This is a genomic window from Streptomyces sp. NPDC002889 (assembly GCF_042888425.1).
In the GTDB taxonomy this organism is placed as follows: domain Bacteria; phylum Actinomycetota; class Actinomycetes; order Streptomycetales; family Streptomycetaceae; genus Streptomyces.
Genome location: NZ_JBIAPT010000026.1, coordinates 56124 through 110677, shown reverse-complemented (window position 1 = coordinate 110677; position 54554 = coordinate 56124). Strand labels below are relative to the sequence as shown.

The window sequence follows — 54554 nt, the reverse complement described above, 5'->3', positions numbered from 1 at the left end:
GCCATGAGCTGCACCATCATGGCGGCGACCACCGGGATAGGAATCCTGATCAAGGACAGCGACGACTCGCGGATCGGACTGGCCCTGACCGGTTTCTGGCAGGCGTTCCTGCCCGGCCTTGCCGTCCCGGAGGTGCTCGGCGGGCTCAGGCCGGCCGGTAACCGCGCGGTGGTCGACAAGGCCGTGGCGGTCTCCGCCCAGGGCCTCCAGGAGGCGCAAAGCGCCTCCTGGGGCTGGCCGGGCAGTTTCTGAGGCGCCTGATGCTCACCATGTCGCGGTCACCCCGCGCAACCGGAGCGGCCGGATCAGCTCAGAAGCTTCCTGTACCACGGCGCATGCCGGCCGAACTCGGCCGCGAAGCCGGCACCGGGATCGCAGCCGAGGTCCGACCAGGGCCGGTCGTCGGCGAACCAGTGATCGACGGCGAGCATCTCCAGATGGTGCAGCGCGCCGGGCGAGGTGGACAACCGGGCACGAGCGGCACCGAGGCCGATGCCCGGCCCCGCCCATGGCAGTCCGAGCTCGCCGGTCACCCTCGACACCAGCTCCGAACAGGTCACCGGCTCAGGGTGGTTGACGTGATACACGCCCTTCGGCTCGTGGGGCGAGAGCGCGGCCGCGAGCAGTGCACGCCCCAGCGTCGCCACATCGATCAGGGAGTGCCGGGCGCCACTCCGGATCCCGCTCGCCGACAGCTGCCGCAGCAGACCGGCAAGACCGGGCACCACCCAGCGGTCCCCTTCTCCGTATACGAGATGCGGACGCAGCACCGCACCGCCGGAGTCCAGGACATGGCGTTCCGCCGCGGCCCGGCTCCGGCTGGTGGCCGACACCGGGGCGAGCGGTGCCCGGTCCGGCAGCAGTTCGGTGAACGGGCCCCGGCCGTATACGGCCGCCGTACTCAGCGAGACGATCCGGCCGACGCCGCTGCGGCCCGCCTCCTCGACCAGTGCCCGGGTGCCCAGGTCGTTGACGGTCCGGGCGGCCTCCTCGTCCCCGCCGACCAGCGACGCGCAGTGGATCACCGCGTCCACCCCCGCACAACTGCCGCGCAGCGAAGCGGGGTCGGCCAGGTCTCCGTATACGAACTCGGTCCGCTCATCCGCGACCGCGTCCCCGAGCGGGGCGACCCGGCGTGCGAGCAGGCGCAGCCGGACTCCTGGCACGGTGCGCGCCGCGGTCACCACCTGGCTTCCGATGAAGCCGCCCGCCCCCGTGACGAGGAGGCGCGGTGTCACGTCCGGACTGCCTGAAGGACGTGGGCAGCGGCACGGGCACAGGTAGGGGCATGGGCATGGCCGAGCGTGCCCGTGAAGACGAGCTCGTCGTCCTGCACTCCCTCTATGCGCACCATGGTCGTCGCTTCGTCGTCCGACGGCAGGATCCGGGCCCCTATCCAGCAGGCGCGGTCGAGTTCGGCATACCGGTGGAAGGCGATGTCCACCGACGTGGGGAAGAAGACGTGCTCGGGATCGACGGCGTTGGCGGCCTGCCGGGCCGCCTCCACGAGCAGGATTCCCGGCACATGGTCGTTCGGCCGGCCGAACAGGGTCGGATGAGCGGTGTCGAGCCGCAGCTGCCAGACGTGCCGCCGCCAGGTGGGCGCCAGTACGACATCGCGCTCCGCGGTCCGGCCCGCCGCTCGCGGCGGTATGCCGGCGATCAGCGGCACCCGACGGCCGGCCGCGGACAGCTGCTCGCCGCGCAGTCGGCGGTACACCCGGGCGGAGGTGCAGCTGATGCGCCCGCTGCTGGCCGCGAGGAGGGCGCCGGTGCCGCGGCGCAGGAAGCGCGCTGCCACGTGCATGCCGCCGAGGCCCTGCCCACGCCGCTTGACCTGGGAGCAGGTGAGGTCCAGGGTGATGTCCCCGGACGCCTCGCCCACCAGGAAGCCGGGGACCGCGGTGGTGTAGGCCAGGTCCCACATCACGAACTGGTCGCCGACCGGAACCCCGAATTCCGCGTGCGCCAGCATCATGGTCGCCTGCCGTATGGTCTCGGCGACGAGCAGAGGGTCCTGGCGGCCGGAGACGGGGGAGAAGAAGCGGTGGGCGCGTGGCCAGTGCACGGATACGAGAAACCGCGTGTCCGTCAGCCTCGTCCAACCGGTGGGGAAGATGTCCTCCCGGTCGGTCCGGTGCACCAGTTCTCCGGAGACGACGCCTCGACGGCTCTCCGGCGCCGCCCCCACGGCGGTGAGCGAGCGCGTCCCGACTCCTGTGGTCCGGATGGACTCTTGAACCTGAATCACGGAATTACCCCCCATGGCAGTCCCTGCAGGGGGCCCCTCCCCCCTCGACAACAGACTGGCAGTCCGGTTTTCTTTTCCGTGCGGACCTGACCAACATCTGACAGAAGCAGGCGCGAAGTTATGGCACAGCAAGCCCGTGCGATCCAGACCCGGCAGTCGATCCTGCTGGCGGCCGCGGCCGTCTTCGACGAACGCGGATACGGTTCGACCACCATCAACGAGATCCTCGCGCGGGCAGGAGTGACCAGGGGCGCTCTCTACTTCCACTTCGCCTCGAAGGAGGAGTTGGCGCTCGGTGTGATGGAGGCCCAGATGGACCTCGGGCCGCTGCCTCCGCAGTTGACGAAGCTGCAGGAGCTGGTGGACCAGGGATTGCTCCTCGCCCACCAGCTGCGGCACGACCCTCTGGTGCGTGCCAGCGTCGGGCTCGCGATGGAGCCGTGGGGCGAGGGACTCGACCGTAGCGCCCCGTTCCGCTCCTGGATCGAGCGGCTCAGGACCCTGCTCGAAGCGGCGAGGACGCAGGGTGAACTGCTGCCGCACGTGAGCCCGGAGGAGACCGCCGAGTTGCTGGCGGGCGCCTTCACGGGCATCCAGGAGATGTCCCAGGTCCTGTGCGAACGCAAGGACTTGCAGCGCCGGGTGGCGGTGATGCTGCACCACGTCCTGCCGAGCATCTCGCTGCCGGCCCTGCTGCCCACGCTCGACATCGCCGAGGACCGGGCGGAGCGGCTGCTGGCCTTGCGTGAGGCGCAGGAGCACGGCTGACCGCCGGCGGCTCAGTTCTCCGTACCGTCGCCGAGACGGTATCCGACGCCGCGGACGGTGACGATCCAGTCGCCGTCGCCGAGCTTGCTGCGCAGGGTGCTCACATGTGTGTCGATGGTGCGGGTGGACACCGCCGACTCGTCCGCCCAGACCTTCGACATGAGGTCCTTGCGGGAGACGACCGTCTCCGGGAGCGAGGCGAGGAGATGGAGCAGGTCGAACTCCTTGCGGGTCACATCGATGATCCGCTCGCCCACCCGGACCTGTCTGCTGCGCGGATCGATGTGCAGCGCGCCGCGCGAGACGGTGGAGACGCTCGTACGGGAGTGGGCGCGGCGCATCACCGCGTCCATCCGCGCCGCGAGCTCACGAAATCCGTAGGGCTTGACCAGGCAGTCGTCGGCGCCCGCCTGCAGGCTGAGCACCCGGTCGAGTTCGGTGTCCCCGGCGGTGAAGGTGATGACGGGGGTACTGCTCTTGGCGCGGATCTCGCCGCAGACCTCCACGCCGTCCAGGTCGGGGAGCCCCAGATCGAGGAGGACCAGATCGGCCTGCCGCCAGGCGTGCAGCGCCGTCAGGCCCGTACGGGCACGGCTGACCTGATGCCCGCTTCTGGCCAGCCGGGCGGCAAGAAGCTCGGCGGCCTCGTCATCGGAATCAACTACTAGAACGCGCATTCTCACTCCGCACCGGGACGGTGATCTCAGCCGGGTTCGGGCCCGCCCGAGATCACCGTCCGGGACTACTCGCCCGCCGACCGGGTGTGGACCACGCGGTAGGTGTTCCAGTCGTGGGACGTCGCCAGGGCGGCGACACGGGCGTCGGTCTTCTGCCGGGCGGCGGACCGCTCGGTCTCGGACACGGCACGGAAGGCGTCGTAGGACTCCTTGTCGTTCCACTGCGCGTACGTGACGACGAACGAACCGTCGAGGCCACGCGCCCGCAGCCCGCGCAGGACCGTGTGGGTGCGGTAGCCCGGCACCTCGAGCAGCCAGTCCTGGGACGGGCCGAGGGCGTCGACCAGGTCGTCCTGGTTCTCCTGGGCCACGCCGAAGATCTCGATGACCGTGTAGTCGTCGCGGCCGGGCGAGATCTCGGTGACGCCGCCCAGCTCCGGCTTCTGCTGGGTGAACGTCACATCGTTCTGCAGCAGCCGGATCGAAGTGGTGATCTCGGTGAACAGCGGCATCGTGCGGTGCTTGAACTCCTCGCCCGCGTAACGGGCTTCGAGGTCCTCGGTGCTGCGCCACTGGATGAAGTTGGCCGTACCCGGCTTCTCCTGGCCGGCGTGCACCGTGCTGGATATCCAGCCCGGGTAGGCGGCGGAGTCGACGATCTCACGCATCGCCCCGAGCAGACTGTCCTGCTTTTCGGGCGCATCGGTCGCGAACAGGTTGAGAACGGTCAGGTACTCACCGTCGGCTGCAATCTTCGGCATTCTCTCTTCTCTTCCTATTGGCCGGTGTTTCCCGAACAGCATCACAAGAACGCCTTGCGAGATAAAGTGCGTTCTGTTCAAGGGTTTTGGCAAGTTCGTCAGGTCTTCGAGCGCGTCGTCAGATCTTCTGCAGTTTCGTCAAGTCTGTGACAAACGGCCTTGGGAACCCATAGGAATTGACGCCATGCTCGGGTAATGAACTCAAGGGAGCCAACTTCCGAGGTAGCCTCGCTGCTCGACAGATATCTCATCGACCTCGACGACACCAAGCTCGATGACGCATGGGCGCGGAGCCTGTTCACCGAGGACGCCCGCATCGTTTTCCCGATGAGCGCGCACGAGGGCATCGACGGTCTTGCCGCGTACCACCGCGACGCCCTGGCGGCGTTCGAGCGGACGCAGCACATCAACTCGCCCGCGGTCGTCGACCTCACGGGCGGCGACCGGGCACGGCTGCGGGCCAATCTGGTCTCCACGCATGTGCACCACCCCGATGCGGCGCAGGAGCAGCTCTTCGTGGCCGGCACCCTGACGACCGGCGAGGCCCGCCGCACGCCCGGGGGATGGCGGCTGAGCGAGCTGTCCTTCCGCGTGGTGTGGACGACCGGCGTCCCGCCCCGGCAGGGAGCGTCCGGATGACGGCCATCGCGGCGGCTCCGCAGGAGATGCGGACCGCGATCATGCTGCTCGACATCGGTGTCGTCCTGCTGGCCGGTGTCCTGCTCGGCCGGGTCGCGAAGAGGCTGCGCCAGCCGGTCGTCATCGGCGAGATCACCGCGGGCATCCTGCTGGGCCCGAGCGCCCTCGGACTACTGCCGGGGGATCTGCCGCATGTCATCTTTCCCGCCGATGTACGGCCGTTGCTCTCGGCCGTCTCCCAAGTCGGCCTGGTTCTCTTCATGTTCCTGGTGGGCTGGGAGTTCGAGAAGCGACTGATACGGCCGCACATCGGCCTGGCGGCCGGGGTCTCGCTGTCGTCCATCGTGCTCGCCTTCGGCCTCGGCGTGGCCCTCGCGACCGTGCTCCATCCGCGCCACGCCACGGTCGCCGGGCAGCACATCTCCTTCACCGCCTTCGCCGTCTTCATGGGTACCGCGATGTCGGTGACGGCGTTCCCGGTACTGGCCCGCATCCTCAGCGACAGCAAGCTCCTCGACACCCGGGTCGGCACCCTGGCGCTGGCCAGCGCGGCCATCGACGACGTGCTGGCCTGGTGCCTGCTCGCGTATGTCTCGGCGCTGGTCAGCGCGGACGGCGACTACATGGACCTGGCGCTGATCGGGGCACTCAGTCTGGCCTATGTCACGCTGATGCTGCTCGTGGTCCGGCCGCTGATCTCCCGCCTGGTGTGGCGCTGGGCGGCCACCGGGCGCTGGTCCGCCCTGCTCGCGGTGCTGTGCGCCGGCGCCTTCGGCTCGGCGTGGCTGACGTCCTGGATCGGCATCCACGCCATCTTCGGCGCCTTCCTGTTCGGCTTCGTGATGCCGCGCGAGCCGGCGCGCGTCCTCGCCCAGCATCTGCGCAAGCCGGTCGAGAACGTGAGCCTGGTGCTGCTGCCGGTGTTCTTCATCGTCACCGGGCTCGGCGTGGACCTCGGCGCACTGAACGGCACCGACTACCTCATGCTGACGCTGATCATCACGGTCGCCTGTGCGGGCAAGCTGCTGGGCGCCATCGTGCCGGCGCGGCTCTTCGGGCTCTCCTGGCGGGAGTCCAAGGACCTCGGGCTGCTCATGAACACCCGGGGACTGACCGAACTCATCATCCTCAACGCGGCCGTCAGCCTCGGCGTCCTCGACGGGCGGATGTTCACCATGCTGGTGATCATGGCCCTGGTCACGACCGCGATGGCGGCGCCGCTGCTGTCCCGGCGCGAGGCCCTGGCCACGCCGCCCCAAGAACCCGTCGCGGACTTCATCGGCCCGCGGACCTGACGAGAGGGCTCACGTGATTCCCGTACAGCCATCCGCCCAGAACCCGGCGCACCCGCGTCAGCAACAGCAGCCGGTCGACGGCAAGGCACTGCGCCAGGTGTGCGGAACCTTCGCCACCGGCGTCACGGTCATCACCACCGGCGGACCCGGCAGCTACGCCGCGACCACGGTCAACTCCTTCACCTCGGTCTCGCTGGAGCCGCCGATGGTGCTGTTCTGCCTGCACCGCCAGTCCCGGCTGCGCCCCGTCCTGCTGGAGTCCGGCGGTTTCACCGTGAACTTCCTGACCCGCCAACAGGAGCCACTGGCCTGGGCGTTCGCGGGCCGCGAGTCGGCGAACATCGAGGACGTCCCGCACCACCGCTCCCCCCAGGGGCCGCCCGTCCTCAGCGAGGCCCTGGCCTTTCTGTCCTGCCGGCTGACCGAGGAGTACGACGGCGGGGACCACTCCATCGTGCTCGGCGAGGTGGTCGGACTCGGGGCGCCGGGCCAGGACGCGGACCCGCTGATCTTCTACCGGGGCTCGATGCGTGCCCTGGAGGAACGACTCACCGGCGCACCACGCCGTTGACGTTCCCCGGCAGCCGCTCAGGACCGGCGGCTCGGGGTCCGCTCCTCCGCCTCGTCGAACTGCTGCCGTGCCTGCTGGACTTGGTTCAGATGGGCGGAGGACCAGTCCGCGAGCGTCGCGAACAGCGGCGCCAGGCTGCGGCCGAGCTCGCTGATCTCGTACTCCACCCTGGGCGGAACCTCGGGGTAGTACGTGCGCACGACCAGGCCGTCCCGCTCCATCTGCCGCAGCCGCTGCGTCAGCACCTTCGGCGTGATCGTGCCGATGCGGCGCTGCACCTGGACAAAACGCTGTGTGCCGTACTCGTTGAGCGTCCACAGGATCGGTGTCGTCCAGCGGCTGAAGACGATGTCGACCACCGGACCGATCGGGCAGGCCTGCAGCGAATCGGGCGCCGCCGTTGCTGTCGCCGTGCCCATGCTGCCGTTGTCGCCCATAAGGACCCCTCCGGGGAAGTCGCTTTCCTCTAGGTACCTACTTTACCCAGGATGCTAGCTTCCTGGAGTCGACGCAATAACGGTTCCGTTCACGGCACTCGCCACCTCCCCGCGCGCACCGCTCCGGAATTCCCTTCCGTCTCATTCACCACGAGGAAGCGCTATGTCGATCCCAGAATCCGTGCACACTCCCTCCACGACCGCATCCGCGTCACCGGGCTCCTCGGGTGCCCGCCGCCCCGGGCTCATTCTGGCGTTCCTCAGCCTCGCCGGATTCATGACCTTCCTCGATGTGTCGATCGTGAACGTCGCACTGCCGACCATCGAGTCCGAGCTGCACATCTCCGAGAGCCAGCTGCAGTACGTCGTCACGACGTACGGAATGCTGCTCGGTGGATTCCTGCTGCTCACCGGGCGGCTCGCCGACACCTTCGGCCGCCGCCGCATGCTGCAGACCGGCCTGGTCGTGTTCGCCCTGGCCTCGCTCCTCGCGGGCCTCGCCCAGGATTCGCTCATGCTGATCGTCGCCCGTGGCGCGCAGGGCCTCGGTGCCGCGTTCATCGCCACCGCCGCCCTCAGCCTTCTGACGAACACCTTCGCCGAGGGCGCCGAGCGCAACAAGGCACTCGGAGTCTGGGGCGCACTCAGCGGTATCGCCGCGGTCGCCGGAGTCACTCTGGGCGGCCTGCTCACCGACGGGCCCGGCTGGCGCTGGATCTTCTTCATCAATGTGCCGATCGGAATCGGCGGTGCGATCCTCGCGCCGTTCATCGTCCCCGAGAGCAAGTCGGCCGAGCGCCGCACGTCCTTCGACATCACGGGTGCCGTGACCCTCACCGCCGGCCTCGTCCTGCTGATCTTCACCCTCGGCCAGACCGTGGACGACTCGGACGTGCCGGCGGTACGGATCTACGGCGGCTTCGCCCTGGCCGCCGCGCTGATCATCGCCTTCCTGCTGATCGAGCGGCGTGCCAAGTCCCCGCTGATCCCACTCAGCATCTTCCGCCGCCCGGTCCTGCGTTCGGCGAACATCATCGCCGTACTGCTGCTCGGCACCGTGGTCACGCTGTTCTTCTTCGCCAGCCTCTTCATGCAGCAGGTCCTGGAGTACTCGCCGGTCAGGACCGGCCTGGCCTACGTGCCCCTCGCCGTGGTCACCGCGGTCGGCGCGGGCATCGCCTCCCAGGTGGTCACCAAGGTCGCCCCCAAGCCGGTGCTCCTGACCGGGCTCGTGCTCACCACGACCGGCATGCTCCTGCTGTGGCGGCTGCCCGCCCACGGCAGTTACGCCATCGACATCCTGCCCGCGTTCATCATCACCGGCCTCGGCCTCGGCCTCTCCTTCGTGCCGCTGCAGGTCTCCGCGTTCACCGGGACCGAGGAACGCGAGTCGGGCCTGGCCGCCGGACTCATCAACACCAGCCAGGAGGTCGGCGGAGCGCTCGGACTGGCCGTCGCCGCGACCATCGCCTTCCGCAGGATCCCGGAGCTGGCGGCGAAGGCGGCCGGCGACCCGGAGCTGGAGCGCGCGGCGCGCGCATCCGTCTTCCACGAGGCTTTCCTCGTGGGAGCAGGCTTCGCCGTGGCCGCGTTCGCCGTCACGCTGGTGCTGTTGCCCTTCGTCAGGACGCAGGCCGACGACGCCCCGCGGCACGCCGCGTAAGAGACGGGCGAGCCCATGCCGACTCACCAGCCCCTGAGGCTGCCGGCCTCGGCCGAGGCCTTCCTCATGGAGAACCATCTGTGCACGCTGACCACCATCCGCCCCGACGGCTCGCCCCATGTGGCGCCCGTACGGTTCACCTGGGACGCCGACGCCGGGCTCGCCCGTGTCATGACGGCACTCTCGCGGCGCAAGACCCGCAACCTCCTGTCCGGCCCCGGCAGCCGCGTCGCGGTTTGCCAGGTGGCCGGCCCCCGCTGGGTCACTCTTGAGGGCACCGCCACGGTGTCCGACGACCCGCTGCGGGTGGCCGAGGGCGCGCGCCACTATGCCAAGCGCTACTGGGCCTCGCCGCCCGATCCGCCGGGACTCGTGGTGATCGAGATCGCGGTCGACCGGCTGATGGGCCTGTACTGAACGGTGGACACCGACCGTCCGACGAGGGTGCCGGGAGTCCTCTCCCGGCACCCTCACTCATGTCTGTAGTAGCTGTAGGGGATTTGACGAACTTGTCAGAACCCTGAAGCGACGGCCGTTCATCTGGGCCACCGCCCTCGGAATACTGGAGAAAACACCAGCCGGGAGAGGGAAGATGACGAAATTCGATGCCGATGTGATTGTTGCGGGAGCGGGTCCTTCGGGTCTCATGCTCGCGGGCGAACTGCGTCTGGCCGGCCTTTCGGTCATCGTGGCCGACCGCCTTGCCGAGCCCATGCAGCAGTCACGGGCCCTGGGATTCTCGGCCCGTACGATCGAGGAGTTCGGCCAGCGCGGACTGCTCGAGCAATTCGGTGAACTCGAAACCATACCCATGGGCCATTTCGGTGGCCTTCCCGTCGACTACCGCATTGTCGAAGGCGGAAACTTCGGCGTCCGCGGTGTGCCGCAGTCACTCACCGAGGCCATTCTCGCCAAATGGGCGGTCGGCCTCGGCGCCGACATCCGCCGCGGACATGAGCTCGTCGGTCTCGACACCGGCGCCGACGACCGGGTCGAGGTGGAACTCGCCACTCCCGACGGCACCCAGCGCCTGCGCGCCGCCTACGTCGTGGGCTGCGACGGCGCCCGCAGCACGGTCCGCCGCCTGGCCGGCATCGACTTCCCCGGGGTCGACGCGACCATCGAGATGAAGATGGCCGACGTGGCCGGCGTCCAGGTGCGCATCCGCCCGACCGGCGAAGTCGGCGAAGCCGGCATGGTCGTGGTCCTCCCGCTCGGTCCGCAGGCCACCCGTGTCGTCGTCTTCGAGCGCGACGCCGGGGTCAGGAAGACCCAGGAGCCGCCCACCTTCCAGGAGGTGGCCGCCGCCTTCCAACGCGTGACCGGCGAGGACATCCACGGCGCCACCCCGCTGTGGACCAGCTACTTCACCGATGCCAGCCGCCAGGCTGCCGAGTACCGCCGGGGCCGGGTCTTCCTGGCCGGCGACGCCGCGCACATCCACCTCCCCATCGGCGCCCAGGGCATCAGCGCCGGGGTCGGGGACGTGGTGAACCTCGGGTGGAAGCTCGCCGCCGAGTTCAAGGGCCACGCCCCGGCCGGCCTCCTCGACACCTACCACAGCGAGCGGCACCCCGTAGGCGCCCGGATCGTCGCCAACACCCTGGTGCAGCGCTCCCTTTACCTCGGCGGCCCCGAAATGCAGCCGCTGCGCGACGTGTTCGCCGAACTGATCACGCTCGAGTCGGTCCAGCGGCACCTCGCCGGCATGGTCACCGGCCTCGACATCACCTACGACGCGGGGACCGGCGCCGGCGGGCACCCCCTGCTCGGCCGCCGGCTCCCCGACCAGGAACTGATCGTCGACGGCCAGAAGACGACCACGTACGAACTGCTGCACCAGGGCCACGCCCTGCTGCTCGACCTGCACGACAACGCCGCGCTGCGCGGCACCGCCGCCGGCTGGTCCGACCGCGTCGACACCGTCACGGCCACCCGGCCCGACCCCGGGGCCCCGGCCGCGAGCCTCCTGGTGCGCCCCGACGGCTACATCGCCTGGATCGGTGTCGACGGCTCCGACGGCGGCCTCGCCGACGCCCTCACCCGCTGGTTCGGCGCGCCCCGCGCCGAGAGCTGAGCACCCGCCCCACCGAGAACCCCGACCCGAGAACCCAGTACCGAGAAGAGGAGTGCGGTCTTGACCACCAAGGCTGAGGCAGACAAAGAGGCCCCCATGGCCGGCAAGTGGATCGAGTGCGACGTCGCGATCCTGGGTTCGGGCCTCGCGGGCTCGATCACCGGCGCGATCCTGGCGCGGCAAGGGGCGAGCGTCGCGCTCATCGACGCGGGGCAGCACCCGCGGTTCGCGGTCGGTGAGTCGCAGAACCCGCAGCTCGTGGAGTGGCTGCACATTCTCGCCGTACGGTACGACGTCCCGGAGATCAAGCACCTCCTGGACATCAAGGCCGTCACCGAGCACATAGGCCCGCACCACGGCAGGAAGCAGAGCTTCGGCTTCGTCTCGCACCGCAAGAACCGCGAGCCGAACCCGCGCGAGGCGACGATGTTCGTCATCCCCAAGATGCTCACCGAGGCCACCCACCTCTACCGCCAGGACACCGACTCGTACTACCTGAACGTGGCGGCCAAGTACGGCTGCACCATCCGCCAGAACTGGCGCGCCACCGACCTCGACTTCGACGACGACGGGGTCACCGTCACGGGCCAGAACGGCGAGGTGTTCCGCGCCAAGTACCTCATCGACGCCAGCGGATTCCGCTCACCGCTCGCCCAGAAGTTCGACCTGCGGGAGAACCCGCCCCGGCACAAGCACCACGCCCGGTCCCTGTTCACGCACTACGTCGGCATCAAGCCGTACGACGACGTGTGCAACTACCCCGACAACCTGCGCCCGCCGGCCAACGCGCCCTTCCACGGCGGAACGCTGCACCACCTGATCGAGCGCGGCTGGTTCTGGATCATCCCGTTCGACAACTACAAGGACTCCAAGAACCCGGTGTGCAGCGTCGGCCTCACCTTCGACGAGCGTCTGTACCCCAAGCCCAAGGACATGACTCCCGACGAGGAGTTCAACCACTACCTGGACATGTACCCGGCCGTGAAGAGGCAGTTCGACGGCGCCAAGCGGGTGCGCGAGTGGGTGTCCACCGACCGGCTGCAGTACTCCTCCAAGCGCACCGTCGGCGACCGCTGGTGCCTGATGTCGCACGCCGCCGGCTTCATCGACCCGCTGTACTCTCGCGGCCTGTCCAACACCTTCGAGGTGGTCGACGCGCTCGCCCATCGGGTCCTGGACGCGCTGCGCGAGGACGATTTCCGGGTGGAGCGTTTCGCGTACGTCGAGGAGCTGGAGCAGGGCCTGCTCGAGTACAACGACAAGATCGTGAACAGCTCGTACATCGCGTTCTCCCACTTCCGGCTCTGGAACGCGGTGTTCCGGGTCTGGGCGTGCTTCACCACCCCCGCCACGATGCGCCTGCTCCGGGCCCGCCAGGACTTCGCCCTGGACGGCGACGACCGGCACTTCAAGGAGATGGAGAACTCCCCCTACCCCGGTCTGTGGTGGCCCGACAGCCATGCCTTCAAGCACCTGCTCGACGTCACCGCCGAGAGCTGTGAGCGGTACGAGGCCGGGGAGATCGACGGCGACAAGGCGGCCGACATCGTGTTCCAGGCCATCCGCGACTGCGAGTCCGTCAACACGCCCTTCGGCTGGAAGGACGGGGAGGACCACCGCTACTTCTGGGCCACCACCCCCACGATGATGAAGTTCATGTGGTGGGCGAACACCCAGGCTCCCACGGAGATGCGCGACCTCGGCCGGGCCATGATCACCGGCGTCGTCAAGCAGGGCCTGCGCGGCAAGAAGGTCTCCTGACACGGAGAGCCGCACCGGCATCCTCACGTCCGCACGTACGCGCATCCCCACATCAGCACACACGCACATCCGCATCTTCGTCGACCCCGGCGCCACCGTGCTCGCGCCGCCCATCCGGGCGGACGGGCCGGTGCGCGCCGGAGCCATGGCACTCCATCTGCCGCTCCTCGTCCTCAACCGATTCGACCCTGGGACACCGTGTGATCAGTCGTAGAGCACTCCTCGGCGCCACCACCGCCGCCGTCGGCCTCACCGTGCTGCCGTCCAACCCCGTCGCCGCGGGCACCCGTATCCCGTGGGACCAGCTCGACCGGAACCTCACCGGGCAACTCGTCCGGCCGGGCGACGCGAGCTACAACGTCGCCCGGCAGCTCGAACTGGCCCAGTTCGACGCCATCAACCCCAAGGCTGTTGCCTACTGTGTGAGTGCGAACGACGTGTCGGTCGCCGTGCGCTTCGCCCAGGACAACTGCCTGCCCGTCGCCGCGCGCAGCGGCGGCCACAGCTACGGCGGTTACTCGACGACTCCCGGTCTGATCATCGACGTCTCACGGCTTTCCGCCGTGACGATCGCCGGCCCGGACACCGTGCACATCGGCCCCGGCGCCCAGAACGTCGACATCCTCAACAAGCTCGCCCCGCACGGCCTGGTGGTCAGCGAGGGCGGCTGCCCCACGGTCGCGGCCGGCGGCTTCCTGCAGGGCGGCGGCTTCGGCTTCCTGACCCGCCCGCTCGGCATGGCCTGTGACGCGGTGACCTCGGCCGAGGTGGTCCTGGCCGACGGCCGGATCGTCACCGCCTCCCCCAGCCGCAACGCCGACCTGTTCTGGGCGATACGCGGCGGCGGTGGCGGCAACTTCGGCATCGTCACGAGGTTCACGGTCACTCCGCACGCCGGCGACCAGATGGCCATCTCCAACCTGGTCTTCCCGTACGACCGCACGGTCGACGTCCTCGACGGTGTCGCGCGGTGGCTGGTGGACGCGCCGCGCACCATCGGGGGCGGCGCCTATGTCGTCCAGCCGGACGCGGCGCCGGGCTCCGTGCCGGCGGTCAACGTCATGCTGGCCTCGCGCGGCACCCCGGCCGAACTGGGCACCGAGACGGCCCGGTTGCTGTCACTGGCCGGTGCCGCGCTGAACCGGCAGGACGCCGTCATGACGTACCGGGCGCTGGAAATGATGGTCTTCGGCTGTGGCAACCTGACCGAGGACCAGTGCCGACGGTCCGAGAAGACCCCCGCCGGCGTGCTCACCCGGCCCGAGTTCGGCCTGGAGCGCACCCGCCTGGGGAGCCGGCCCCTCGCCGGAAGTGGCTGGGCGGACGTGATGTCGGCGTTCGACGCCGACCGCAGGGCCGGCCAGGCGCGCTACCTGGACCTGCACATGTTCGGCGGCGCGGCCAACGACCCGGCCCGCACCGACACGGCCTATGTGCACCGCGACGCGCTGTTCTCCGTCAACTACCGGGTCCACATCAACGACCGGGCGGCCGACACGGCCGAGGCCCGGGCCGTCGCGACGTACTGGGTGGACAACGGCTTCGCCGCGATCGACCCGCTGTCGAACGGCGAGACGTACCAGAACTGGATGGACGCGGCTCTGCCGGACTGGAAGTCCTCGTACTACGCGGAGAACTACTCGCGGCTGGCGTCGATCAAGTCCAAGTACGACCCGAACCGGTTCTTCAGGTTCGCCCAGGGCATCGGAGCGGCCGGCTGACCGGGTACGCGCGAGGGGCCGCCGGGATGGTGCTCCGGCGGCCTCCTCACCGTGCCTCGTCAGGGCCGGCGGCCGTACCACCCGACGAGCTTGTCGATGTCCGGCGCGTCCTCGGGAACCTCCACGACGGGACCGAAGGGCACCTGCCCGCCACGGGGCTCCGCCGGGACGGCGCGTCGCATGTTCGCGAGCGGCGCCGCCAGGACCGCCGGGTCCCACTGGGGCCGCTGGCCGGTGGCCTTGGCCAGGTCCCAGGTGTGCAGGACGAACTCATTGGTGTAGATCACGGCGGCGGCCGCGCCCGGCACCGCGCCCCAGGGCAGGCCGACCTGCCGGCCCAGCACGGCGGGGTCCGACCAGACGGCGCCGATGTCACGAGCGCCGGCCTCCCATGCGGCCGGCCACGCGCCGTCGGCGACGTCCTCGGCGAAGTGCGGAACGCTGAAGAACTCGCCCCCGGCGCCGATCACGGCGACCCTGCGCGCCACGGACACCAGGTGGTTGCAGAGGTCCCGCACGGTGTAGTCGGGACAGGGCGTGGCCCCGTCGTACTGCTCGGGCCCTACGGCGGCGATCGTCCGCCCGGCCAGCTCGAGGGCCTTCATGAGTCCGGTACGGGGATCGGCCTGGGAATCGGGAGTACCGGCACTGCGCATGGTTTCGGTCATGTCCCCATCCTCCGGACCAAACAGGTCACCCTCCGTCCTGTTTCCGAAAAGAATGATCAGACATGAGAGCTGACCGCTTGGTGGCAACCCTGCTCTTCCTGCAAGTGCGAGGAAGGGTGACCGCGACGGAAGTGGCCGCGGAACTCGAAGTGTCCGAGCGCACGGCGCGCCGCGACCTGGAAGCACTCTCGACCGCCGGAGTCCCCGTCTACTCGCAGCGCGGGCGGGGCGGTGGCTGGGCTCTGGTGGGCGGTGCCAGGACCGACCTCACCGGACTCAACGCACACGAGATCAGGGCGCTCTTCCTCGCCGCGGGACCGATGTCCTCGACCCCCGAGCTCCGTTCGGCGCTGCGCAAACTGGTGCGGGCCGTTCCCGAGCCGATGCGCCCGGACGCGGAGGCCGCGTCCCGCGCGCTCGTCGTCGACGGCCTGGACTGGTCGCGCACGGCCGTCGCGGGCGGCACCGGGCACCGCGAAACGCTGGAGCGGTCGATCCTCGACGGAACACAGGTCCGCCTCGGTTACGCGCGTCCCGGCAAACCGGCGTCGCAGCGCGTCGTGCACCCGCTCGGCCTCGCGTCCAAGGCCGGGTCGTGGTACCTCGTCGCCGGTACGGGGCACGGCCTGCGGGCCTTCAGGCTCAGCCGGGTCACCTCCGCCGAGCCGACCGGCGAGAGGGTCGAGCGGCCCGACGGCTTCGACCTCGCCACGGCCTGGCGCTCCCTCGCGGCCCGGCTGGAGGAGCGCATGCTCGCCGCGACCGTGAAGGCCCGCGCCGACCGGGCGGTGCTGCCGGTTCTGCAGCGGCTGCTCGGGGGGCGGCTGCGGGTCGGCAGGGAGCGGCCCGACGGCTGGGTGGAGCTGGAGGCCGACGGACCGTCGATGGACGTACTGGCATCCCAGCTGGCGGGCCTCGGTTCGAGGATCGAGATCCTCGAACCTCCCGAGGCACGCAAGCATCTCGCGCGCCTGGCGGCCGAACTCGCCGCCCTCTACCGGCCGTCGGACAAGCCGTTGGAAGGAGTATCGCTCTCGGGATAGCCACTTTCCTCTAGGTACCTACTATGAAAAAGATGCTACGTTCGCGGAACCCGGGGAAGGAACGGCGCCCCGCCATGGACAACGCCGTGCTCAGCGGCGGGAGTTACCACGATGTCTGCTCACCACCACTTACGGGAGAAATCATGATCGTCGTCACTGGAGCGACCGGGAACATCGGCCGGCCGCTCGTACAGGCACTGACCGCGGCGGGCGAGCAGGTCACAGCCGTCTCGCGCCACCCCGCAGAGGGCGAAGCACCGCAGGGCGTGCGGTACGCGCAGGCCGACCTGGCCGACTCCGAGAACCTGCGCCCCGTACTCGAGGGAGCCGACGCGCTGTTCATCCTTCTCGCGGGTGAACTCCTCATGGGTGGCGAGAGCCCTTCCAACCTCCTCGATGTGGCGAAGGCCGGCGGCGTCCGCCGCGTGGTCCTGCTCTCCTCCCAGGCCACCGGGACGCGCCCCGGAGCCGTCTCGCACGCTCGTCTGCACGCCTTCGAGGAAGCGGTGAAGGAGTCGGGCCTGGACTGGACGATCCTGCGCCCGGGCGGTTTCGCCACCAACGCGTACGCCTATGCCGAGACGGTCCGCGGCACCCGCACGGTCGTCGCGCCGTTCGGCGACGTCGCCCTGCCGGTCATCGACCCCGCCGACATCGCCGAGGTGGCGGCCGTCACCCTGCGCGAGGACGGCCACGCCGGCCGGACGTACGAGCTCACGGGCCCGGAAGCGGTCTCCCCGCGCGGGCAGGCCAAGGCGATCGGCGACGCACTGGACGCGGAGGTGCTCTTCGTCGAACTGAACCGTGACGACGCCAGGACCCACATGCTGCAGTTCATGCCCGAGCCCGTCGTGGACGGCACCCTCGACATCCTGGGCGAGCCGACTCCCGCCGAGCAGCGGGTGAGCCCCGACGTCGAGCGGATCCTGGGCCGCGCCCCCCACACCTTCGCGGAGTGGGCGGCCCGCAACGCAGCGGCCTTCGCGTAACACCGCGGCCCCACATGCCCTTGCCCCCTACGGCCGGCGTAGGGGGCAAGGGCATTCCCCCGCGGTTCCGGCGGGGCGCCGGCGTCGCGCGCCGCCGCCGGCCCAGGCACTCGGCGCCGGCCTGCGGTGCCGAGAGTCCGGCTCAGCCGCCGGCGGCCTCGTCGATGCGTCGGCGCAGGCGCCTCATCCCGCGCAGCCACCGGTCGGTGTCGGTCGCCCGGAAGGCGTAGTGGTCCCGTACCTCCGGGTGGGGCAGGATGAGGAACCGCCCGTCCGCGAGCCCCTCCATGACCTCGTCGGCGACCTGCTCGGGTTCGAGGACCGTGCCGGCGAGCACCGCCTTGGCTGCCGCGTCGGTCTTCTCGTACATCTCGGTGCGAACGCCGAGCGGGCACAGGACCTGGACGGTCACGCCCTTGTCGCCGTGGGTCGCCGAGAGCCACTCGGCGAAGGCCAGCGCACCGTGCTTCGAGACCGAGTACGACGCCGATTCGAGGTGCGTGAGCAGGCCTGCCGCGGAGACCGTGGCCAGGAAGTGGCCGCGTCCCCGTTCCAGCCAGGGCCCGATCAGGTGACGGGCCGCGCGCACGTGACCCATGACGTTCACCTGCCAGACCTGCTCCCACACCTGCTCCGGGGTGTCCTCCCCGCCGCCGGGCTCGATGCCCGCGTTCGCGCAGAACAGGTCGATCTCGCCGAGGTGGGCGCGCGCCGCAGCCACCAGGGCGGCCACGCTCTCCTCCGCACCGGCGTCGCCCGGCACGGCGAGCCCGCCGACCTCGGCGGCCACCCGCGCGGCCGCCGCGGCGTCCAGGTCGTTGACCACGAGCCGGGCACCCTCGGCGGCGAACCGGCGGGCCAGTGCCGCACCGATGCCGGACCCGGCCCCGGTGACGACCACACCCGCGTTGTTGAGCTCCATGGCTGCCGTCCGCCCTACTCGTCCGCGACCTGGAGCACGAGCTTTCCGAGGTTCTCGCCGCGGAACAGTCGCAGCAGGGTCTCGGGGAACGCCGCGACTCCGCCGGACACCACGTCCTCCACCGATCGCAGCTTCCCCGCCGCCCGCCAGCCGGCCAGTTCCGTGACGGCCTCGGCATACCGGTCGGCGTAGTCGAAGACCACCATTCCCGTCATGGAGGCCCGATTGACCAGCAACGACATGTAGTTGCTCGGTCCCTTGACCGGCTCGGTGTTGTTGTACTGGGAGATCGCGCCGCAGATGACGATCCGGGCGCCGCGCGCCAGCCTGGTCAGCACCGCGTCCAGGATGTCGCCGCCGACGTTGTCGAAGTAGACGTCCACACCCTCCGGGGCGTGCTCGCGCAGGGCCTTGCGCACATCCTCGGTCTGGTAGTCGATCGCGGCGTCGAACCCGAACTCCTCGACCACCGAACGGCACTTGCGCTCTCCGCCGGCGATGCCGATGACCCGGCAGCCGAGGATCTTGGCGACCTGGCCGACCACGTTGCCGACCGCGCCCGCCGCTCCGGAGACCACGACGGTCTGCCCCGGCTTCGGCGCTCCGATGTCGAGCAGGCCGAAGTAGGCCGTCATGCCCGACATACCGAGAGTGCCGAGATGCACGGGCAGCGGCGCCAGCGACGGGTCGACCTTCGTGACGCCGCGGCCGTCCGAGACGCAGTACTCCTGGACACCGAACGAGCCGGACACATGGTCCCCCACCGCGAAGCCGGGGTGGCGGGAGGCGATGACCCTGCCCACCGCGCCGGCGCGCATCACCTCGCCGATGTCGACCGGCCGGATGTACGACTTGCCCGCGTTCATCCAGCCGCGCATGGCCGGGTCGATCGACAGGTAGAGCACCTGCACCAGCAGCTCACCGTCGGCCGGCTCTCCGACCGGCTCCTCGACGTACTCCCAGTCGGTGGACCGGGGCTGCCCCACGGGACGTGCGGCCAGGCGCATTTGACGGTTGATGCGGCTCATCCCCGCGACTCCTTGACTATGCATACCGACTGGTAGGTACGTGACTCGTGAGGTTAGGCGCTCGTCGAACGGGGGTGCAAGGGGTCCCACCCGCGACCGCGAGTGGCGCGCATCACACCGACGGCAGGAGGGGCGCCGGGGTACGGCCCGGGAGCGCGGGGCCCGCTGTCAGAGGGCTCGGCTACCGTCCAGCTGCCGGCACTGCTCGACCGGCTCGTCGACGTCGGGAACACGGTGATCGTCATCGAGCACCACCAGGCCGTGATTGCACACGCCGACTGGCTCGTGGACTTAGGTGTTCTGTCCCGGGACCGGCCACGACGGTGGCCGGGTGTTCCTCACCGGGACGCCCGCGGATCTGGTGGCGCGGGCAGACACCCTCACGGCGCGCCATCCGAGGGAGTACGTCGGAGGTTGAACGGGATCCGCGGATACGCCTGAAACATTTCGTCCGCGTCGTCGCGTCAATGAGGTGCAGGGGTCGCCGACACACGACGGGGAGAGTGGAAACGGGGATGAGAGTGTCCCGCGGGGAGCAGTTCAGGGAGTTCGCGGCCGGCCGGGCCGCGCATCTGTACCGCTCCGCCTGCCTCCTCACCAGCGGGGACACTCACCTCGCCGAGGATCTGGTGCAGGAGACGCTGGGCCGGATGTATGTGCTGTGGGGGCGGGTCCACCGGATCGGCAACCCGGCGGGCTATGCCCAGACCGTTCTCGTCCGTGTCTTTCTCACCCACAAGCGTCGGCGTTCCGCCTCGGAACGCCCTGTCGGCGAACTGCCCGACACCGCTCTGCCGTCCGGACCCGGCGACGACCCCGAGTTGCGTATCGCGCTGCTCGGCGCGCTGGGGCAGCTCGCGCCCAAGGACCGGGCGGTGGTGGTGCTGCGGTACTGGGAGGACCGCAGTATCGAGGAGACGGCCGAGGCGATGAACGTCAGCCCGGCCGCCGTACGCACCAGATCGGTGCGGGCGCTGGCGAAACTCCGCGACCAACTCGGCGGGACTCTCGTGGAGTTCGCCGACCGCTGAGGCACGCGCCCAGCCACGCCCGCAGGCCGTGTACAGCCCGGCGGGGCCCCGAAAACTCGTGATACGTCCGTTTCTTGATCAGGGAGCGTGGTTCCCCATGCCTTTCGAAGACGAGCTCGGCGATGCACTGCGTCGCACCGGTGACACGCTCCGGCCCGCGGACCGGCCCGCGCTGGTGGACGGCGGGCTGAAGCTCGGCCGCCGCCGTCTCGCCCGGCGCAGGGCAGCGGCTGTGACCGGCAGCGTGCTGGCGCTGACGGTGGTGGGTGCGGCAGGCGCGTACACCAGCGGCGTGTTCGGCGCGGACGACTCGGGGAAATCGGTCGCCTCCCGGGCCGAAATTCCCGAGCTGGTCATCGAGGCCACCGACGGCAAGGTCACCGCGCGGGAGATGATCACGACACTCAAGGGACTGCTGCCGAAGGGCGAAGTCCTCGATGAGGGGGGCCGTGGCAGCTCGACGGGGCGCGGCTCGATGCCGTACGCGTCCGTCGTGTTCGACGACGGCAAGGGTGCGGCGGCGATCTCGGTGAGCCTGAACACCGTCGACCCGGACGGCGAGAGCGCCAAGGGCTACATCACCTGTCCCTCGCAGGCGCAGGTGCAGCACGAATCCTGCAAGGCCGAAACGCTGGCCGACGGTTCGAAGTACATGCTGTTCCAGGGGTACGAGTACCCCGACCGGCGCGAGGACACCAAGAACTGGCGGGCCACGCTGATCACCAAGGCCGGTGTGCTGATCGACGCGAGCGAGTACAACGCTCCCGCCCAGAAGGGCGCCGCCGTCACCCGGACCGACCCGCCGCTCTCCGCGGCTCACATGAAGTCCCTGGTCACGGGCGCGACATGGCAACCACTCCTCGAGAGGTTCCTCCAGGAGGCGGGTGCCCCGACGAAGGAGATCCCCGATCCCGGCGCGATCAGCAGCGACGCCGTGCACAAGACCCTCGCCTCGATGCTCCCCGAGGGTGTGAAGGTCACCGACAAGGGCGGCCGGTCGGGCTACGGCTTCGTGGTGGCCGACGACGGCAAGGGCAAGGGATTCGTCGGGGTCAACGTCCAGCCCGGCATGGGGGACATCGTCAAGGATGTCTTCGCCAAGGGATTCACCACCCTTCCGGACGGCACCAAGGTGATCCAGAGGCAGGAGGCCGACCCCGATCAGAAGGGCGGCGAGGGCACGGTCGGCTGGACCGTGGACACCCTGCGCCCGGACGGCTTCCGCGTGGTGATCATGGCGTTCAACGCGCCTGCCCAGGGCCAGGACGCCAGCCGGCCCGAGCCCGTACTGACCATGAAACAGCTCAGGGACATCGCGCTCGACGAGAAGTGGCTGAACCTGAAGTAGGGCACAAGGAGTGCTACTTCGCGTCGGAGTAGCGCTCCACCACCGCGATGGTGAACGGAAAGCGCACCGGCGTCCGTCCGAAGGCGATACGCCCGGCCAGCTCACCGGCCGCGCGGATCGCCTTCGTCACGTCCGCGGCCTCCTCGGCGGGGCAGTGCACGATCACCTCGTCGTGCTGGAAGAACACCAGCTCCGCGCGCATACCGGCCAGCTCCTGCCGCAGTGCGGCGAGCATCAGCAGCGCCCAGTCCGCGGCGCTGCCCTGCACCACGAAGTTCCGGGTGAAGCGGCCCCGGGCGCGGGCGTTCGTCGATGCGTAGCCGGGCGTGAACTCGCCTTCCTCCGGAGGTTGTTCCTCGCTCTCCTGCGGGATGCCCGCCTCCCCGTCGTCCCCCGCGCCGGCCGCGCGGGGACTCGTGCGCCCCAGCCAGGTCCGTACGAGCCTGCCCTCCTCACCGGCCTTGGCCGCGTCGTCGACGTACGCGACGGCCCGCGGGAATCTGCGGCGCAGCGCGGCCAGGTTCTTCAGGCCGTCGCCCGAGGTCTGGCCGTAGATCGCGCCCAGCAGGGCGATCTTGGCGTGGTCGCGGTCGCCGGAGAAGGCCCGGTCGGACAGGGCGGAGTACAGATCGCCCTCGTGACCGGCCACCTCCATCAGGCCCGGATCGCGGGAGATCGCGGCCAGCACCCGTGGCTCCATCTGGTCGGCGTCGGCGACCACCAGCCGCCAGCCGTCGTCGGCGACGACGGCACGCCGGATCACCTTCGGGATCTGAAGTGCCCCGCCCCCGTTGGTCGTCCAGCGGCCCGAGACCGTGCCGCCGGGCACATACCCGGGCCGGAAGCGGCCGTCGCGCACCCAGTCCTGCAGCCAGCTCCAGCCGTGTGCCGTCCAGATGCGGTACAGCTTCTTGTACCGGACCAACGGCTCCACCGCCGGATGGTCGAGCTCTTCGAGCTCCCAGCGGCGGGTCGACCTCACCCTGATCCCGGCCTGGGCGAACGCCTTCACCACATCCGCCGGAAGATCGGGACGCACCCGTCGTCCGAAGGCCGCCGACACCTCGTCCGCGAGCTCCGCGAGCCGGCGCGGCTCGCCCCCGCCCGCGTATCGCTCGCCGAGCAGCTCGTGCAGTACCTCGCGATGCACATCCGCCCGCCACGGCAGGCCCGCGAGGTTCATCTCGGCGGCCACCAGCATCCCCGCGGACTCGGCGGCCGTCAGCAGGCGCATCCGCCCGGGGTGCTCCGCGGTGTCGTGTCTTCGCTGCTGATCGGCGTACACCTCCAGCAGTGCCTGAAGCGGCACGGCGACGGGCTGTGGCTCGAACAGCGACGACTGCGACCCGGGCTCCGCGGCCCTCCCCCGCAGCCTCCGGCGCGGGTGGTACCCCAACGGCTGATCGGGCGGTACGGGGGCGTGGTGCAGGCGCGCGAAGGCCGCGGCCGCCGACCGGGGCTCGCCGAGCCGGCCCTCGTGACCGAGCAGGAGCAGTTCCGCGTCCTCGATGTCGTAACACCGCTCGACCCGGACTCCCGCGGCCAGCAGCCGGGGATAGACCTCGGTTGTGGAACGCCACACCCAGCGGCCCACCTGCGGCCGGGAGCGGACCGCCTCGACGAGATCGGGCTCCGCCAGAACGGGTCCCGCGGGCAGGCCGTCAGGGCCGAGGGGAACGAGCCGTGCTCCGTCCCCTTCCGCCGCCGCCAGAGCCCACCGTTCGCTCATGGGTGCGAGTCTGGCAGGCGGCACCGACAACCCGGCGCGATGCCACCCCGCGGATGCCGCGCCACCGCGGCCGCCGCTGTGCCACCTGCCGCCGCTATGCCACCTGGTGGAACAGCGCCGAGGCCTCGCCGCGGGAGGCGACACCCAGCTTGGTCAGGATGTTCGCGACATGGAACTTCACCGTCGACTCGCTGATGTGCAGCTCCTGCGCGATCACCCGGTTGCGGTGGCCACGGGCGAGATGCGTGAGGACCTCGAGTTCCCGGTCCCCCAGCGGCGCCAGCGGATCGGCGGCAGCGGCCTGCGGCGCGCCCAGCGGGAACGTCGCCGTGACCGTCGTACCCCAGCCCGGCACCGCGTCCACGTCCAGCCGGCCACCCAGCGCCTCCAGCCGCTCACCGACCCGCTGCGGGCCCAGCGTGCACATCGAGACCCGGCCGGGGCCGTCGTCCCGTACGGTCGCACGCAGTTCGCTGTCGGTCAGCGACCAGCTGACATGGATTCGGTTCACCGCGTCCTGCTCCAGGGACGTCAGCAGCACGGCCCGTACGACCGCGCGGGCCGCATGTGCCACATCCGCTGCCAGCGGCCGGGCGGATTCGGGCGCGCCCAGCTCCAGTCGGACCGGGCTGTGGCGCACCAGCGGCCGCAGCGAGTCGGCGAGCCGGGCGAAGGCCTCGGCGGCCGGCTCCTCGGAGACGGCCTGGTCCCGTTCGGTCTCGGCACGCAGGTCCACCAGGGCGGTGACCGCCAGGTCGACGGCGGCGGCGCGGGCGGCGGCGTCGTCCAGCTTCCGGCTGCGCAGCACACCCAGCAGTCCGGACAGGGCGGTCGCGTGGTACTCGGTCAGCTCGGCGATCACCCGGGCCCGCTCGCCGGCCGAGGCCCGTGAACGGGCCAGAGTGGACGGGACCGCCTCGGTGACGAGCCGGTCGAAGTGGCTGGTCACCAGGTCCCACAGGGCCTGGACGACGGCGCTGTCGGTCTCGGCGAGCGGCGAGTCGTCGCTGCGCACGAGGACCAGCAGCGCTCCCCGCTCGGTCGCGTCGCTGGCCACCGCGAGCACCGGGCGGTCGGCCCCGCCGATCCTGGCGGTGCCCTGCCAGGGTCGGCCCGCGGGCACGGAAACGGTGAGCGGGTCCAGCTCGGCGGCGGTGATCCGCCCGACAGCGTTCCCGGAGGCGCTGTGGGTCTTGAACGGGGAGTGCGCGCAGTGCGTGGAGCGTTCGGCCACGGCAAGGTGGGGGACGAGCGCGGCCAGTGTCGCCGAGAGCCGCGGCAGGACCCCGCCCAGCGGCTGTCGGATCACGTCATGGGCTGCGGCCAGCGCGGGCGCGGCGTGTGTGGATCCCGTGAGCTCCATGTCCGCCAGCGTACGGCGCCTGCCCCTGTCGGCGGCTGTCCGTTCGGCCAGGTGCAACTGTCCGGAAGGCGGGCGGGATCGGTGCCCGCGGAAGACGAGGGTTGATCGTGGCGGAAGGAGCCAGACATGGAAGCGATCGTCTTCGAAGAGTTCGGCGGACCCGAAGTGCTGCGATTCACCGAGATCGAGGAGCCGCACGCGGGACCCGGCCAGGTGCGGGTCCGGGTCCGGGCGACGGGGGTCAACCAACTCGACCACAAGATCCGCAACGGCTGGCTGGAGGGGCAGTTCCCGACCCCGTTGCCCGCGACGCCCGGCCTGGAGTTCGCCGGGATCGTCGACGAGGTCGGCGAAGGGGTGACCGGCACGGCCGTCGGCGACGAGGTCCTCGGCTGGCCCGTCACCGGCTCGTACGCCCAGTACGCGCTGGCCGAGGTGTTCGCCCCCAAGCCGCCCGGACTCGACTGGGCGGACGCCGCGGCGCTGCCGGTCGCGACCGAGACCGCGCAGCGGGTCCTCGGCCTGCTCGGGGTGCGCGCGGGCGAGACCCTGCTGCTGCACGGTGCCGCGGGTGCGGTCGGCACGGCCGCGGTCCAGCTCGCCGTGGCGGCCGGTGTCCGCGTGATCGGTACATCGTCGCCCGGCAACCACGACCATCTGCGCGAGCTGGGCGCGATCCCGGTCGCCTACGGGGACGGGCTGATCGCACGGGTCCGGGAGTCGGCGCCCGAGGGCGTCGACGCCGTCTTCGACGCGGTGGGCCGGGGCGTGCTGCCGGACTCCGTCGCGCTGCGCGGCGGGACGGCCGAGCGGATCGTCACCATCGCCGACCCGGACGCGGCCGCGCACGGGGTGACGTTCTCGGCGGGCGGCACGGAGCGTCCCGAGGTCGCTTTGGCGGAGCACGCCCGGCTGGCGGCGGCGGGCAGGCTGCGGATCCGTATCGACGGGATCCACCCGCTGCGGGACGCCGCGAAGGTGCAGGCACTGAGCGAGACCGGTCATGCGCGAGGAAAGCTCGTGCTCATTCCGTGACGGGGTCCGTGCCCGCGGCGGGGCCGGGTGCCGCGCCGGAGGCCGTGCCGGGGGAGCCGAGCGTACGGACGACGCGGGCCGGGTTGCCGACGGCGAGCACCCCGGCCGGCAGGTCCCTGGTGACCACCGCCCCCGCGCCGACGACGCTGTCCTCGCCGATCGTGACCCCGGGGCAGACGATCACGCCGCCGCCCAGCCATACGTTGTCGCCGATCGTCACCGGGACCGCTCGCTCCCAGCCCGCCCGGCGGCGCTCGGTGTCCAGCTCATGGACGGGGGTGAGGAGCTGGACGTTCGGCCCGATCTGCACGTCGGCCCCGATCGTGATGGGCGCGGCGTCCAGGAAGACCGCACCGAAGTTGACGAACGTACGGTCGCCGATGCTGATGTACCGGCCGTAGTCGCACTGGAACGGCGGCCTGATGCGTACGCCCTTCCCCAGGGAACCGAGCAGCTCGGCGAGGATCCTGTCGCGGGCGGCGGGATCCGCGCCGCCGCCCGCGTTGTACGCGGCGCACAGTTCGAAGCGCCGCTCGTTGTCCGCCGCGAGTTCGGGGTCGTCGGGGAGGTACCACTCGCCGGCCAGCATCCGGTCCTTGTTCACGCCCATCCGGTGTTCTCCCTGTTCGTCGGTCTCCCTAGGATTGAGCGTTTCCGGGCCTGAGCGACAGCGCGCGGCTCGACGCGATCACGAAATTCACAGGGGTGGGGATCCAGCAATGCGCAGTGCGATGCGAGGTCTGGTGAGAGGCGTGGGCCTCGGAGTTGTTCCGGCGGCGTTGCTGCTCGGGACGGTGGCCGGCTGCTCGGCCGAGCCGGAGGCGGCCCGGCCCGCGGGCAGGACCGCGAGCGCCAAGGGCGGTGACGACGCCGAGGGGGGCAAGGCCGGCGGTGCGCAGGGCGCCGAGAAGGGCGGTTCGGTCGGCGGTTCCGGTTCGCCGTGCGCCCTGCCCGTCACCTTCGACCTCGCCGCCTCCTGGGAGCCCGAGGCCGTCGACACCGCGCTGGGCGCGCTCAAGCAGGGCCCGGTCACCCTCGTCTGCGAGATCGACGCGAAGCCCGCGGGAAACATCGGCTTCATGCGTGTGTGGACCGGCGGCAAGCGGGGCGACGACGCGCGCAAGGCGCTCGAGGCGTTCGTGGCGGCGGAGTCGAAGAGCCGTGAGCAGGAGAAGTACGGCGAGACGAAGGCGGGCGAGTTCGCCGCGGCCGAGGTCAGCTATCTGAACACCGATGATGCGCTGGATGCGCCCAAGAAGGAGCGGGCCCTGGCCTTCACCACGCCGAAGGGTGTGGTCCTCCTGCACCTCGGCGGGCTGGACACACAGGAGCACGAGCAGATGCTCCCGGCGTACGAGCTGGCCAAGAAGTCCATGAGCGGCTCCTGAGCATGTGCGGGGCGCGTGGCCTGCGCCCCCCGGGGCGCGGCCGCGCACGTTCGACGACGCGGCCCGGGCAGTGAGTCGCCCCGCCGGGCCCGCGATCACCGTGCACGACGAAGGCGCCCTGATGCTGGGTGAAGACCCGCAGCGGAGTGCGATGAGCCGCAAGGCGGTGGTGGTCGTGCCCCAGGCTCCCCGTTCCGCGATGTGCTGATAACAGCCACCGGAGGGTGTCCCACGAGGCAGGGCGGTCCTTGCCCCGTGGGACGATCTGAGGTGTGAGCAGCGTGGACACGGTCGGGAAGGCGCTCGCCGCCGCGCTGTACGCGGACGGCGACGAAGGGCTCGACACGGGCGCGTCCCTGCTGGCCGCCGACCCGGCCGCCGACGGCGAGCTGCGGCTGCGCGGCGAGGAGTACGTCCGCCGGGCCTGGGAGGGCGGCTGGCAGCCGGCCGATGTCGTGCGCCTTGTGCGCCGTGACCTCGACGAGCCTCATGAGCGGCTGGCGGCGGAACTGATCACGGGCGAGTCGCAGCGCTACGGGAGCCGTCTCGCACCGCGCTGGAAGGCGCAGCTCGCCGAGCTGGCGGGCCTCGCCCCCTACCGGGCGGACCGTTTCTCCTACGCTACCGCCGTGCTGGAGCTCTACCGCCTGCTGCTCCGCCTCCCGCGGATCGAACCGGTCGACCCGCCACCGGGCGCCGCCCCGCTCTCCATTCCCTCGCCGCACGAGCCGCGCATGCTCTCCCGTATCCGCGCGCTGCTGGCGAAGGCGGAGGCGACCGGCTACCCGGAGGAGGCGGAGGCGCTGACGGCGAAGGCGCAGGAGCTGATGGCGCGTCACAGCATCGACGACGCGCTGCTGGCGGCGCGCACCCATGGCCCTGACACCCCGTCCGCGTGCCGGATCGGCGTGGACGCCCCGTACGAGACGGCCAAGGCGATCCTTCTCGACGCCGTCGCCTCCGCGAACCGCTGCCGTGCCGTGTGGAACAGCGCCTTCGGCTTCTCGACGGTCGTGGGCTTCGAGGGCGACCTGGAGTCGGTCGAGATGCTGTACACCTCGCTGCTGGTGCAGGGCACCACGGCGATGACGCGGGCGGAGGCCGCACAGCGCGCGGGCGGCCGCAAACGTACGAAGACCTTCCGTCAGTCGTTCCTGATGGCGTACGCGACCCGGCTCGGCGAGCATCTCGCGGCGGTGGCCGACGAGGTGGTGACCGAGGACATGCTGCCGGTCCTTGCCTCGCGCGATGTGGCCGTCGCCGACCAAACGGACCGGATGTTCCCGCGGACGACGGCCACCCGGGTCCGCGGCGTCACCGACCTCGGCGGCTGGCAGGACGGCACGGCGGCGGCGGACCAGGCCCAGGTGACGCCGCGCCGCGACAGACTGACCCCCTGAGGCGGGCCGGTCCCGGCGCCCGGAACGGCGTCGGGTCTGTGCCCGGGACGGCGCCGTGCCTGCGCCCGGTGAGGTGTCGGCTTGTGGACCCGGGCCGGAGCAGGACCGCCGACCGTGCACGACCAGGGCCCGCGGGCACGCTCAGGCTCCCCGCAGTGCTGGAGCTCGACCGCGTCGCAGGGTCCTACCAGGACGACTTGCGCACTCCGGGGAGGAACCCGGCGTGTGCCTGCTCGCGTACGCGCACCCTGGACAGCCCGAACTTCCGCAGATGCCCTCGGGGCCGGCCGTCCACGCCGTCGCGGTTGCGCACGCGCGTGGCGCTCGCGTCACGCGGCTGGCGACGCAACTCGGCCTGTGCGGCCTGCCGTTCCGCCTCGGGTGTGCCCGGCATGTGGAGGATCTCCTTCAACTCGGCCCGCCGCGCGGCGAATCGATCGATCACGGCCCTGCGCCGCTCGTTGCGGACGATCTTGCTCTTCCTGGCCATCAGACCTTCACCCCGCGGGCGCGGATCCGGGCGACGGCCGCTTCGATGCCGATGGTGTCGACGGTCTTGATCGCGCGGGCACTGAGGGTGAGCCGGACGTGGCGGCCCTCACCGGGGAGCCAGTAGCGCTTGCGCTGGATGTTGGGGTCGAAGCGGCGGGAACTGCGCCGGTGCGAGTGGGAGATCTGGTTGCCGAAGCCCGGCTGGGCGCCGGTCAGCATGCAGTGCGCGGACACGGTGATGCACCTCTCGTAGGAGCCAATTTGGTAATGGGAATCGTTTCCATATACTACCCGCATGGCTCGCACCGACATCCGCCCGGTCATCAAGCTCCGCTCCACCGCGGGCACCGGCTACACCTACGTCACCCGCAAGAACCGCCGAAACGACCCCGATCGGCTGACGCTGCGCAAGTACGACCCCGTCGTCGGCCGTCACGTCGACTTCCGAGAGGAGCGCTGAGCGATGAAGCCCTCGATCCACCCCCCGTACGGCCCCGTCGTCTTCCGCGACAAGGCGGCCGGCTTCGCCTTCCTCACCGGCTCGACCTCCACGAGCGGGAAGACGGTCGAGTGGGAGGACGGCAACACCTGTCCCGTCATCGACGTGGAGATCTCCCCGGCGAGCCACCCCTTCTGCACCGGCACGGCTCGGGTACTGGACACGGCCGGCCGCGTGGAGCGCTTCGAGCGGCCGTACGCCGGGCGCGAGGTCCGCTGATGCTGCCGGTCGCCCTCGTCGGCGGTCTGCACGCCGACGCCCGCAAGGCCGCGGTGGATCGGCTGCTCGCCGCCGTTCCGGGCAGCGTCGCCCTCCATCACGACCTCTCGACCGCGCCGGGCGGCACAGTGGTGCGTACCGTCCGCGACCGCGCCGGTGTCCGCGACACCGGCGAGACTGCGCTCGTCAACGACTGCGCGTGCTGCGCGCTGCGTGAGGACCTGGTGCCCGAGCTGGAACGGCTCGCGGAGGGCGGGGCCACCCGCCTCGCCGTCGTCGAACTGTGGGACTCGGTCGCGCCCAAGGCGATGGCCGAGGTCATCGCGGCACACGGCGGCGAGTCCCTCGTGGTCACCGCGGTCATGACGGCTGTCGATCCGGCGCTGGTGCTGCCGTATCTCGGCAACGGCGACGATCTCGCCGAAGCCGGTCTCGCGGCCGCCGCATCGGACCAGCGCACGATCGCGGACACCTGGGCGCGTCAGCTGGAGTACGCGCCGGTGCTCGCGGTCGTCGAGAGCGAAGAGGCGGACGAGGAGGACCACGCGCTGCTGACCCAGCTGCACCCGACGGCCCCTGGCTCGCCGACCGGCCGGACACCCTGCTGGCGTGGGACGCGGCGGGCGGCGCGCTGTGTGTGGAGAGCGCGGGCCCCTGGCTCGCCTCGCTGCCGGACGCCGCCTGGGAGATGGTGCCCCCGATACGCAGGGCGGCGGCCGCGCTGGACTGGCACGCCGACCACGGGGACCGCTGCCAGCACCTGGTATTCGTCTCACCCGGTCTCGACCGCGACGGCCTTGAACAGCTTCTCGAATCCTGCGTGTTGACCGATGACGAGTACGCCGCGGGCCGAGAGGCCTGGAAGCGGCTGCCATCCGCCTTCGACTCCCTCCTGGAGGTCTGACATGTCCCCCCGCCGCGCCATCGTGCGCAAGCAGCCCGCCCCCCGTCCCAACCCGCTGGATCAGGCGGGCATCACCTACGTGGACTACAAGGACACCGATCTGCTGCGGAGGTTCATTTCGGACCGCGGCAAGATCCGCAGCCGCCGGGTGACCCGCGTCGGTGCGCAGCAGCAGCGGCGGCTGGCCCGTGCGATCAAGAACGCCCGGGAGATGGCGCTGCTGCCCTTTTCCTCGTCCGCCCGCTGACCCACGGGACGGGGGACTGAGCCGATCGGCGGTGAGATACGTCCTTCTCCACGAGGGGCACTCGAGGACGTGCCTGTAATCGTAGGACCCCCTCACGTGCACGTGCATCTGCCCGTGCAGTCGCTCATGCGCCGGCATGTGAACAGAGCTATGATCCGGGATAGTTGACACCTGCACCTTGCATCCCGGGAGCGACTTGTGCACCACGTGTACAACGGCATGGCGGCCACGAAGCTTCAGGGGGTCGTCTGGCAGAAGAGCAGGCACAGCAACTCACAGGGATCCTGTGTGGAGTTCGCCAAGCTGCCCGGCGGCGACGTGGCGATGCGCAACTCGCGGCACCCCGACGGCCCCGCACTCGTCTATACGCCCGCGGAGATAGAAGCGTTGCTTCTGGGCGTCAAGGACGGGGAGTTCGACCATCTGATCGCGGGAGCCTGACGGGCCGGGGGCGTGCGCCGCACGGCCGAGTGCCCCCGGCCGTGCGGTACATGGCCGGGGCACACGTATCAGCCCAGGCGGAACAGCGCCCAGACCACTTTGCCGTGCAGCGACCCGGCCAGCGGGTGCCAGCCCCAGCCGTCGCTGAAGGAGTCGACCAGGAACAGGCCGCGGCCCGATTCCGCCGAGAAGTCCTCGCCGCTCTCGCGTGCCGCCGGGCTGTCCTGGCTGGGGTCGCGGACCGCGCACACCAGCCGGCTCGTCCAGTGCATCAGATGCAGCCGGACCGGAGGTTCCTGGGCCGGCTCGCGCGCCGTGTCGGCGGGCAGGGCGTGCCGCAGTGCGTTGGTGACGAGTTCGGAGACGACCAGCGCCACATCGTCGAAGCGGTCGTCGAGTTCCCACTGGCCGAGCGTTGCCTTGGTGAACGTGCGTGCTCCGCGTACCGCTTCGTAGCGGGCGGGCAGGGCGCAGGAGGCGGAGCTGGAGACGGCGGAGGGATCGATCGGCGGAAGCCCCTGCCGTAACGGCTCGAGCATGGTCGATCCATTCGTCCCCATGCGAGGCACTCCCGGGAATCGCGGCTGTGACGCTACAACACGAACGAGCACGCAGGTGCGCGAGGACCATGGTTCCGAATGCGTAGGGCAGATGCAAGGGCAGATGCACGTGCACGCGCCTGACCTGTCCATGACCGTGCCGGTTCTTGCTCATTTCTTCCGCGCAACTCTTTCGCCCTGCGCCCACTTCCGTTGCCGTTTCCGTAACCGAATGAGTACGGGGTGAAGCGTTTTGGTGGCAGAATCCGGCTCTTGGGGTTCGGGGGGACCTCGCGAGACAGTCGAGTCGGGCAGCACAACGAACGCAGTGAGCACATCACCGTGAGCACAACGAGTCATCGAGCACATCGAGTCACATCGACGAGGCGGCGATGGGGAGGGTTGGGGTCGTGACGGCAGGCGAGTCGTGGGGATACCCCCGGGGTGACGGCCCGGGCGGAGGTTCTGTGGTGCGGCGCATCCTGTTGGGCTCGCAGCTCAGAAGGCTGCGTGAATCGAGAGGCATCACCCGGGAGGCCGCCGGATACTCCATCCGCGCGTCCGAATCCAAGATCAGTCGCATGGAGTTGGGACGCGTGAGCTTCAAGGCGCGGGACATCGAGGATCTGCTCACCCTCTACGGAGTGGCTGACGACATCGAGCGGGAGGCCCTGCTCGGCCTCGTCAAGGAAGCCAACGTCGCCGGCTGGTGGCACAGCTTCGGCGATGTGCTGCCCGGCTGGTTCCAGACGTACATCGGTCTCGAGGGTGCCGCTTCGCTCATCAGGATCTACGAAGTCCAGTTCGTGCACGGTCTGCTGCAGACGGAGTCGTACGCCCACGCCGTCGTCGCCCGCGGTATGCCCGATGCGCCCCGGGCCGAGATCGACCGCCGGGTCGCGCTGCGCCTCGAACGGCAGAAGACCCTTGTCTCCGAACGGTCGCCCCGCTTGCACGCCGTGCTCGACGAGGCCGCGCTGCGCCGCCCGTACGGCGACCGGGCCGTGATGCAGGAGCAGCTGCGGCATCTGATCGAGGTCTCCGAGCAGCCGAACATCACGCTGCAGGTGATGCCGTTCGGCTTCGGCGGGCACGCGGGCGAGAGTGGCGCGTTCACGATGCTGCGCTTCCCGGAGTCGGACCTGTCCGACCTCGTCTATCTCGAGCAGCTGACCAGCGCCCTCTACCTCGACAAGCGCGAGGAGGTCGCCCAGTACGAGCGGGTCATGGAGCGCCTCCAGGAGGACAGTCCGGATCCGGCCGCGAGCCGGGACCTCCTTCGAGGTCTCCTTCAACTCACATGAAACACAAGTACGATGACGCAACATCAGAACCGCTGACTTCCGTGCTTTCGTCTCCGGAGTAAGGGATCACATGTCCTTCTTCACCGACCTGGCCCACCAGTACATAGATGGCGAATGGAGGCCCGGCAGCGGCTCCTGGGACATCATCGACTTCAACCCGTACGACGGGGAGAAGCTGGCCTCGATCCCCGTGGCGACGGCGGACGAGGTGAACCAGGCCTACCGGGCGGCGGAGCGCGCACAGCGGAAGTGGGCGGCGACCAACCCGTACACCCGCAGGCTGGTGTTCGAGCGCGCGCTGCGGATCATCGAGGACCGTGAGCAGGAGATCGCCGAGACGATCATCGCGGAACTCGGCGGCACGCATCTGAAGGCGGGCTTCGAACTGCACCTCGCCAAGGAGTTCCTGCGCGAGGCGATCCACCTGGCGCTGCGGCCCGAGGGCAGGATCCTGCCGTCGCCGGTCGACGGCAAGGAGAACCGGGTCTATCGCGTACCCGTGGGCGTGGTGGGCGTCATCAGCCCGTTCAACTTCCCCTTCCTGCTGTCGATCAAGTCGGTCGCTCCGGCGCTGGCGCTCGGCAACGCCGTGGTCCTCAAGCCGCATCAGAACACGCCGATCTGCGGCGGCTCCCTGGTGGCCAAGGTCTTCGAGGACGCGGGCCTGCCCGCCGGCCTGCTGAATGTCGTGATCACGGACATAGCCGAGATCGGTGACGCGCTCATCGAGCACCCGGTCCCCAAGGCCATCTCGTTCACCGGTTCCGATCGGGTGGGCCGCCATGTCGCGACCGTCTGTGCCGCGAACTTCAAGCACGCCATCCTCGAACTCGGCGGCAACAGCGCGCTGATCGTGCTCGACGACGCCGACGTGGACTACGCGGTCGACGCGGCGGTCTTCAGCAGGTACGTGCACCAGGGCCAGGTGTGCATGGCCGCCAACCGCATCCTGGTGGACCGCTCGGTGGAGAAGGAGTTCACCGAGAAGTTCGTCGCCAAGGTCAAGACGCTCAAGGTCGGTGACCCGGCCGACCCGCAGACCCACATCGGGCCGCTCATCAACTCCTCGCAGGCCGAGGCGGTTTCCTCGGTCGTCGACCAGACTGTCGAGGCCGGCGCGACGGTGCTGCTGCGCGGTACTGCCGAGGGCAACCTCGTGTCCCCCTCCGTGCTGACCGGGCTGCCGGCGGACTCGCCCGTCCTGTCGCAGGAGATCTTCGGCCCGGTGGCGCTGATCATTGCGTTCGACGGGGAGGACGAGGCGGTCCGCATCGCCAACGACACGCCCTACGGCCTGAGCGGCGCGGTGCACACGGGCGATGTGGAGCGAGGGGTGCGGCTCGCCAAGCGGATCGACACCGGCATGATCCATATCAACGACGGCACGGTCCACGACGAGCCGATCGTCCCGTTCGGCGGCGAGAAGCACTCGGGTATCGGGCGGCTGAACGGCGACTCGATGGTCGACGCGTTCACCACCCAGAAGTGGATCTCGGTGCAGCACGGGCGCTCGCAGTTCCCGTTCTGACGTTCTCGGAAGTCTTTCTGCCCACGGGTCCTTGCGGACAGAGGTTGTCCGCAAGGGCCCGTAGCGTTGGTGTTGTCGGAGGGAGGGCGGACAGGCTCTCCGAAGGACCGGAAGGCGGACACAGCATGGTCACTCACGTTCCCGCAGAGGCTCAGGGCGACGAGCGCGGCGCGCTGCTGAACTTTGTCGAGGCACAGCGCGGCGCGATCCGCCGCTCGGTCCTCGGTCTGACCGAGGAGCAGGCCGCGAGCCGCCCGAGCGCCAGCGAACTGTCGCTGTCCGGGCTGCTCAAGCATGTCGCCGAGACGGAGCTCAACTGGCTGCGGATGGCGCAGCAGCTGCCGAACGAGAGGCAGCGCACCCAGGAGACCTGGGCCGACAGCTTCCGGCTGGTCGACGGCGAGACGATCCCGGACCTGCTGGCCTTCTGGGGCACGGTGGCCAAGGAGACCGAGGAATTCATCCGCTCGGCGCAGAGTATGGACGACACGTTCCCGCTGCCCGAGGCCCCGTGGTTTCCCAAGGACGGCAGGGTCTCCCTGCGCTGGCTGCTGCTGCACCTGGTGGAGGAGATCGGGCGGCACGCGGGCCACGCGGACATCGTGCGCGAGTCCCTGGACGGCAAGGGCGCGTTCGACCTGGTCGCCGAGGAGCAGGGTGGCGACCGGGGGGCGTAAGGCGCCTTGCGTATGCCGCGCGTACCCTCGTCGAAGTTGAACAGGAGGGTGCGCGGATGTCAGCGATCCGGCTTCTGGTCCTGGGGGCCGTACGCCAGCACGGGCGGGCGCACGGCTACCAGGTCCGCAACGACCTGGAGTACTGGGGCGCCCACGAGTGGTCGAACGCCAAGCCGGGTTCGATCTATCACGCGCTCAAGCAGATGGCGAAGCAGGGACTGCTGCATGCTCATGAGGTCGCGCCGTCGACGGCCGGCGGCCCTCCGCGCACCGAGTACGAGATCACCGAGCAGGGCACCAAGGAGTACTTCGCGCTCCTGCGCGCATCCCTGACCGCGCACGACCAGAAGATGGACGTGCTCTCGGCGGCGATCGGCTTCATCGTCGACCTCGGACGCGAGGAGGCCGTCGCGCTGCTCAAGGAACGGGTGCGCGGCCTCGAGGAATGGCGCGCGACGGTCACCGAGTACTACACCCCGCAGGACGGGCCCGAGTCGATCGGGCACATCGGCGAGATCATGAACATGTGGGTGTCGTCGGCGGACACCGGGGCCGAGTGGACCCGGGGGCTGATCCGGCGGATCGAGGGCGGGGCGTACACCTTCGCGGGGGAGGGTGAGCCGTTCGTCGGCGTACTGGCCGAGGGTGAGGAGAACCCCTACGCGACGGGGGAGCCGCATGAGGGGGACCGCGGCTAATCAAGTTTGACCAGTCGGGAATCCAGCGTTAGCCTTGAGTGTGTAGTCAAGTTTGACTACTGCTTCGGCACTGGAGGAGACGGATGACGGACGCGATCGTCGTCGAGGGCGCTCGGAAGCGGTACGGGGACCGGCCCGCCCTCGACGGACTTGACCTGACAGTGGCGCGTGGAACGGTCCACGCGGTGCTCGGGCCGAACGGGGCGGGCAAGACCACGGCCGTACGGATCATGGCGACGCTGCTGCGGCACGACGAGGGTGTGGTGAGGGTCGCGGGACACGATGTGCGGACCGAGGCCGACCAGGTAAGGCGGCGCATCGGGCTCCTCGGGCAGCATGCGGCGGTGGACGAGGAACTCGGCGGCCGGCAGAACCTGGAGATGTTCGGGCGGCTGTACCACCTCGGTGCGCGACGGGCCGGGGCACGCGCGGACGAACTCCTCGAGCGTTTCGCTCTCGCGGACACGGGACGCAAGGCGGTGAAGCGGTACAGCGGCGGGATGCGCAGACGGCTGGACCTCGCGGCGTCCCTCATCACCGACCCGGCGGTGCTGTTCCTCGACGAGCCGACGACCGGGCTCGACCCGCGCGGGCGGGCGGAGGTGTGGAGTTCGGTGCGCTCGCTGGTCGGCGGCGGTACGACCGTGCTGCTGACCACGCAGTACCTGGAGGAGGCCGACCAACTGGCCGACCGGATCTCGGTGGTGGACGCCGGACGGGTCGTCGCGAGCGGTACGGCGGACGAGCTGAAGACCAAGACCGGCGGCGACCGGATCGACGTCGTCGTGCGTGACGCGGACCGGCTCGGCCTCGTCGCCTCCCTGCTGCCGGGCGAGGCCACCGTCGACCTCGACCGGCGGCTGGTCAGTGCGCCGGCCGGCGACCGCATGGCCGCGCTCGTCGAGACCGTACGGGCACTGGAGGAGGCAGGGGTCGAGGCGGAGGACATCGCACTGCGCCGGCCGACGCTCGACGAGGTCTTCCTGTATCTCACCGAGGGGGCGGCATGAACGCGTACGTACTGACCGACTCATGGACCATGACACGGCGCGAACTGGCCCACTGGGCACGGCAGCCGGTGCAGGTCCTGGTCGGGCTGGTCTTCCCCGTGATGCTGCTGCTGATGTTCGGCTATCTGGTCGGCGGTGGCCGCGGGGTCGAGGGGGCCTACGTCGACTTCCTGGTGCCCGGCATGCTGGCGCTGACCATGGCCTTCGGCCTGGAAGCGACGATGCTCGCCGTCACCCAGGATCTGAACAAGGGCGTCATCGACCGGTTCCGCTCGATGCCGATGGCGTCGTCCGCGGTGCTGATCGGGCGGAGCGCCGCGGACATGCTGCAATCGGCGCTGGGCCTCGTCGTGATGATCGGCGTCGGACTCGCCACCGGCTGGCGCTGGAACGGCGGCTTCGAAGCGCTGCTGGGGGCAGTGGGCGTGCTGCTCCTGCTGCGGTTCGCGATGCTGTGGATCGGCATCCAGCTGGCGATGGCCGCCGGAAGGCCGGAGCTGGTGCAGGCGGTGCAGATCCTGGTCTGGCCGGTCGGCTTCCTCTCCAACGCCTTCGCGACACCGGAGGCTATGCCGGGCTGGCTGGGCGTGGTCGTGGAGTGGAACCCGATCTCGGCGACGGCGACCGCAGTCCGTGAACTGTCCGGCATCCCCGACGTGACGGACGGTTCCTGGGCGGCGGAGCACGCCCTGCTGTTGGCGGTGGTGTGGCCGCTGGTTCTGCTCACGGTGTTCTTCCCGTCGGCGGTAGGGCGGTTCCGGCGCCTGAGCCGCTGACTGCCGACGGGATGGAACCTCCCCGGGGTCCGCGGTGTACCGGAGGCAGAAGATGCCGACGCGGACCTCGGGGGAGACCATGCACCTGTACCTGTACCTGAACCTGTATCTGTTCCTGCACACTGCCGCCGGACGGCTGATCGTGCCGCTGCCGCGCCGGCGCTCAGTGGTGGAAGGCGGTTGCGGTCGCGGCGTCCTTGCTCAAGGGGCCTTTCTGGCGACGCAGTTCGGGAAGCACTTCGGCCAGATCGTCCAGCAGCAGGTCGGCCAGATCCGCGGAGAAGCCGTTGCGGCAGACCATACGCAGGACGGAGAGGTCTTCCCGGTTCGCCGGGAAGGTGTACGCGGGCACGAGCCAGCCCTGCTCGCGCAGTCTCCGGGAGACGTCGAACACGTCGAAGGCCTTCTGGCCGGGCGCTGTGGTGAACGCGAAGACGGGCAGCTCATCGCCCCGGGTGAGAAGTTGGAAGTCGTCCAGCTTCTCGATCCGGTCCGCGAGGCCGCAGGCGACACCCCGGGCGGTCTGCTGGACGGCCCGGTAGCCCTCCCGCCCGAGCCTGAGGAACGTGTAGTACTGCGCCACCACCTGCGCGCCGGGCCGGGAGAAGTTGAGGGCGAAGGTGGGCATGTCGCCGCCCAGGTAATTGACCCGGAACACCAGCTCCTCGGGCAGTTCGGCGTGCGAGCGCCACAGCGCCCAGCCGACGCCGGGATAGACGAGGCCGTACTTGTGTCCGGAGGTGTTGATCGAGGCGACCCGCGGCAGCCGGAAGTCCCACACCAGGTCCTCGTCGAGGAAGGGTGCCACCATCGCGCCGGATGCGCCGTCCACATGGACGGGGATGTCCAGCCCGGTGCGCTCCTGGAGGGCGTCCAGCGCCGCGCAGAGGTCGGCGACGGGTTCGTAGGACCCGTCGAACGTCGAGCCGAGCACCGCCACCACACCGATGGTGTTCTCGTCGCACAGATCGGCGGCCGCCTGCGGATCGAGGTGGAAGCGGTCGCCCTCCATGGGCACCATCCGTGCCTCCACCTCCCAGAAGTTGCAGAACTTCTCCCAGCAGACCTGCACATTGATGCCCATGACGAGGTTGGGCCGGGCGGTCGAGGGATAGCGTTCGCCGTTGCGCAGGGCCCAGCGGCGTTTGAGCGCCAACCCCGCGAGCATGCACGCCTCGCTGGAGCCGGTGGTCGAGCAGCCGACCGCGGAGGCCGGATCCGGGGCATGCCACAGATCGGCGAGCATCGCCACGCAACGGCGCTCCAGTTCGGCCGTGCGGGGGTACTCGTCCTTGTCGATCATGTTCTTGTCCCGGCACTCGCCCATCAGCACCCCGGCCTGCGGCTCCATCCAGGTGGTGACGAACGTCGCGAGGTTCAGCCGCGAGTTGCCGTCGAGCATCAGCTCGTCATGGACCAGCTGATACGCGGTCGCGGGCGGCATGGGACCGTCGGGCAGCCGGTGCGTGGGCGGGGCCAGTGTCATACCGCTGACCGGATCGGCTTCCCCGAAGAAGGGGTTGAGTGAGAGTTTGCGCCGTTCCGGCTCGCGCTCGGCGGTGCGGTCCGCGCCCTTGTGGAGTGCCATCGCCTCGGTGCCCTTCTTTTACTGGCTCGCCTGGCCCGCTTCAACGGTGACGATACGGACAAAGTGGACCATTGGCGCGTCAGATGACCGGGTGCCACGCCCCGCCGGAACCGGGCTTGCACCTCACGTGGCGTGAGGGCTCAGGCTCAGGTGCGTACCGAACAGCGAAGGAGCGGAAGCGATGGGCTACTCCGTGGGACAGGTCGCCGATTTCGCCGGGGTCACGGTGCGCACGCTGCATCACTACGACGAGATCGGGCTGCTCCGTCCGGGCGGCCGCAGGCATGCGGGCCACCGGCGTTACGAGGACGCCGACCTCGACCGGCTGCAGCAGATCCTGTTCTACCGGGAGCTCGGCTTTCCCCTCGACGAGGTCGCGGCCCTGCTCGACGACCCGGATGCGGACCCGCAGGCACATCTGCGACGGCAGCACGAGCTGCTGTCCGCCCGGATCACCAAGCTGCAGGAGATGGCCGCGGCGGTGGAACGAGCCATGGAGGCGAAGAAGATGGGCATCAACCTCACGCCCGAGGAGAGGTTCGAGGTCTTCGGGGACAAGGACCCGGAGCATTACGCGCAGGAGGCCGAGCAGCGCTGGGGCGCCACCGAGGCCTACGCCGAGTCCCAGCGCCGGGTCCCGGGTTACACCAAGGACGACTGGAAGCGGATGCAGGACGAGGCCGCCGACTGGGGCGCGCGCTACGAGTCCCTGATGGCGGACGGTGAGGAGCCGACGGGCGAGCGGGCCATGGCGCTGGCCGAGGAGCATCGCCGGCACATCAGCAGGTGGTTCTACGAGTGCACGTACGAGATCCACACGTGTCTCGGCGAGATGTATGTCGCGGACGAGCGGTTCCGGGCGTTCTACGACCGGACGCGGCCCGGTCTGGCCGAGCACCTGCGCGACGCGATCATCGCGAACGCGGTGCGCAACGCCTGATCGGGTCTGCCTCCGGGGGGCCACCCCGGAGGCCGCACGGGCTCGCGGACGCCTCAGGTGCGGGCGATGACAACCGCCGTGCCGTAGGCGCAGACCTCGGTGCCGACCTCCGCCGCCTCCGTCACGTCGAAGCGGAACATCAGCACCGCGTTCGCGCCGCGCGCCCGGGCCTGTTCGACCAGGCGCTCCATGGCCTGGTTGCGGGTCTCCACCAGGGTCTTGGTCAGGCCCTTGAGCTCGCCGCCGATCATCGACTTGAGTCCCGCGCCGATCTGGCTGCCCAGATGCCGTGACCGCACGGTCAGTCCGAAGACCTCGCCGATCACCTCCTGGACCCGGAATCCCGGTACGTCGTTCGTCGTGACGACCAGCACATCCGAACCGGTTCCCTGTCCACCGCCGTAGTCGTCGATGCCCATCTGTGTCCGCCTTCCGTACGGCTGCCGCGCGGGCGTGTGGGACAACAGCTTTGTCCCAGGCGCGGCACAGTGCATCCTGAGCGGGCCGGTGGAACGTGGAGCGGTCACCTTGCGTTGATAGCTTGGGGCGGCCGACCACGCCGAATTACCGCTCGACCGACTATCGACTCAGGAGCCCGGACCTCGTGACAACCCTTGCGCTCGGACCGAGCTGGCTGGACCCGGACTATCTGATCGGGACCTTCGGGCTGATCGGTGTGCTCGTCATCGTCTTCGCCGAGTCCGGCCTGCTCATCGGCTTCTTCCTGCCGGGTGACTCGCTGCTGTTCACCACCGGCCTGCTGGTCACCGCGGGCACGCTGGACGTCCCGCTGTGGCTGGTGTGTCTGCTGATCGTGCTCGCCGCGATCATCGGTGACCAGGTGGGCTATCTCTTCGGCCGCAAGGTCGGCCCGGCCCTTTTCAAGCGCCCGGACTCCAGGCTCTTCAAGCAGGAGAACGTGGAGAAGGCGCACGAGTTCTTCGAGAAGTACGGTCCCAAGTCGCTGGTGCTGGCCCGCTTCGTGCCCATCGTGCGCACCTTCACGCCGATCATCGCCGGTGTGAGCCGGATGAACTACCGCTCGTTCATCACCTTCAACATCATCGGCGGCACCCTGTGGGGCGCCGGCGTCACCCTGCTCGGGGCCGCCCTCGGCAAGATCGAGTTCGTCCACAAGAACATCGAGGCGATCCTGATCCTGATCGTCCTGATCTCGGTGGTCCCGATCGCGATCGAGTTCCTGCGGGCCCGCTCCAAGGGCAAGAAGCAGGCCGCGGCCGCCGAATCCGGCCCGGCCGACGAGGTGTCCCCGGCACAGCGCGGCCGGCACGCCAAGCGCTGACCACACGCCCGGCAGCCCCGACCGGGGCTGCCGGGCGGGCGCGGGACCCGTCCTGCAACCGCCGCCGGCGGAGGCGCCGGACCACGGCCGGGGACGGCCCGGGCGAGCGCCCACATTGCGCGGGAGACCGCCACCGGGTCCGTCAGAAACCGCGTGTCCGCTTGGCCGCGCGGCGTTCGGCCGGGCCCTCGGCGCCCGGCACCCGCAGGAACAGCCGCGAGATTTCCCCGCCCAGGTTCACCCCGATCGCGATGGCGAGTGCCAGGGCGGCCGCCTTGCTCAGCGAGGCGAGGCCCGTGTTCAGATCGTTCCTGGCGATCGACAGCAGTCCGAAGTACATGGCGCTGCCCGGCAGCAGCGGCCCGATCGCGGCCGTGACGTACGGCAGCGCGGACGCGAACCGGTAGCGCGAGAACATCTGCCCGAACAGGCCGACGAGACCGGCCGCGGCCGCCGTCGCGGCGACCGGCGAGACATTCGCGGTGTTCGCGAGGGCTGCGTAGACCACCCAGGCGACACCACCGTTGAGGGCGGCCAGCGGCAGTGTGCTGCGCTCCTGCTGGAGCATCACGGCAAAGCACAGGGACAGCGCCATCGCCGCGAGCGTCTGGATCACCGGCCGTTCCACGATGTGGATGGCCGTCTCCGGGCTGAGCCCGGCGTCCAGCGCGAACCCCATGTACAGCACCGACAGCACGCCGATCACGATGGCCACCACGAGATAACCGACCTCGAGGAGACGGGCGGCCGCGGTGATGTAGAAGCCGGTCAGGCCGTCCTGCACACCGGCCACCAGGGCCCGCCCCGGGATCAGCGCGAACAGCCCACCGGTGATCACGGCGGAGGCCCGCACGTCCAGCGGTGACAGCGTCAGCGCCACGCCCATCGCCGCCGACGGCATGGCGGCCGCGACGAACTGGTAGAACTCCGGCAGCCCGCGCCCGGCGCACAGCCACGCCAGCCGGTCCCCGAGCATCGCACTGATCATCGCCGCGATGAACACCAGCACATCGCCGCCCACCAGCACGGACGCCGCGCCGGCCAGCAGCCCGCCGGCCAGGGTCAGCGCCCAGCCGGGATAGGGGTGCCGGTTGCGCCGGATCTCCGCGAGGCGCCGATAGGCCTCCTCCAGCGTGACCTCCGACTCCTCCTCGCTGATGTCGTGAACGAGCCGGTAGACGGCCGCGAGACGCGTGTAGTCGGTACCGCGGCGCCGTACGGTGCGATTGGCCGTCACCGGGTCGTCGACCAGCGACGGCTGATAGGTGATCGACAGCAGGGTGAAGGTGACTGTGGGCTCGCAGCGGTCGAGCCCGTACGAGCGGCAGATGGCGAACATCGCCGCCTCGACGTCCTCGGCGCCCTCGCCGCCCGCGAGCAGCAGCTCGCCGATACGCAGCGTGAGGTCCAGTACGCGGGGTACGGCAGGCCCGGCCTCGTCCTGCCGGTGTGCCGTCTCGGGCACCGGGCGCTCGCCCACCGGCATCCGCAGCATCGCGCGCATCCGGTCCTGCCAGGGCGCGCCTTTGGTCATCCGGACCACCGGGATGCCGTGGGCGGGAGTGAACGCGGGCGGCGAGCGCCGGGCGCTGTAGGTGCTGGGCGGAGCGAACGCGGAACCCTCCGGCTCGGCGGGAGGCTCCGGGGCGAAACCCTGTGGAACGGCGAACTCCGACGACGGATGGTCCTCCTCCGGCGCCTCCGGCTGCTCCACCCCCGCAGGCGGTGCGAACGCGCTGTGCGCCTCGTCGGACTGAGGCTTCCGGTCTTCCGGACCCTCGGGCTCCGCCACCACGTCCTGTCCTCGCTCCCTCTCGTCCCGCGCTGTGTGGGCGCGTCTGCCCAGTATGGGCGTGGACATGGGGTGCTACGCGACGCGGGCGGGACACCCTTGGGGCGTCCCGCCCGCGTCGGACGGCACCGGGGCCGCTTCACGCGGCCGGGGTGTTCAGTGGCGTGCGGTCAGTGCGCGCCGCCCTGCGCCTCAAGGCGCTTGTAGGACGCCTCGATCTCGGCCTCGGCCTCGGTGCGGCCGACCCAGTTCGCGCCCTCGACGGACTTGCCGGGCTCCAGGTCCTTGTAGACCTCGAAGAAGTGCTGGATCTCCAGGCGGTCGAACTCGGACACGTGGTGGATGTCGCGCAGGTGCTCCACACGCGGGTCGGAGGCCGGCACGCACAGCAGCTTGTCGTCACCGCCGGCCTCGTCCGTCATCCGGAACATGCCGATGGCGCGGCACTTGATCAGGCAGCCGGGGAAGGTCGGCTCGTCAAGGATGACCAGCGCGTCCAGCGGGTCGCCGTCCTCGCCGAGGGTGTTCTCGACGAAGCCGTAGTCGGCCGGGTAGCTGGTCGAGGTGAAGAGTCGACGGTCAAGGCGGATCCGACCGGTCTCGTGGTCCACCTCGTACTTGTTCCGCGAACCCTTCGGGATCTCGATGGTGACGTCGAACTCCACGGGTGGCTCCTCCATGATCAACACATAGGTCTGGTGGTTAAGTGTCCCTCACGCAGGTGTGTGATCGCGAAAGGGGCTGGTACGAGGTGCCAGAGGTCAGGACGTGGCAGCTCGCTGCGGGCGCCGCCGTGGTCGGCCTCGCCCTCGCCGCCGGAGCGGTGGCCGCGGCGGGTCCCTGGGACTCGGGTCAGCGTAAGGCCGAGAAGCGGTGGGCCGCCGCCCAGGGCCGAGCGGGTGAGGCACATCACCAGCCCGAAGCGCCGAAGCGACCCGCGCCCGCGCCGAGCGCCCCCGGCGTGCTCATCGCCCTGGGCACCCCGGCGACCGCATCCGCCACGCCCCCTGCGAAGGCGCCGGACGGCCTGAAAAAGGTCCTCGCACCGCTGCTCGACGACCCGGCCCTCGGCCCGGTCCGCACGGCCTGCGTCGTCGACGTCACCACGGGCGCGCGGCTGTACGGCCGAGGCGCCGAGACCCCGATGACCCCGGCCTCCACGGTCAAGATCGCCACGGCTGCCGCGGCGCTGACGGCACTCGGCCCGGACCATCGCATCCCCACCACCGTCGTGGCGGCCGCGGACGCCGAGAAGATCACCCTGGTCGGCGGCGGCGACGCCACGCTCGACCGGGTGGGCCTGACCAGGCTCGCCGACCGGACCGCTCGTGCCCTGCGCGATCGCGGGGTCACCACGGTCCGTCTCACCTACGACACCTCCCTGTACGAGGGCCCCCTTGTGCACCCCATCGGCCCCAACGGCAACATCGCCCCCGTCAGCGCCCTGATGGTCGGGCAGGGCAGACGGAACCCGAAGAGCACCGGCGACGCGGCGCGCACCGACGACCCGGCCGGTGAAGCGGCCACGCTGTTCGAGCAACTGCTGGCCGAGCGTGGAGTACGCACCTCGGCCGACCCCGCCCACGGCCGTCCCGTACCGAAAGCCGTCCCCCTCGCCCAGGTTCTCTCGCTCCCCGTCTCCGCTGTGGTCGAGCGGATGCTGACCACCAGCGACAACGACATCGCGGAGTCCCTCGCCCGCCAGACCGCTGTGGCCACAGGCGAAAAGGCCCACTTCGCGGGCGCCGGGCGCGCCGTGGCCGCGCAGCTGCGGCGGCTGGAACTGCCGCTCGAGGGCGCCCGGTTCGCCGACGGCAGCGGTCTGAACCGGGGGGACAAGGTCTCGGCGGCCCTGCTCACGGCACTGCTCGCCAAGGCGGGTGACCCCAACCACCCCGAACTGCGCCCGATCCTCACCGGACTGCCGGTGGCCGGCTTCACCGGCACACTGGAGGACCGCTACGCCAACAGCCCGGCGGGCACCGGCCTGGTGCGCGCCAAGACCGGCACCCTGAGCGGTGTCGACACCCTCGCGGGCACCGTCGTCACCGCTGATGGCCGACTGCTGGCCTTCGCCTTCCTGGCCGGTGACACGGCCTCGCGCGACGTCGCCCGGCCCGCTCTGGACCGGCTGGCGGCCGCGCTGGTGCCGTGACCGGCGGGCCTGCCAGGAGGCGGCGGGACCAACCATCGGCGGTCAACACCTCACCGCAGCCGCGGCGAAGAACGTACGGTTGACGCATGACGAGCATCGGTGGTGCCGAGATGGTCGACTGGAATCTCGCCGTCGCGACCGCGACCCGCTTCGTGCGGCCCGGTCCCGAGGTGAGCAGGGACGAGGCGCGCGCAGTCGTCGCCGAGCTGCGGCGGCATGCCAAGGCCTCCGAGGAACACGTCCGGTCATTCACCCGGATGATCCCCGACGGCTCCGAGCCGGTGGACACCCCGGTCCTGGTCGTGGACCGGGCCGGCTGGGTCAAGGCGAACGTCGCGGGCTTCCGCGAACTGCTGCGGCCGCTGCTGGACAAGATGCAGGAGCGCCGCTCGGGTACGCCGGGAGGGGCGGTCCTGGGCGCCGTCGGCGGCAAGGTGACCGGCGTCGAGCTGGGCATGCTGCTGTCGTTCCTGGCCTCGCGGGTGCTGGGACAGTACGAGACCTTCGCCCCCGCGACCCGTGAGCTGCCCGCCGGTGAGCCCGCCGCCGCGAACGGCAGCGGCGGCGGACGGCTGCTGCTGGTCGCGCCGAACATCGTCCATGTCGAGCGGGAACTGGACGTGGACCCGCACGACTTCCGGCTCTGGGTCTGTCTGCACGAGGAGACCCACCGTACGCAGTTCACCGGTGTTCCATGGCTGCGCGACCATCTCGAGGCCGAGATCCAGTCGTTCCTCGGGCAGACCGAGGTGGACCCGATGACCGTACTGGAACGGTTCCGGGAGGCCGCCCAGTCGCTTGCCGGCGCCCGTCCCGAGGGGGAGGAGAGCGAGAGCGGCCACTCCCTCGTCGAGCTGGTGCAGACCCCCGCCCAGCGGGAGATCCTGGGCCGGCTGACCGCCGTGATGTCCCTGCTGGAGGGGCACGCCGACTTCGTGATGGACGGGGTCGGGCCCGATGTGGTGCCGTCCGTCGCCGAGATCAGGGAGAAGTTCCAGCAGCGCAGGGCCCGGGGGGCGAGCCGGCTCGACCTGGCGCTGCGCAAGCTGCTGGGACTCGACGCCAAGCTGCGTCAGTACCGCGACGGTGAGCGCTTCGTGCGGGCCGTGGTGGAGGAGGTGGGGACGGCTGGTTTCAACCGGGTCTGGACATCGCCGAACACACTCCCGACCAAGGCGGAGATCGCCAAACCGGCGGACTGGGTCGCGAGGGTGCACCGTAAGGCAGAGTCGTGAACCGAAGGCGGCCGACGACAGTGGAATGCCCCCTCCAATCACCCATCCGAGGGACCGTGAGCGCTGGGTAGGCGTGCGATGCTCGGGTATCGGCTCGGTTCTGTCACCATCGACGCACTCTGAGTGACTGATTGCTCTTCCTCACTCGACGGTTTCAGACGGCTTCAGACGGCATCGACGACTGACGGCTTCGACGGCTTCGACGGCGCGGACGATTCGACGACGTCGGCCGAGGCACCCCTCCCGACACTTTCACGAAGGGCACCGGACATGGGTCCCCATCCTGCGGTCGCAGCGATACGCCTGGCGGTCCGCCGCGTACTCCACGACGTACTCACACAGCACCCCGAAAACTCCGGGGACACGACAGCGCCCGTGTCCCCACCACCGCTCGTGCTGGTGGCCTGTTCGGGCGGCGCCGACTCGATGGCGCTCGCCTCCGCACTCGCCTTCGAGGCCCCCAAGCTCGGCGTCCGCGCCGGCGGCATCACCGTCGACCACGGCCTCCAGGACGGCTCCGGCCTCCGCGCCGCCGAAGTTGCCGCCCGCCTCACCGCCATGCAGCTCGATCCCGTCGAGGCCGTGACCGTGAAGGTCGGCCGCGAAGGCGGCCCCGAGGCCGCCGCCCGGCATGCCCGCTACGCCGCGCTGGACGAGGCCGCCGAGCGCCTAGGCGCCTGCGCCGTACTGCTCGGCCACACCCGCGACGACCAGGCCGAAACCGTCCTGCTCGGTCTCGCACGCGGCTCCGGGATCCGTTCACTGTCCGGAATGGCCGCCGCCTCGGGGGCGGCCGGCCGTTACCGCCGCCCCTTCCTCGAGATCGACCGGCAGATCGCCCGCAAGGCATGCATGGTCCAGTCGCTGCCGGTCTGGGACGACCCGCACAATGCCGACCCGGCCTACACCCGCTCCAGGCTGCGTCACGAGGGCCTGCCCGCCCTGGAGAAGGCACTCGGCAAGGGCGTCGTCGAGGCACTGGCCCGTACCGCCCAGCTCGCCCGCGACGACGCCGACGCGCTGGACGCCTGGGCCGCCGACGTGGACGCCGTCGTACGGGACGACGCCGGGCTCCTGGAGTGCGCCAAGCTGTTCGCGCTGCCCCCCGCCGTACGCCGCCGGGTGCTGCGCAGAGCCGTCATCGAGGCAGGTTCGCCCGCCGGTTCGCTCTTCGCCCGTCACATCGAGGAAGTCGACCGTCTGATCACCGGATGGCGCGGTCAGCGGGCCATCAATCTGCCCGGCCGCGTCGAGGCGCACCGGCAGGGTGGCAGACTTGTCATCCGGCAAGGCTGACGCGGCCGCGGTAACACGCCGGCCGAGTCACCCGGGGAACCCCCCGGACCCCGGCAACAGAAAGCGACGCGGGTGAACGAGAAGGACATGGGCACCGATCTCCAGTCGGTGCTCATCACCAAGGAAGAGATCGACGCGAAGCTGGTCGAGCTGGCGGCGAAGATCGACGCGGAGTACGCGGGCAAGGATCTGCTCCTCGTCGGTGTCCTCAAGGGCGCCGTGATGGTGATGGCGGACCTGGCGCGTGCGCTGTCCACCCCGGTCACCATGGACTGGATGGCGGTGTCGTCCTACGGCGCGGGCACCCAGTCGTCCGGCGTCGTCCGGATCCTCAAGGACCTGGACACCGACATCAAGGGCAAGCACGTCCTGATCGTCGAGGACATCATCGACTCCGGCCTCACGCTCTCGTGGCTTCTGTCGAACCTCGGCTCGCGCGAGCCCGCCTCCCTGGAGGTGTGCACCCTGCTGCGTAAGCCGGATGCCGCAAAGGTCGCGATCGACGTGAAGTGGATCGGCTTCGACATCCCGAACGAGTTCGTCGTCGGCTACGGTCTGGACTACGCGGAGAAGTACCGGAACCTCCCGTTCGTCGGGACGCTCGCCCCGCACGTCTACGGCGGCTGACCGAACGGGAACCACAGCCCCCCTCCGGCCGTTGATGGTGGGGAGGGCGGGTTGGTCAGCCGTACCGTGCGGTCACGGTCACGATGCTGAGGTACCGTCCGAAGAACAGTTGTCTTCAATTCAGAGCAGTCTCACAGCAGCATTTACTACGGGCAGGAGGGACGGAGCGAATTCGCTCCGTATGGATGGACGTGAAGCGATACTTCCGTGGGCCGGTCATGTGGATCGTGCTGGCCGTCCTCGCCGTGGTCGTGCTGATGCAGGTTGTCGGCTCCTCCGGCGGCTACAAGACGGTCGACACCGGCGACGTCGTCAAGGCGATCAGCAAGAACCAGGTCGACCAGGTCAAGCTGACCACCGGCGACGAACAGATCATCAAGGCTGACCTCAAGGAAGGCCAGAAGGTCAAGGGCAGCGACAAGATCCAGGCCAGCTACATCGGCACCCAGGGTGCCGACCTGGCCAACACGCTGCAGCAGAAGTACGAGGCGGGCGAGATCAAGGAGGGCTACACGGTTTCGCCCTCGAAGCAGAGCCCGTTCGTCTCGGTGCTGCTGTCCCTGCTGCCCTTCGTCCTGATCGTCGTGGTCTTCCTCTTCCTGATGAACCAGATGCAGGGCGGCGGCTCCCGCGTCATGAACTTCGGGAAGTCCAAGGCGAAGCTGATCACCAAGGACACCCCCAAGACCACCTTCTCCGATGTGGCCGGGTCCGACGAGGCCGTCGAGGAACTCCACGAGATCAAGGAGTTCCTGCAGGAACCGGCCAAGTTCCAGGCCGTCGGCGCCAAGATCCCCAAGGGCGTGCTGCTGTACGGTCCGCCCGGTACGGGCAAGACGCTGCTCGCCCGCGCCGTCGCGGGTGAGGCGGGCGTCCCCTTCTACTCGATCTCCGGTTCCGACTTCGTCGAGATGTTCGTCGGTGTCGGTGCCTCCCGAGTCCGTGACCTGTTCGAGCAGGCCAAGGCGAACGCCCCGGCGATCGTCTTCGTCGACGAGATCGACGCCGTCGGCCGGCACCGCGGTGCCGGTCTCGGCGGTGGCCACGACGAGCGTGAGCAGACCCTGAACCAGCTGCTCGTCGAGATGGACGGCTTCGACGTCAAGGGCGGCGTCATCCTGATCGCCGCCACCAACCGGCCGGACATCCTCGACCCGGCGCTGCTGCGCCCGGGCCGCTTCGACCGGCAGATCGCCGTCGACCGTCCCGACATGCAGGGCCGTCTGGAGATCCTCAAGGTCCACCAGAAGGGCAAGCCGGTCGCCCCGGACGTCGACCTGGGCGCCGTCGCCCGGCGTACGCCCGGTTTCACCGGCGCCGACCTGTCGAACGTGCTGAACGAAGCGGCGCTGCTCACCGCGCGCGGCGACAAGAAGCTGATCGACAATCACGCGCTGGACGAGGCGATCGACCGTGTGGTCGCGGGCCCGCAGAAGCGGACCCGGATCATGTCGGACAAGGAGAAGAAGATCACCGCGTACCACGAGGGCGGTCACGCCCTGGTCGCGGCGGCTTCGCCGAACTCCGACCCGGTCCACAAGATCACGATCCTGTCCCGCGGCCGGGCCCTCGGCTACACGATGGTGCTCCCGGAAGAGGACAAGTACTCGACCACGCGCAACGAGATGCTCGACCAGCTGGCGTACATGCTGGGCGGGCGGGCGGCCGAGGAGCTGGTCTTCCACGACCCGACCACCGGTGCGGCCAACGACATCGAGAAGGCCACCGCCACGGCCCGCGCGATGGTCACGCAGTACGGCATGACCGAGCGGCTGGGTGCGATCAAGTTCGGCGGCGACAACACCGAGCCCTTCCTGGGCCGGGAGATGGCGCATCAGCGCGACTACTCGGAAGAGGTCGCGGCGCTGGTCGACGAAGAGGTCAAGAAGCTCATCGAGACCGCCCACAACGAGGCCTGGGAGATTCTCGTCGAGAACCGCGACGTTCTCGACAACCTGGTCCTCCAGCTGCTGGAGAAGGAGACCCTCGGCAAGGAGCAGATCGCCGAGATCTTCGCGCCGATCGTGAAGCGCCCGGCCCGCCCGGCGTGGACCGGCTCCTCGATGCGCACGCCCTCGACGCGTCCGCCGGTGCTCTCGCCGAAGGAGCTGGCGCTGACCAACGGCGCGGCGAACGGCTCGGCGCCGTCGGTGACCGATGTCACCAAGGCGCCGTCCGAGGCGGTCCCGGAGGAGCGCCCGGAGGCCTGACCAGCAGGTTTCCGGCCCGCAGGGCAGCTAGACCGGAATGAACGCCGCACCTCCCAGGTTCTAGCCTGGGAGGTGCGGCGTTTTGGCGCCATGTCGGAGTACAGGAACGGAACGAGGCACAGATGACCGACCCGGTGACGCTGGACGGCGAGGGCACGATCGGCATATTCGACGAGAAGCGGGCCGAGAACGCCGTTCGGGAACTTCTCATCGCGGTCGGCGAGGACCCGGACCGCGAGGGGCTGCGGGAGACCCCGGGCCGGGTGGCACGGGCGTACAGGGAGATATTCGCCGGCCTGTGGCAGGAGCCGGAGGACGTGCTGACGACGACGTTCGACCTGGGGCACGACGAGATGGTCCTGGTGAAGGACATCGAGGTGTTCTCGACCTGTGAGCACCATCTGGTGCCGTTCCGGGGCGTGGCGCACGTCGGCTACATCCCGTCGACCACGGGCAAGATCACGGGCCTGTCCAAGCTGGCCCGCCTCGTCGACGTCTTCGCCCGCCGCCCGCAGGTGCAGGAGAGGCTGACCACGCAGATCGCCGACTCCCTGATGGAGATCCTCGAGCCACGTGGCGTGATCGTGGTCATCGAGTGCGAGCACATGTGCATGTCGATGCGTGGCATCCGCAAGCCGGGCGCCAAGACGATCACCTCGGCGGTCCGCGGCCAACTGCGGGACGTGGCGACGCGCAACGAGGCGATGAGCCTGATCATGGCGCGATAGCCAGGACGTCGGAGGTGCCCGGTACGGTCCCGGACCGGTGGAGTCGACCGGCCGGGCGCCGCGGTGAGTCCGTGAGGACGGGTCGGACGGCGAGGACGGGTCAGACGGTGGGGACCTGGCCCTTGCCGTTGTCCTCGTCCTCGGGGAGCTTGCACACCCGCTCCAGGAAGAATGCCGCCGCGATCACGCCGATGCCGGCCACCACCGAGAACCCGGCGTAGATCGCCTGGTCCCGGCGGGGCGGGATGTCGAGGAAGCTCAGCAGGTACACGCCCACGCCGCCGTACATCCCGCTCACCAGTGCCGCGACCAGCGCGCTCGCCTGGCCGAAGACCACCGCGCGGGCGGCCATCAGGGGCTCGACGCCCTTCGCGCCGGGCCGGCGCTCGCGCTGGGCCCGCAGGCGGGCGCGCAGCGAGAGCGCGGTCGCGGTGAGGACGACGGCGATCGCCGCCAGCACGATCGGTGCGGCCACCGGCACGCTGGGCAGTGTGCCCAGGGAGTCCCACAACCGCGCACCACCCCAGGACAGCACTCCTGCCGCGGCGAAGAGACCGGCCAGTACACCGAGCCGTAGTTGCTTCACCGAGAAAGCCGCCCTTCACCGATCCAGCCGCACCAAGTCGTCGCGTACGTGTCGAACGTCGCGTCCGCGCGCCCCGTCGCCCGTCCGTGGCGCGCGCGTCGCGTACGAGCCTAACGACTACTCGGGCAGCCGCAGTTCCAGGTCGGGGCGGGGCTGAACCCCATGGCGCCCCATATCGGCCAGCAGCTCGGCCACCGCGCCCCGGCCCGGCAGCTGCGCCTCCGGCTGCACGTCGTGCCACGGCGCCAGCACGAAGGCGCGCTCATGGGCGCGCGGGTGCGGCAGCGTCAGGGCCGGGTCGTCGGAGACGACGTCCGCGTAGGCCACGATGTCGACGTCGATGGTGCGCGGCCCCCAGCGCTCCTCACGGACCCGGTCGTAGGCCTCTTCGATGGCCTGGCCGCGCTCCAGGAGCGAGGACGGGGGCAGGGTGGTCCTGATCACGACCACCGCGTTGAAGTACGAGGGCTGGGTGCCGGGCTCGACACCCCACGGCTCCGTCTCGTAGACCGGCGAGACGGCCTTCACCCGCAGTCCCGGGGTGTCCTCGAGGGCGTCGATGGCGCCCTGGAGCGTCTCCATGCGGTTGCCCAGGTTGGAGCCGAGCGAGATCACGGCCTGTTTCGGGTTGGACAGCGTGACATCGGCGGCGTCCACCTGCTCCACCACCGACGAGGGCACCGGCTGGACGGTCGGGTCGCTGGCTGCCTGGTTCATACTCGGCTCCGGGTGATCGTGATCGTCACATCGTCGAAGGGCACCGTGATGGGGGCGTCCGGCTTGTGCACGACCACCTCGACCTCCTCCACGCCGTCGTGCTTGAGGCACTTCTGGGCAATCCGCTCGGCAAGCGTCTCGATCAGGTCGACGGGCTCGCCCTCGACGACGGCGACGACCTCCTCGGCCACCACGCCGTAGTGGACGGTCTTCGCCAGGTCGTCGTCGGCCGCCGCGGGGCGGGTGTCGAGGCCGAGCACCAGGTCGACGATGAAGGTCTGGCCTTCCTCGCGTTCCCGGGGGAACACGCCGTGGTGCCCGCGGGCCTTGAGGCCGCGCAGCGCGACACGATCCACGCGAATCACTCCTGCTCTTGGTACTTCCAGCGGGCTTCGGGCACCCAGCCGCGTGCGGGCGGCGTGGTACCCGCATTCGAATCTACCTGCGGGCACCGACAGTGTTCGCCCATGGGTGCCATGGACGAAACCGCGCAAGGCCGGTAGCCGCGTATACCCGGGGGATCGGATGTCGAATCCCTCACAGGCCCGGTTACCCCCTTATGAGGGGAGCCGACCCGGGGAGCCGTTACGCGGGGGCTTCGTCGTCCTGGTCGTCGTCGCTTTCGGTGAGGACCGGCGAGCCGTGGTGCGACCAGATCTTCCAGCCGTCCGATGTGCGGCGGAACACATTGGTGGCGACGACCAACTGCCCGACGAGCGGTCCGAGCTCGCCGGCCTCCTCGGCGGGGCCGCCGCTGAGGATGTTCTCCGTACAGGTGACCAGCGCGGTGTCACCGCTCACGCTCACCTTGACGTCGGTGAGGAAGAACTGGATGTACTCGGTGTTCGCCATGATGAGCGCGTACGAACGGAGCACCTCGCCGCGGCCCGAGAGCACCGGCCAGCCGGGGTGGATGCAGGAGATCTCGTCGTCCAGCCAGAGCGTGGAGAGCCGCTCGAAGTCGCCGCGCTCCATGGTCTCGTAGAAGGCGGTGTTGGCCTCCTCGACCAGTTCCAGATCGGTACGGCTCACCGGGCGCCCTCGACGGCCCGCGCGACCCGGACGGCGTCCGCGGTGGCCCGTACCTCATGGACCCGTACCGCCCACGCGCCCTCGTGTGCCGCGATGGCGGAGACGGCGGCGGTGGCGGCGTCGCGCTCGCGGGCCGGGGGCGCGGCACCGCGCTTGGCCAGGACATGGCCGAGGAACCGCTTGCGGGATGCGGCCACCAGTACGGGGCGGCCCAGAGCGCGCAGCTCGGCGAGGTGGGCGACGAGGGCGAGGTCGTGTTCGGCCTGCTTGGCGAAGCCGAGCCCCGGGTCGATGACGATCCGTTCAGGGGCGATACCGCCGTCGATGACGGCCTCGATGCGCTCGCGCAGTTCGGCGACGACCTCGGCGACGACATCGCCGTACACGGCGCGGCTGTTCATGTCCTCGCTGAACCCACGCCAGTGCATGACCACGAACGGGGTGTC

Annotated in this window: 58 protein-coding genes and 2 pseudogenes (2 of these 60 cut by a window edge); 37 read left to right on the top strand and 23 right to left on the bottom strand. The window is 70.1% G+C overall.

The window, feature by feature from the left end:
• Positions 1-252, top strand: the 3' portion of a protein-coding gene (locus ACFYWI_RS31360) for a ScbR family autoregulator-binding transcription factor (protein ID WP_389239023.1). 450 nt of this gene lie to the left of the window's left edge; only the last 252 of its 702 coding nucleotides appear in the window; its start codon lies beyond the left edge, outside the window; it ends in the stop codon at positions 250-252.
• 53 nt (positions 253-305) lie between these two features.
• Here ACFYWI_RS31360 and ACFYWI_RS31355 read toward each other — a convergent pair whose 3' ends face one another.
• On the bottom strand, positions 306-1238 hold the full coding sequence (locus ACFYWI_RS31355) for an NAD-dependent epimerase/dehydratase family protein (RefSeq protein WP_389239021.1): 933 nt from the start codon (positions 1236-1238) through the stop codon (positions 306-308).
• Positions 1235-2251, bottom strand: a complete 1017-nt coding sequence (locus ACFYWI_RS31350) for a ScbA/BarX family gamma-butyrolactone biosynthesis protein (protein WP_389239019.1) — start codon at positions 2249-2251, stop codon at positions 1235-1237. The genes ACFYWI_RS31355 and ACFYWI_RS31350 overlap by 4 nt, the downstream gene beginning before the upstream one ends.
• Positions 2252-2371: 120 nt before the next feature.
• Here ACFYWI_RS31350 and ACFYWI_RS31345 point away from each other — a divergent pair, with 120 nt between their 5' ends.
• Positions 2372-3019, top strand: a complete 648-nt coding sequence (locus ACFYWI_RS31345) for a ScbR family autoregulator-binding transcription factor (RefSeq protein ID WP_389239016.1) — start codon at positions 2372-2374, stop codon at positions 3017-3019.
• A gap of 11 nt (positions 3020-3030) precedes the next feature.
• Here ACFYWI_RS31345 and ACFYWI_RS31340 read toward each other — a convergent pair whose 3' ends face one another.
• Positions 3031-3696: a response regulator transcription factor gene (locus tag ACFYWI_RS31340; RefSeq protein WP_389239014.1), complete on the bottom strand. Its 666-nt coding sequence runs from the start codon at positions 3694-3696 to the stop codon at positions 3031-3033.
• 65 nt (positions 3697-3761) lie between these two features.
• The gene (locus ACFYWI_RS31335) at positions 3762-4457 is read right to left on the bottom strand and encodes an antibiotic biosynthesis monooxygenase (protein WP_389239011.1); all 696 of its coding nucleotides are present in this window, start codon (positions 4455-4457) and stop codon (positions 3762-3764) included.
• A gap of 195 nt (positions 4458-4652) precedes the next feature.
• On the opposite strand from ACFYWI_RS31335, the gene ACFYWI_RS31330 reads away from it, so the two are divergent.
• The 3 genes from ACFYWI_RS31330 to ACFYWI_RS31320 are packed head-to-tail and all read left to right on the top strand — an operon-like array spanning position 4653 to position 6962.
• Positions 4653-5096 carry a nuclear transport factor 2 family protein gene (locus ACFYWI_RS31330; protein ID WP_389239009.1) on the top strand — a complete coding sequence of 148 codons (444 nt, stop codon included), beginning with the start codon at positions 4653-4655 and terminating at the stop codon, positions 5094-5096.
• On the top strand, positions 5093-6391 hold the full coding sequence (locus tag ACFYWI_RS31325) for a cation:proton antiporter (RefSeq protein WP_389239007.1): 1299 nt from the start codon (positions 5093-5095) through the stop codon (positions 6389-6391). The genes ACFYWI_RS31330 and ACFYWI_RS31325 overlap by 4 nt, the downstream gene beginning before the upstream one ends.
• A gap of 13 nt (positions 6392-6404) precedes the next feature.
• Positions 6405-6962: a flavin reductase family protein gene (locus ACFYWI_RS31320; protein WP_389239005.1), complete on the top strand. Its 558-nt coding sequence runs from the start codon at positions 6405-6407 to the stop codon at positions 6960-6962.
• 17 nt (positions 6963-6979) lie between these two features.
• Here ACFYWI_RS31320 and ACFYWI_RS31315 read toward each other — a convergent pair whose 3' ends face one another.
• Positions 6980-7399: a winged helix-turn-helix transcriptional regulator gene (locus ACFYWI_RS31315; RefSeq protein WP_389239003.1), complete on the bottom strand. Its 420-nt coding sequence runs from the start codon at positions 7397-7399 to the stop codon at positions 6980-6982.
• A 163-nt stretch (positions 7400-7562) separates the two neighbouring features.
• Between ACFYWI_RS31315 and ACFYWI_RS31310 the strand changes: the two genes are divergently transcribed.
• The 5 genes from ACFYWI_RS31310 (at position 7563) to ACFYWI_RS31290 (ending at position 14621) form a co-directional block, all read left to right on the top strand.
• Positions 7563-9062 (top strand): MFS transporter, encoded by a 1500-nt coding sequence (locus tag ACFYWI_RS31310; protein WP_389239001.1) that lies wholly within the window; start codon positions 7563-7565, stop codon positions 9060-9062.
• 15 nt (positions 9063-9077) lie between these two features.
• On the top strand, positions 9078-9479 hold the full coding sequence (locus ACFYWI_RS31305) for a pyridoxamine 5'-phosphate oxidase family protein (RefSeq protein WP_389238999.1): 402 nt from the start codon (positions 9078-9080) through the stop codon (positions 9477-9479).
• Positions 9480-9654: 175 nt separating this feature from the next.
• Entirely contained in the window at positions 9655-11139 is a 1485-nt protein-coding gene (locus tag ACFYWI_RS31300) for an FAD-dependent monooxygenase (RefSeq protein ID WP_389238997.1), read from the top strand.
• A 60-nt stretch (positions 11140-11199) separates the two neighbouring features.
• Positions 11200-12900 carry an NAD(P)/FAD-dependent oxidoreductase gene (locus ACFYWI_RS31295; RefSeq protein ID WP_389238994.1) on the top strand — a complete coding sequence of 567 codons (1701 nt, stop codon included), beginning with the start codon at positions 11200-11202 and terminating at the stop codon, positions 12898-12900.
• A gap of 200 nt (positions 12901-13100) precedes the next feature.
• Positions 13101-14621, top strand: coding sequence for an FAD-binding oxidoreductase (locus ACFYWI_RS31290; protein ID WP_389238992.1), 1521 nt, complete (start codon positions 13101-13103; stop codon positions 14619-14621).
• A 59-nt stretch (positions 14622-14680) separates the two neighbouring features.
• On the opposite strand, the gene ACFYWI_RS31285 is transcribed toward ACFYWI_RS31290, so the two are convergent.
• Complete coding sequence (locus tag ACFYWI_RS31285; protein ID WP_389238990.1) at positions 14681-15289, bottom strand: TIGR03086 family metal-binding protein; 609 nt, start codon at positions 15287-15289, stop codon at positions 14681-14683.
• 62 nt (positions 15290-15351) lie between these two features.
• Between ACFYWI_RS31285 and ACFYWI_RS31280 the strand changes: the two genes are divergently transcribed.
• Together ACFYWI_RS31280 and ACFYWI_RS31275 are read left to right on the top strand one after the other, a co-directional pair.
• Positions 15352-16332, top strand: coding sequence for a helix-turn-helix transcriptional regulator (locus ACFYWI_RS31280; protein WP_389238988.1), 981 nt, complete (start codon positions 15352-15354; stop codon positions 16330-16332).
• A gap of 143 nt (positions 16333-16475) precedes the next feature.
• Positions 16476-17321: an SDR family oxidoreductase gene (locus ACFYWI_RS31275; RefSeq protein WP_389238986.1), complete on the top strand. Its 846-nt coding sequence runs from the start codon at positions 16476-16478 to the stop codon at positions 17319-17321.
• A gap of 142 nt (positions 17322-17463) precedes the next feature.
• On the opposite strand, the gene ACFYWI_RS31270 is transcribed toward ACFYWI_RS31275, so the two are convergent.
• Together ACFYWI_RS31270 and ACFYWI_RS31265 are read right to left on the bottom strand one after the other, a co-directional pair.
• Positions 17464-18243 carry an SDR family NAD(P)-dependent oxidoreductase gene (locus ACFYWI_RS31270; RefSeq protein WP_389238984.1) on the bottom strand — a complete coding sequence of 260 codons (780 nt, stop codon included), beginning with the start codon at positions 18241-18243 and terminating at the stop codon, positions 17464-17466.
• A 14-nt stretch (positions 18244-18257) separates the two neighbouring features.
• Entirely contained in the window at positions 18258-19271 is a 1014-nt protein-coding gene (locus tag ACFYWI_RS31265) for an NADP-dependent oxidoreductase (protein WP_389238982.1), read from the bottom strand.
• Between the two features lie 189 nt (positions 19272-19460).
• Here ACFYWI_RS31265 and ACFYWI_RS31260 point away from each other — a divergent pair.
• From ACFYWI_RS31260 to ACFYWI_RS31250, 3 genes and pseudogenes are all read left to right on the top strand, one after another.
• Positions 19461-19689 (top strand): annotated as a pseudogene (locus tag ACFYWI_RS31260) (hypothetical protein); the annotation flags it as partial.
• 97 nt (positions 19690-19786) lie between these two features.
• Positions 19787-20302, top strand: coding sequence for a SigE family RNA polymerase sigma factor (locus ACFYWI_RS31255; protein WP_389238980.1), 516 nt, complete (start codon positions 19787-19789; stop codon positions 20300-20302).
• 97 nt (positions 20303-20399) lie between these two features.
• Complete coding sequence (locus ACFYWI_RS31250; protein WP_389238978.1) at positions 20400-21650, top strand: hypothetical protein; 1251 nt, start codon at positions 20400-20402, stop codon at positions 21648-21650.
• Positions 21651-21663: 13 nt separating this feature from the next.
• Here ACFYWI_RS31250 and ACFYWI_RS31245 read toward each other — a convergent pair whose 3' ends face one another.
• Both ACFYWI_RS31245 and ACFYWI_RS31240 read right to left on the bottom strand, forming a co-directional pair.
• Entirely contained in the window at positions 21664-23379 is a 1716-nt protein-coding gene (locus ACFYWI_RS31245) for a bifunctional 3'-5' exonuclease/DNA polymerase (protein WP_389238976.1), read from the bottom strand.
• 94 nt (positions 23380-23473) lie between these two features.
• Positions 23474-24742 carry a LuxR C-terminal-related transcriptional regulator gene (locus tag ACFYWI_RS31240; RefSeq protein ID WP_389238974.1) on the bottom strand — a complete coding sequence of 423 codons (1269 nt, stop codon included), beginning with the start codon at positions 24740-24742 and terminating at the stop codon, positions 23474-23476.
• A 126-nt stretch (positions 24743-24868) separates the two neighbouring features.
• Between ACFYWI_RS31240 and ACFYWI_RS31235 the strand changes: the two genes are divergently transcribed.
• Positions 24869-25777, top strand: a complete 909-nt coding sequence (locus ACFYWI_RS31235; RefSeq protein ID WP_389238972.1) for an NADP-dependent oxidoreductase — start codon at positions 24869-24871, stop codon at positions 25775-25777.
• Here the strand turns inward: ACFYWI_RS31235 and ACFYWI_RS31230 are convergent.
• The gene (locus ACFYWI_RS31230) at positions 25767-26387 is read right to left on the bottom strand and encodes a sugar O-acetyltransferase (RefSeq protein ID WP_389238970.1); all 621 of its coding nucleotides are present in this window, start codon (positions 26385-26387) and stop codon (positions 25767-25769) included. The genes ACFYWI_RS31235 and ACFYWI_RS31230 overlap by 11 nt on opposite strands.
• Before the next feature lie 109 nt (positions 26388-26496).
• Here ACFYWI_RS31230 and ACFYWI_RS31225 point away from each other — a divergent pair, with 109 nt between their 5' ends.
• Together ACFYWI_RS31225 and ACFYWI_RS31220 are read left to right on the top strand one after the other, a co-directional pair.
• Positions 26497-27165 (top strand): lipoprotein, encoded by a 669-nt coding sequence (locus ACFYWI_RS31225; protein ID WP_389238967.1) that lies wholly within the window; start codon positions 26497-26499, stop codon positions 27163-27165.
• A gap of 272 nt (positions 27166-27437) precedes the next feature.
• A complete protein-coding gene (locus ACFYWI_RS31220; protein WP_389238965.1) occupies positions 27438-28565 on the top strand; it encodes a DUF2786 domain-containing protein in 1128 nt (375 codons plus the stop codon).
• 184 nt (positions 28566-28749) lie between these two features.
• On the opposite strand, the gene rpsN is transcribed toward ACFYWI_RS31220, so the two are convergent.
• Positions 28750-29055, bottom strand: coding sequence for a 30S ribosomal protein S14 (gene rpsN, locus ACFYWI_RS31215; RefSeq protein WP_389238963.1), 306 nt, complete (start codon positions 29053-29055; stop codon positions 28750-28752).
• Positions 29055-29291, bottom strand: coding sequence for a 50S ribosomal protein L28 (gene rpmB, locus ACFYWI_RS31210; protein ID WP_389238961.1), 237 nt, complete (start codon positions 29289-29291; stop codon positions 29055-29057). The genes rpsN and rpmB overlap by 1 nt, the downstream gene beginning before the upstream one ends.
• A gap of 61 nt (positions 29292-29352) precedes the next feature.
• Here rpmB and rpmG point away from each other — a divergent pair, with 61 nt between their 5' ends.
• From rpmG to ACFYWI_RS31185, 5 genes and pseudogenes are all read left to right on the top strand, one after another.
• Positions 29353-29517, top strand: a complete 165-nt coding sequence (gene rpmG, locus ACFYWI_RS31205; protein ID WP_389238959.1) for a 50S ribosomal protein L33 — start codon at positions 29353-29355, stop codon at positions 29515-29517.
• A gap of 3 nt (positions 29518-29520) precedes the next feature.
• Positions 29521-29775: a type B 50S ribosomal protein L31 gene (locus ACFYWI_RS31200; protein WP_389238957.1), complete on the top strand. Its 255-nt coding sequence runs from the start codon at positions 29521-29523 to the stop codon at positions 29773-29775.
• Positions 29775-30679, top strand: a pseudogene (locus tag ACFYWI_RS31195) (GTP-binding protein). The gene ACFYWI_RS31200 and the pseudogene ACFYWI_RS31195 overlap by 1 nt, the downstream one beginning before the upstream one ends.
• A 1-nt stretch (position 30680) precedes the next feature.
• Positions 30681-30926 (top strand): 30S ribosomal protein S18, encoded by a 246-nt coding sequence (gene rpsR, locus ACFYWI_RS31190; protein ID WP_389238955.1) that lies wholly within the window; start codon positions 30681-30683, stop codon positions 30924-30926.
• 198 nt (positions 30927-31124) lie between these two features.
• On the top strand, positions 31125-31367 hold the full coding sequence (locus tag ACFYWI_RS31185) for a DUF397 domain-containing protein (protein ID WP_389238953.1): 243 nt from the start codon (positions 31125-31127) through the stop codon (positions 31365-31367).
• Positions 31368-31435: 68 nt separating this feature from the next.
• On the opposite strand, the gene ACFYWI_RS31180 is transcribed toward ACFYWI_RS31185, so the two are convergent.
• A complete protein-coding gene (locus ACFYWI_RS31180) occupies positions 31436-31927 on the bottom strand; it encodes an ATP-binding protein (RefSeq protein ID WP_389238951.1) in 492 nt (163 codons plus the stop codon).
• A gap of 389 nt (positions 31928-32316) precedes the next feature.
• Between ACFYWI_RS31180 and ACFYWI_RS31175 the strand changes: the two genes are divergently transcribed.
• The 6 genes from ACFYWI_RS31175 to ACFYWI_RS31150 all read left to right on the top strand — a co-directional run bounded on the left by ACFYWI_RS31175 (position 32317) and on the right by ACFYWI_RS31150 (position 37899).
• Entirely contained in the window at positions 32317-33210 is an 894-nt protein-coding gene (locus tag ACFYWI_RS31175) for a helix-turn-helix domain-containing protein (protein ID WP_389238949.1), read from the top strand.
• Between the two features lie 70 nt (positions 33211-33280).
• Complete coding sequence (locus ACFYWI_RS31170; protein ID WP_389238947.1) at positions 33281-34738, top strand: aldehyde dehydrogenase family protein; 1458 nt, start codon at positions 33281-33283, stop codon at positions 34736-34738.
• A 125-nt stretch (positions 34739-34863) separates the two neighbouring features.
• On the top strand, positions 34864-35415 hold the full coding sequence (locus ACFYWI_RS31165; protein ID WP_389238945.1) for a DinB family protein: 552 nt from the start codon (positions 34864-34866) through the stop codon (positions 35413-35415).
• Positions 35416-35471: 56 nt separating this feature from the next.
• Complete coding sequence (locus tag ACFYWI_RS31160) at positions 35472-36113, top strand: PadR family transcriptional regulator (RefSeq protein WP_389238943.1); 642 nt, start codon at positions 35472-35474, stop codon at positions 36111-36113.
• Positions 36114-36196: 83 nt separating this feature from the next.
• Positions 36197-37123 carry an ATP-binding cassette domain-containing protein gene (locus ACFYWI_RS31155; RefSeq protein ID WP_389238941.1) on the top strand — a complete coding sequence of 309 codons (927 nt, stop codon included), beginning with the start codon at positions 36197-36199 and terminating at the stop codon, positions 37121-37123.
• Positions 37120-37899 carry an ABC transporter permease gene (locus ACFYWI_RS31150; RefSeq protein WP_389238939.1) on the top strand — a complete coding sequence of 260 codons (780 nt, stop codon included), beginning with the start codon at positions 37120-37122 and terminating at the stop codon, positions 37897-37899. Before ACFYWI_RS31155 ends, ACFYWI_RS31150 begins: the two co-directional genes overlap by 4 nt.
• Positions 37900-38062: 163 nt before the next feature.
• Here the strand turns inward: ACFYWI_RS31150 and ACFYWI_RS31145 are convergent, their stop codons facing one another.
• Entirely contained in the window at positions 38063-39487 is a 1425-nt protein-coding gene (locus ACFYWI_RS31145; RefSeq protein WP_389238937.1) for a glutamate decarboxylase, read from the bottom strand.
• Between the two features lie 181 nt (positions 39488-39668).
• Here ACFYWI_RS31145 and ACFYWI_RS31140 point away from each other — a divergent pair, with 181 nt between their 5' ends.
• Positions 39669-40427, top strand: coding sequence for a MerR family transcriptional regulator (locus ACFYWI_RS31140; RefSeq protein WP_389238935.1), 759 nt, complete (start codon positions 39669-39671; stop codon positions 40425-40427).
• Between the two features lie 53 nt (positions 40428-40480).
• Here the strand turns inward: ACFYWI_RS31140 and ACFYWI_RS31135 are convergent, their stop codons facing one another.
• Positions 40481-40846, bottom strand: coding sequence for a YbjQ family protein (locus ACFYWI_RS31135; protein ID WP_389238933.1), 366 nt, complete (start codon positions 40844-40846; stop codon positions 40481-40483).
• Positions 40847-41031: 185 nt separating this feature from the next.
• Between ACFYWI_RS31135 and ACFYWI_RS31130 the strand changes: the two genes are divergently transcribed.
• Positions 41032-41730, top strand: coding sequence for a DedA family protein (locus tag ACFYWI_RS31130; RefSeq protein WP_389238931.1), 699 nt, complete (start codon positions 41032-41034; stop codon positions 41728-41730).
• Positions 41731-41872: 142 nt separating this feature from the next.
• Here the strand turns inward: ACFYWI_RS31130 and ACFYWI_RS31125 are convergent, their stop codons facing one another.
• Positions 41873-43525, bottom strand: a complete 1653-nt coding sequence (locus ACFYWI_RS31125) for a threonine/serine exporter family protein (RefSeq protein WP_389239033.1) — start codon at positions 43523-43525, stop codon at positions 41873-41875.
• A gap of 167 nt (positions 43526-43692) precedes the next feature.
• Positions 43693-44187, bottom strand: coding sequence for an inorganic diphosphatase (locus tag ACFYWI_RS31120; RefSeq protein ID WP_108151010.1), 495 nt, complete (start codon positions 44185-44187; stop codon positions 43693-43695).
• 86 nt (positions 44188-44273) lie between these two features.
• Here ACFYWI_RS31120 and dacB point away from each other — a divergent pair, with 86 nt between their 5' ends.
• From dacB to folE, 6 genes are all read left to right on the top strand, one after another.
• The gene (gene dacB, locus ACFYWI_RS31115; protein WP_389238929.1) at positions 44274-45677 is read left to right on the top strand and encodes a D-alanyl-D-alanine carboxypeptidase/D-alanyl-D-alanine-endopeptidase; all 1404 of its coding nucleotides are present in this window, start codon (positions 44274-44276) and stop codon (positions 45675-45677) included.
• A gap of 86 nt (positions 45678-45763) precedes the next feature.
• A complete protein-coding gene (locus ACFYWI_RS31110) occupies positions 45764-46912 on the top strand; it encodes a zinc-dependent metalloprotease (protein WP_389238927.1) in 1149 nt (382 codons plus the stop codon).
• Positions 46913-47182: 270 nt separating this feature from the next.
• Complete coding sequence (gene tilS, locus ACFYWI_RS31105) at positions 47183-48208, top strand: tRNA lysidine(34) synthetase TilS (RefSeq protein ID WP_389238925.1); 1026 nt, start codon at positions 47183-47185, stop codon at positions 48206-48208.
• Between the two features lie 87 nt (positions 48209-48295).
• Positions 48296-48835 (top strand): hypoxanthine phosphoribosyltransferase, encoded by a 540-nt coding sequence (hpt, locus tag ACFYWI_RS31100; RefSeq protein ID WP_389239031.1) that lies wholly within the window; start codon positions 48296-48298, stop codon positions 48833-48835.
• 185 nt (positions 48836-49020) lie between these two features.
• Positions 49021-51045 carry an ATP-dependent zinc metalloprotease FtsH gene (gene ftsH / locus ACFYWI_RS31095; protein ID WP_389238923.1) on the top strand — a complete coding sequence of 675 codons (2025 nt, stop codon included), beginning with the start codon at positions 49021-49023 and terminating at the stop codon, positions 51043-51045.
• A 122-nt stretch (positions 51046-51167) separates the two neighbouring features.
• Positions 51168-51773: a GTP cyclohydrolase I FolE gene (gene folE / locus ACFYWI_RS31090; RefSeq protein ID WP_389238921.1), complete on the top strand. Its 606-nt coding sequence runs from the start codon at positions 51168-51170 to the stop codon at positions 51771-51773.
• A gap of 100 nt (positions 51774-51873) precedes the next feature.
• On the opposite strand, the gene ACFYWI_RS31085 is transcribed toward folE, so the two are convergent.
• The 5 genes from ACFYWI_RS31085 to folP form a co-directional block, all read right to left on the bottom strand.
• On the bottom strand, positions 51874-52359 hold the full coding sequence (locus tag ACFYWI_RS31085; RefSeq protein WP_389238919.1) for a DUF3180 domain-containing protein: 486 nt from the start codon (positions 52357-52359) through the stop codon (positions 51874-51876).
• A gap of 117 nt (positions 52360-52476) precedes the next feature.
• Entirely contained in the window at positions 52477-53076 is a 600-nt protein-coding gene (gene folK / locus ACFYWI_RS31080) for a 2-amino-4-hydroxy-6-hydroxymethyldihydropteridine diphosphokinase (RefSeq protein ID WP_389238917.1), read from the bottom strand.
• Positions 53073-53432, bottom strand: a complete 360-nt coding sequence (gene folB / locus ACFYWI_RS31075; protein ID WP_389238915.1) for a dihydroneopterin aldolase — start codon at positions 53430-53432, stop codon at positions 53073-53075. Before folB ends, folK begins: the two co-directional genes overlap by 4 nt.
• A gap of 229 nt (positions 53433-53661) precedes the next feature.
• Positions 53662-54051 (bottom strand): nuclear transport factor 2 family protein, encoded by a 390-nt coding sequence (locus ACFYWI_RS31070; protein ID WP_389239029.1) that lies wholly within the window; start codon positions 54049-54051, stop codon positions 53662-53664.
• A 53-nt stretch (positions 54052-54104) separates the two neighbouring features.
• Positions 54105-54554: the 3' portion of a dihydropteroate synthase gene (gene folP, locus ACFYWI_RS31065; protein ID WP_389238913.1), read on the bottom strand. Its footprint extends 408 nt past the window's final position; 450 of the gene's 858 nt are visible here — the last part of the coding sequence; its start codon lies beyond the right edge, outside the window — the gene reads right to left on this strand; it ends in the stop codon at positions 54105-54107.

Coding starts and splice junctions, on each gene's coding strand:
- ACFYWI_RS31315 (WP_389239003.1), bottom strand. CDS start 7,399: ATGGGCGACAACGGCAGCATGGGCACGGCGACAGCAACGGCGGCGCCC.
- ACFYWI_RS31155 (WP_389238941.1), top strand. CDS start 36,197: ATGACGGACGCGATCGTCGTCGAGGGCGCTCGGAAGCGGTACGGGGAC.
- ACFYWI_RS31110 (WP_389238927.1), top strand. CDS start 45,764: ATGACGAGCATCGGTGGTGCCGAGATGGTCGACTGGAATCTCGCCGTC.
- ACFYWI_RS31225 (WP_389238967.1), top strand. CDS start 26,497: ATGCGCAGTGCGATGCGAGGTCTGGTGAGAGGCGTGGGCCTCGGAGTT.
- ACFYWI_RS31335 (WP_389239011.1), bottom strand. CDS start 4,457: ATGCCGAAGATTGCAGCCGACGGTGAGTACCTGACCGTTCTCAACCTG.
- ACFYWI_RS31235 (WP_389238972.1), top strand. CDS start 24,869: ATGGAAGCGATCGTCTTCGAAGAGTTCGGCGGACCCGAAGTGCTGCGA.
- ACFYWI_RS31145 (WP_389238937.1), bottom strand. CDS start 39,487: ATGGCACTCCACAAGGGCGCGGACCGCACCGCCGAGCGCGAGCCGGAA.
- ftsH (WP_389238923.1), top strand. CDS start 49,021: ATGGACGTGAAGCGATACTTCCGTGGGCCGGTCATGTGGATCGTGCTG.
- ACFYWI_RS31150 (WP_389238939.1), top strand. CDS start 37,120: ATGAACGCGTACGTACTGACCGACTCATGGACCATGACACGGCGCGAA.
- ACFYWI_RS31255 (WP_389238980.1), top strand. CDS start 19,787: ATGAGAGTGTCCCGCGGGGAGCAGTTCAGGGAGTTCGCGGCCGGCCGG.
- ACFYWI_RS31330 (WP_389239009.1), top strand. CDS start 4,653: ATGAACTCAAGGGAGCCAACTTCCGAGGTAGCCTCGCTGCTCGACAGA.
- ACFYWI_RS31180 (WP_389238951.1), bottom strand. CDS start 31,927: ATGGGGACGAATGGATCGACCATGCTCGAGCCGTTACGGCAGGGGCTT.
- rpsR (WP_389238955.1), top strand. CDS start 30,681: ATGTCCCCCCGCCGCGCCATCGTGCGCAAGCAGCCCGCCCCCCGTCCC.
- ACFYWI_RS31340 (WP_389239014.1), bottom strand. CDS start 3,696: ATGCGCGTTCTAGTAGTTGATTCCGATGACGAGGCCGCCGAGCTTCTT.
- tilS (WP_389238925.1), top strand. CDS start 47,183: ATGGGTCCCCATCCTGCGGTCGCAGCGATACGCCTGGCGGTCCGCCGC.
- ACFYWI_RS31285 (WP_389238990.1), bottom strand. CDS start 15,289: ATGACCGAAACCATGCGCAGTGCCGGTACTCCCGATTCCCAGGCCGAT.
- ACFYWI_RS31270 (WP_389238984.1), bottom strand. CDS start 18,243: ATGGAGCTCAACAACGCGGGTGTGGTCGTCACCGGGGCCGGGTCCGGC.
- ACFYWI_RS31275 (WP_389238986.1), top strand. CDS start 16,476: ATGATCGTCGTCACTGGAGCGACCGGGAACATCGGCCGGCCGCTCGTA.
- rpmG (WP_389238959.1), top strand. CDS start 29,353: ATGGCTCGCACCGACATCCGCCCGGTCATCAAGCTCCGCTCCACCGCG.
- ACFYWI_RS31345 (WP_389239016.1), top strand. CDS start 2,372: ATGGCACAGCAAGCCCGTGCGATCCAGACCCGGCAGTCGATCCTGCTG.
- ACFYWI_RS31325 (WP_389239007.1), top strand. CDS start 5,093: ATGACGGCCATCGCGGCGGCTCCGCAGGAGATGCGGACCGCGATCATG.
- ACFYWI_RS31200 (WP_389238957.1), top strand. CDS start 29,521: ATGAAGCCCTCGATCCACCCCCCGTACGGCCCCGTCGTCTTCCGCGAC.
- ACFYWI_RS31140 (WP_389238935.1), top strand. CDS start 39,669: ATGGGCTACTCCGTGGGACAGGTCGCCGATTTCGCCGGGGTCACGGTG.
- ACFYWI_RS31240 (WP_389238974.1), bottom strand. CDS start 24,742: ATGGAGCTCACGGGATCCACACACGCCGCGCCCGCGCTGGCCGCAGCC.
- ACFYWI_RS31070 (WP_389239029.1), bottom strand. CDS start 54,051: ATGGAGCGCGGCGACTTCGAGCGGCTCTCCACGCTCTGGCTGGACGAC.
- folE (WP_389238921.1), top strand. CDS start 51,168: ATGACCGACCCGGTGACGCTGGACGGCGAGGGCACGATCGGCATATTC.
- ACFYWI_RS31170 (WP_389238947.1), top strand. CDS start 33,281: ATGTCCTTCTTCACCGACCTGGCCCACCAGTACATAGATGGCGAATGG.
- rpsN (WP_389238963.1), bottom strand. CDS start 29,055: ATGGCCAGGAAGAGCAAGATCGTCCGCAACGAGCGGCGCAGGGCCGTG.
- hpt (WP_389239031.1), top strand. CDS start 48,296: ATGGGCACCGATCTCCAGTCGGTGCTCATCACCAAGGAAGAGATCGAC.
- ACFYWI_RS31305 (WP_389238999.1), top strand. CDS start 9,078: ATGCCGACTCACCAGCCCCTGAGGCTGCCGGCCTCGGCCGAGGCCTTC.
- ACFYWI_RS31245 (WP_389238976.1), bottom strand. CDS start 23,379: ATGAGCGAACGGTGGGCTCTGGCGGCGGCGGAAGGGGACGGAGCACGG.
- ACFYWI_RS31230 (WP_389238970.1), bottom strand. CDS start 26,387: ATGGGCGTGAACAAGGACCGGATGCTGGCCGGCGAGTGGTACCTCCCC.
- ACFYWI_RS31310 (WP_389239001.1), top strand. CDS start 7,563: ATGTCGATCCCAGAATCCGTGCACACTCCCTCCACGACCGCATCCGCG.
- ACFYWI_RS31250 (WP_389238978.1), top strand. CDS start 20,400: ATGCCTTTCGAAGACGAGCTCGGCGATGCACTGCGTCGCACCGGTGAC.
- ACFYWI_RS31135 (WP_389238933.1), bottom strand. CDS start 40,846: ATGGGCATCGACGACTACGGCGGTGGACAGGGAACCGGTTCGGATGTG.
- ACFYWI_RS31280 (WP_389238988.1), top strand. CDS start 15,352: ATGAGAGCTGACCGCTTGGTGGCAACCCTGCTCTTCCTGCAAGTGCGA.
- ACFYWI_RS31160 (WP_389238943.1), top strand. CDS start 35,472: ATGTCAGCGATCCGGCTTCTGGTCCTGGGGGCCGTACGCCAGCACGGG.
- ACFYWI_RS31300 (WP_389238997.1), top strand. CDS start 9,655: ATGACGAAATTCGATGCCGATGTGATTGTTGCGGGAGCGGGTCCTTCG.
- ACFYWI_RS31265 (WP_389238982.1), bottom strand. CDS start 19,271: ATGAGCCGCATCAACCGTCAAATGCGCCTGGCCGCACGTCCCGTGGGG.
- folK (WP_389238917.1), bottom strand. CDS start 53,076: ATGAACCAGGCAGCCAGCGACCCGACCGTCCAGCCGGTGCCCTCGTCG.
- ACFYWI_RS31165 (WP_389238945.1), top strand. CDS start 34,864: ATGGTCACTCACGTTCCCGCAGAGGCTCAGGGCGACGAGCGCGGCGCG.